The sequence below is a fragment of the Dactylosporangium sp. CA-139114 genome, from assembly GCF_050955725.1.
Taxonomy (GTDB): domain Bacteria; phylum Actinomycetota; class Actinomycetes; order Mycobacteriales; family Micromonosporaceae; genus Dactylosporangium.
In genome coordinates this window covers 5,174,435-5,232,105 of the sequence record NZ_CP192080.1, presented here as the reverse complement: position 1 = coordinate 5,232,105, position 57,671 = coordinate 5,174,435, and the positions used below count along the sequence as shown (strand labels likewise).

The window sequence follows — 57,671 nt, the reverse complement described above, 5'->3', positions numbered from 1 at the left end:
GGCCTACGCGGACGCCGCGGCGGCGCGGGGGCTGCGCGGGTTCTCCTTCGGGCGCATCGGCGGCGCGGAGTACGGCAACGACGACTCCAGCTTCGCGGCCGGGCCGTGGGCCGAGCGGCGCAACACGATGCAGTTCACCGGCGACACCCCGGCGACGTGGGACATGCTGGCGTTCGAGGCCCGGTTCACCCCGGACCTGGCGGCCGCCGGCTTCTCCAACGTCAGCCACGACATCGGCAGCTTCCACGGCGGGCACCTCGCCGACGACCTGTACGCGCGGTGGGTCCAGCTGGGCACCTTCCAGCCGGTCGACCGGCTGCACTCCGACCACGGCGACCGGCTGCCGTGGAACTACACGGGCGCGGCGGCCGCGAGCGCGGAGAGCTTCCTGTGGCTGCGGGAGGCGCTGGTGCCCTACACCTACACGCTGGCCCAGCAGGCGAACACCACGGGGGTGCCGATCACGCGCCCGCTGTACCTCAACTATCCGGCGAACACCGAGGCGTACACGAACCCGACCGAGTACCTCTACGGCGACAACGTCCTCGTCGCGCCGATCGTGAGCAGCTCCGGCTCCCGCTCGATGTGGGTGCCGCCGGGCACGTGGACCGACTACTTCACCGGCCAGGTCTACACCGGGCCGTCGACGGTGACCGTCTCCGCGCCGCTGTCGCGGATGCCGGTGCTCATCAGGTCGGGCGGCATCCTGCCGACCCGCACCGACTACGTGGACAACGCCGGGCAGCGGCCGCTGACCCAGCTGACCGTGAACGTGGCCGCGGGGGCCGACGGGGCCTTCTCGCTCTACTCCGACGCGGGCGAGGGCACCCCGACGGCCTCGGCGAGCGCCCCGCTGAGCTGGAGCGAGGCGTCGCGCACCCTCACCGTCGGCGCGCAGACGGGCACCTTCACGGGGGCGCCGGCGTCGCGGCAGTACACCTTGCGCCTGTCGAACGCGAACGCGCCCACCGCCGTGAGCGTGGACGGGGTGCAGGTCCCGGAGACGGCGTGGTCGTGGAACGCCAACCAGCGCACGGTCACGGTCACGACGGCCGCGCTGGCGCTCAACGCCCAGCACACCGTCTCGCTGTCCGGCTCGGCCACCGCCAACCCCACCGCCGGGGAGGTTCTCGGCGCCGGCGGCCTGTGCCTGGACGTGCGGGGCGGGGCGTCGGCGGACGGCACGGCGATGCAGCTGTACGGCTGCAACCACACCGCCGCCCAGACGTTCGCCTACGGCGCCGACAACACCGTACGGGTGCTCGGCAAGTGCCTCACCGCCGGGGCCGGCGTCACGATCAGCACGTGCTCGGGCGCGGCCGCGCAGCAGTGGTCGCACCAGTCCAACGGCGCGCTGACCAACGGCGGGCAGTGCCTCGACGTGCCGAACTCGAACACCACGCCGGGGGCGGTGCAGCTGCAGATGTACGCCTGCAACGGCTCCGGCGCCCAGCTGTGGAAGCTGCCGCCGGGCGCGGTCACCGGCCCGGGCGGCCTGTGCGCCGACGTCGCCGACGCGTCGCCGGCCTCGGGCACCGCGGTGCAGCTCTACACCTGCAACGGCAGCGACGCCCAGCGCTGGTCGGCCCCCGGTGACCTGTCGCTGCGCGCGCTGGGCAAGTGCCTCGACGTGGTCAACGGCGGCACCGCCAACGGCACGGCGGTGCAGCTGTGGGACTGCAACGGCACGGGCTCGCAGCAGTGGACCACCCGCGCCGACGGGACGCTCTACAACCCGCCGTCGGGGCGCTGCCTGGACGACCCGAACAACAGCCAGCAGGCGGGCGACCTGCTGCGCATCTGGGACTGCAACACCACCGCGGCCCAGCAGTTCCGGCTGGGCTGATCCGCAGGCGCATCGGGCCTCGTCGCCGCCACGACGGGGCCCGATGTCATGCGGTGCGCGGCTTGCGGACCCATCACGTGCGGACCATCACGCCGGCCGAAGCCCGGCGAGTGGCGGACTTTCTGTCCAGGCTCTGGACGTTTACTATAGGCGGCGTGACAGCGGGGGCCGACGCGATCCTGAGCGCGCTGCGGCCGGTCGTGGACGGGATCGCCGCCACGTTCGGGCCGACGTGCGAGGTCGTGCTGCACGACTACCGGCTCGGCGAGCGCTCCGTGGTCGCCGTCGCCGGCAGCGTCACCGGGCGCGCCGTCGGCGGGGCCCTGAGCGAGATCGGGCTGGCCGTGCTCGCCCAGGGCGACGCGGCCGGGAACGACCTCAACTACGTCTCGCGCACCGGGGACGGCCGGATCGTGAAGTCCTCGACGATGCCGCTGCGCGACGGGGACGGGCGCGTGTTCGGGGCGCTGTGCGTGAACGTGGACGTGACCGCCCTGCGCCAGGCCGGCGATCTGCTGGCCGCCCTGGCCGGGACCCTGCCGCCGCAGACCCCGGCGACCACGTTCACCAACGACTTCGAGGATGTCGTCGACGCGCTCGTGCGCGCGGAGGAGCTCGCACGCGGCCGGCCCGCGGCCGGGCTCGGGCGCGGCGAGCGCATCGCCCTGCTGCGCGCGCTGGACGAGCGGGGGGTGTTCCGCGTCCGCAACGCCGTCCCGCGCGTCGCCGACCGGCTCGGGGTGTCCCGCTCCGCCGTGTACGCAGATCTGGCCGAGTGCCGCAGAGAGGCCCAGCAGTGACCACATTGGACGATCCCGAGACCCCGTTCGCGGCCCTCGACCCGCACCGCGTCGAGGCGAACGTGCGGCGGCTGCGCGCGCATCTCGAGCGGCTCGGCGTACCGCTGCGCCCGCACGTGAAAACGGCGAAGTCGGTCGAGGTCGCCCGCATGGTGCACGGCGGGGGGCCGGGACCGGTCACCGTGTCGACGCTCGCGGAGGCCGAGGCGTTCGCCGCGGCCGGCTTCACCGACATCCTCTACGCCGTCGGCATCGCGCCGCACAAGCTCGACCGCGTGCGGGCGCTGCGGGCGAACGGCGTCGAGCTCACCGTGCTGCTCGACAGCGTCGAGCAGGCCGCGGCCGTGGCCGGGCTCCCGGCGCTGATCGAGATCGACTGCGACGGGCACCGCGGCGGGGTGCGGCCCGACGACCCGGCGCTGCTGGACATCGCGAAGACCCTCGGCGAGCCGCGCGGGGTGCTGACCCACGCCGGCGAGTCCTACTTCGCCGACGGCGACGAGCAGTTGCGGGCCGCGGCCGAGCACGAGCGGGCGGTCGCCGTCGAGGCGGCCGGACGCCTGCGGGCGGCGGGGTTCGCGGCGCCCGTGGTGAGCGTGGGCTCGACCCCGACCGCGCACTTCGCGACCGACCTGCGCGGCGTCACCGAGGTGCGGGCCGGCAACTTCGTCTTCTTCGACCTCGTGATGGCGGGCATCGGGGTGTGCACCCACGCGGATCTCGCACTCTGCGTCGTCGTCACCGTGATCGGGCACCAGCCGGACAAGGGCTGGATTCTCACCGACGGCGGCTGGATGGCCACCTCGCGCGACCGCGGCACCGCGCGGCAGCGGGTCGACCAGGCGTACGGCCTCGTCGCCGATCTCGACGGCAACCCCTTCGAGGACCTGCTCATGACCGACGCGAGCCAGGAGCACGGGATCCTCGCCATCCGCCCGGGCAGCGCCGCGAAGCTGCCCGCCATCCCGGTCGGCGCGCGGGTGCGCGTCCTGCCGATCCACGCGTGCGCGACGGCGGCGCAGCACGAGCGGTACCACGTCCTCGAGCCCGGCTCGCGGACGATCCAGGCCGAGTGGCCCCGAGTGCGAGGATGGTGACCGTGATCTTCCTGTCCGAGGCGGAGTCCGCCGCCCTGATCGACGAGGACCTCGCGTTCGCGGCGGCCCGCGAGGCGCTCGTCGCCGCGGTCGACGACCGGGCCGAGGTGTTTCCGGCGGTACTGGCCCACGGTTCCGACCCCCGCAACCGGTTCACGGTCAAGTCGGCCGCGTCGCAGACCCTGGCGGGCCTGAAGGTGGGCAGCTACTGGCCGGACAGCGAGCCGCGCCACAATTCGGTGGTGCTGCTGTTCGACCAGGACGCCGGGCGCATCGCCGCCGTCGTGGAGGCGGGGACGGTCAACGCCTACCGTACGGCCGCCGCCGACGCGGTCGCCGCGAGCGTCCTGGCCCGCCCCGACGCCGCGACCCTGGCCGTGTTCGGCACCGGCCACCAGGCCCTCTACGAGTGCGCCGCCCTCGCGCGCGTGCGGCCGATCGCGTCGATCCTGGTCGTCGCCCGCACCGCCGAGCGCGGCGCCGCGTTCGTCGAGCGCCTGGCCGCGCGCGGGCTGCCGGGCACCGTGACGCCGGCCCGCGAGGCGTGCCTCGGCGCCGACATCATCGTCACGGCCACGACGGCGACCGCCCCGCTCTTCGACGCCGAGTGGGTGCGCCCGGGCACGCACGTGGCGAGCATGGGCTCCGACGCCGTCGGCAAGCAGGAGCTGCCGCCCTCGCTGCTGCACAACGCGCGGCTGTACTGCGACCTGCCGGCCCAGTCCCGCCGCATCGGCGAGTTCCAGCACGCCGCGGGGCTGGACGTCACCGCGATCGGCGACGTGCTCACCGGGCGGGCGATCGGCCGCGTGGAGCCGGAGGACATCACGGTCTTCGACAGTTCGGGCATCGCGCTGCAGGACCTCTTCATCGCCGAGGCCCTGCTGCGCGCCGCCGGCTCCTAGCCGCAGACTCAGGCCGCTTCCGCAGCGGGGCTTGCGCGCCACCGGCTCCCCGGCGGCGTTTCCGCAACCGGCCGCGTGGCAGGGCTTGCGCCACCCGCTCCGCGGCGGCGTTCCGCGACCGGCTCCGCGGCGGGGCTTGCGCGGGCGGCTCCACGGCGGGGCTTGCGCGGGCGGCTCCACGGCGGGGATTGCGCGGGCGGCTCCGCGGCGGGTGCGGCTGCCAGGACGAAGATCGCGCTGCTGGACCTCTTCATCGCCGAAGCCCTGCCGCGCGCCGCCGGGTCCTGGCCGCGGGCCTCAGGCGGCCTCCGCCACCGGATCCGTAGCGGGCGTGGCCGCCAGGACCGAGTCCGCGTGGCGGGCGGCCGGGCAGGGAGCGGCCCAGCCGCAGGCCGGGCACATGCCGTTGGCGGCCCCGACGGCGTGCCGGGCGAGCAGTTCGGCGGCGGTGCTGGCCAGAACGCTGTCGGACTGAACAATATAGGACACGAGGGCTCCCTCGAAGTGATCAAGTGGTGTGACGGCCAGGCCCATACCCCGTTGCAGGCGAATCAATCAATTTTCCTCGGCCGCCGTACGGTGGCCCACACGATCTTGCCGGTGACGGTCGGCGCGCTGCCCCAGGAGGCGCTCATCCCCTCGACGATGAGCAGCCCGTGCCCGCCGGTCTCGAGATCCGGGCAGCGCCGCCGCGGGAGCGTGGGGCTGCCGTCGCGCACGGCGATGACCACGTAGTAGCGGCCGAGCTCGACGGAGAACCCGATCTCGGTCCGCGCGTGCCGGACCGCGTTCGTGACCAGCTCCCCGGTGACCATGACCACCGGCCCGGCGATCTCGGCCACGCCCCACGCGGTGCAGGCGTCCTCGGCGACGGCCCGCGCCTGCGCCACCGACGAGGACAGCGGGAGCAGGAACGCGTGGCGGCGCGACGGGGCCGGCCGGCCCACGCGCCCGTCCAGCACCGCCGCGACGGACGGCGCCGTGGCCAGGTGCCGGCACACCGCCACCCGCGCGAGCCGGGCGGCGAGCTCCGGCGGCGCCCCGCACACGACGAGCGCCACGCCCGCCCCCTCGCAGCTGCGCCGCAGCACCGCGAGCACGGCGAGCTCGAGGTCGTCCTCGGCCCGCAGCCGCTCCGCGTCGAGGAGCACCACCTCGGGCCGGGCGGTGAGCGCCTTGTGCAGCGCCTTGCGCAGCCGCGGCGCGGTGGCACGCTCGAGGAGCCCGCTGGGCTTGAGAATCGCGAGCGGATAGTCCTCGACGACCGGACACAGGAACACGAGAGTCCCTTATCGCATCCCGTGTTCGGTAAACATCCCTTCGCGCTGCGTGCAGAATTCCTGGGTGCGCTCTGCTCGGCTCAGCTGGTCTCCCTGCCTGCTCAGAGACTCAGCCGGCCTGGTCGGGCCCCGCGGGCTCCCGACGTGGGCGAGGGGCAGCCTGCCTCGCGACGCAGGCGCATGTCGGCCCGTACCTCGATGACGGCGCCGCGTGTCGACGTGCCTCGCGACGCAGGCGCGTGTCGGCCCACCTCCGGACGCGGGCGCATGTCGGCCCGGCTCCCGACGCGGGCGCGTGACGGCCCGCCTCCCAACGCGGGCGCGTGACGGTCCGCCTCCCAACGCGGGCGCGTGACGGTCCGCCTCGCGGCGCGGGGTGCGGGACGGTCGGGTCAGCGCGTCTCCCAGGCTCGCCAGAGGCGGGCGTAGGCGCCGTCGGCCGCGACCAGCTCGGCGTGGGTGCCCTCCTCGACGACCCGGCCGCCGTCGAGCACGACGATGCGGTCGGCGGTCGCGGCCTGGGTCAGGCGGTGCGCGACGACGAGCGTCGTACGGCCCGCGGTCGCGGCCAGGGCCGAGGTCTCCAGGTGGCGGGCGCCGAGACTGCCCGCCTCCGCGGTGGCCTCGTCCAGCACGGCGACGGGCGGGTCGGCGAGCACGACCCGGGCCAGGGCCAGCTGCTGGGCCTGGGCGGCGGTGAGCGGGTGGCCGCCCTCGCCGACCACGGTCCGCAGGCCCTCGGGCAGGTCGCGGGCCCAGTCGAGCGCGTCGACGGTGGCCAGCGCCGCCGCCACTTCGGCGTCAGTCGCGCCCGGACGGGCCAGGCGCAGGTCCTCGACCAGCGGCCCGGCGAAGACGTGCGTCTCCTGGGTGACGACCGCGACCCGCGCGGTGCTGGGCGGGTGGCCGCCGACGGTGACGGTGCCGGAGCGCGGGTGCAGCAGGCCGGCGGCGATCGCGGCCAGCGTCGACTTGCCCGCGCCGGTCGACCCGACGAGCGCGACCCGGGTGCCGGGGGCGACGTGCAGCGTGACGCCGTGCAGGACATCGGTGCCGTCGTCGTACGCGAACGTGACGTCGCGCAGCATCAACCCGACTTGACGAAAATCAACATTGACGGCGCCAACATGAGCAGAATGCAGCTCGTCAACATCGCCGGCACGAGCGTCAACCCCAACGACGCGGACATCAACAGCTCGGGCATCAACATCGCCAACGCGGGCGTCACCATCGCGAGCGCATACGTCAACCTCGGCTGCGCCAGGGTCAACCGCAACCACACGGGCGTCACCATCGCCAGCGCATACGTCAACCTCCGCTGCGCGAGGGTCAACCACAGCAACGCTGGCGTCACCGTCACCGTCGCCATCGCGGGCGTCAACCTCCACTGCGCGAGGGTCAACCACAGCAGCGTCGCCATCGCCATCGCCATCGCCATCGCCAGCCCGGACCTTGACGTCAACACCGCGAGCGTCAACTGCAACAAGGCGGGCATCAACATCGCCAGCGCGGGCGCCGGCAGTGCCAGCGTCGGCAGTGCGGGCGTCGCCAGCGGAAGTGGCGGCAGCGTGGGCGCCGCCAGCGGCAGTGGCAGCGGCAGTGGCAGTGGCAGTGGCAGTGGCAGTGCGGGCGATCGGGACTTCGAGCACGCCGACCAGGCGGGCCAGGGCCGCGCCCGCCGCCTGGATGTCCGCGGCGCTGAAGAGCAGGCCGCCGATCGGGTTGAACAGGCGGTGGAACAGCACGGCCGCGGCCGCGGTCTCGCCGACGGTCACGTGGCCGGCGCGCACCAGGAAGTACCCGGCGACCACGATCGCCAGGACCCCGGCGAACTCGGCCCGGTTGACGCGGCCGACGAGCCGGGTGAAGAGCTTGAACACCGAGTACTCGACGTCGCGCGCGCGGGCCGAGGCCGCGTCGATGCCGCGGCGGTGGCGCTCCTCGAGCCGGTACGCGTGCACCGTCGCACGGCCGAGCATGCTCTCGACCAGCAGCCGGGCGCGGTCGGCGATCGCGATGCGCTGCTGACGGTAGCCCGGGGCCGAGCGCGGGAGGTACCAGCGCAGGCCCAGGACGTACAGGGGCAGGGAAACGGCGGCGGCCAGGCCCAGGCGCCAGTCGATCCCGGCCATGGTGGCGAGGCTGAGCACCGCCAGGAGCACCGAGTTGATCATGGTCGGGAGGATCTCGGACACCACGCGGTGCACGGCCGCCACGTCGGGGCCGACTCGGGCGAGCAGGTCGCCGCGGCCCGCGTGTTCGAGGGTGGCGGACGGCAGCCGCAGGGCGCGCTCGACGGTGGCCTCGCGCAGGGTGGCCAGCAGCCGGCCGCCCGTCCGCGCGACGAGGTAGGCGGCGAGCCCGGCCGTGAGCCCGGCGCCCAGCGCGGCGGCGCCGATGACCGCCCCGATGACGGCAAGGGCCGACGGGGAGGCGCCGGCCCGGACGCGGTCGACGAGCACGCCGAGCGCGGAGACCGGCACGATCGCGGCGGCCGCCCCGGCCAGCCCGACGGCGAGGGTGCCGGCGACCTCGAGCCGCCGCCGGCCGAGCGCACCGCGAACCCAGCGCCACGTGCCCCGAGCCGAGGCGATCGGCAGCGTCACCGCGGCACCGCCCGCGCACAGGAAAGCTCACCCGCGCCGAGCGCACCGCGAACCCAGCGCCACATGCCCCGGGCCGAGGCGATCGGCAGCCTCACCGCAGCACCGCCCGCGCACAGGAAAGCTCACCCGCGCCGAGCGCACCGCGAACCCAGCGCCACGCGCCCCGGGCCGAGGCGATCGGCAGCCTCACCGCAGCACCGCCCGCGCGTAGGACGGCTCGCCCGCGCCGAGGGTGGCGTGGGTGCCGACGGTGTGGACGCGGCCCGCGTCGAGGACCACGACCCGGTCGGCGGCGGCGAGCAGGGCGGGGCTGCTGGTGACCACGAGCGTCGTCAGGCCCCGGCGCAGCGCCCGTACGCCGAGCGCGAGCGACTGCTCGGTGACGGCGTCCACGGCGGTGGTCGGGTCGTGCAGGACGAGGATCGGCGGCCGGGCGAGCAGTGCCCGGGCGAGGGCGATCCGCTGCCGCTGGCCGCCGGAGAGCCCGGCGCCGCGCTCGTCGACGGCGTGCTCGATGCCGGCCGGGTGGGCGGCGAGGACCTCGTCGGCGGCCGAGGCCCGCAGCGCGGCGGCGAGCGTGTCCGGGTCGGCGCCGTCGGGCGCGAGGTTGTCGGCGAGCGTGCCGGCGAAGAGGTCGGTGTGGTGGGGTTCGACGTGCAGCAGCGCCCGGGCGGATCGCAGATCATGCAGCGGTACTCCCCCGAGTCGCGCCTCCCCGTCGAACTCCCCGGGCGCGACCCGCCCCGCGAGCAGCCCGACGAGCGCCTCGGCGTCGGCCGGCCGGTAGGCCACGACCCCCACGAACTCGCCGGGCCGCACGAGCAGGTCCAGCCCGTCGAGGGAGCCGTGACGCACCCCGGCCAGTTCGAGCGTGACGTCGTCGCCGGAGGGCGCGCGGGTGGGCTCCGGCAGCACCTCGGGCGCGTTGAGCACGAGCGCGACCCGCTCGGCCGAGCCGCGGGCCTGCGCGATCCAGCTCGGCACGACGGCGAGCATGCCCAGCGGCTCCATGAGGAACTGGGCGAGTCCGATGACGGCGATGAGCTCGCCGACGGTGATCCGGCCGGTGAGCGCGAACCAGCCCGCGAGCACGGCCACCCCGCCGGCGAGCAGGCCGCTGGTGGCGGTGGAGGCGGCCAGGTACGTGCCCTGGGTCCTCGCCGCGCGCAGCGACGCGGCGAGGGAGGCGCCGCTGACCTGCCGGTAGCGGCGGGCCGCGGCGTCCTCGGCCCCGATGCCGCGCAGCGGGCGCAGGCCCGTGACGAGGTCCGTGGCCAGCGACGAGGCCCGGCCGGCGAGATCCTGCTGGGCCTCGACGCGGCGGACGATGCGCGGTCCGGCGAGCTGCAGCAGGCCGAGCACGACGGGCGTGCCGCCGAGCACGGCGACCCCGAGGCGCCAGTCGACGGCGACGAGCGCGACGGCGCTGACCAGCGTGGCGGTCACGGCGCCGGCGACGCGGGGCACGTAGTCGAGCAGGTAGGAGACGTTGTCGGCGTCGGTGGACGCGACGGTGAGCAGCTCCCCGGCGCGCAGCGGGGTGCGGATGCCGCGCGGGTGCAGGATCTTCGCGGCGAGCTCGTCGCGCAGCAGGTACGCCTCGTCGGTGATGGCGCGCATGAGGTGGCGGCCGCCGAAGCGGTACGCCATCGTCAGCAGCCCGAAGAGGACGGTCAGGGCGCCGATCCAGGCGATCAGGGCGGGGCCGTCGCCGGGGGCCACCGCGCGGTCGATGCCGACGCCGATGAGGATCGGCACCGCCGACTCGCACAGCTGGTGGCAGCAGTAGAGCAGCGTGCCGAGGCCGGCGTGGCGGCGGTTGCGGGCGAGCGCCCGGCGCAGGATGCCGGAGGCGTGCAGCGGGGCGGTCACCGGAGTGAGGCTAGCCTAACCTGGGCGGGTCGCGGCACCGGGCCCGCACCGGCCGCGCCGGGCACACCGGGCCGCGCGGCCGCAGGGGGAACGCGCCGGGCCGCGCCAACGGTGCGCCGGGGCCGCTCGGGCGCGATACTCGTCGGATGGACGAGCACGCGCGGCCGGAGCCGCCGCCGGACGGGGACGAGGCCGCGACCCTGCTGGGGTTCCTCGACTACCAGCGGGCGACGCTCGCGTGGAAGTGCTCCGGGCTCGGCGCGGACGCGCTGCGGGCGACGGTGGGGGTCTCCTCGATGACGCTCGGCGGGCTGCTCAAGCACCTGGCGTACGTCGAGGACGACTGGTTCGCGTACCGGCTGGACGGCGAGGCGCGCCCCGAGCCCTGGGCGGGCGTGGACTGGGCGGCCGACCCGGACTGGGAGTGGCACTCGGCGGCCGGGGACGACCCCGAGGAGCTGCGGCGGCTCTGGCGGTCGAGCGTGGCCGGGGCGCGCGAGCGGACCGCCGCCGCCCTGCGCGACGGCGGGCTCGGGCGGCCGGCGGCCCGGCCCTGGGCCGACGGGCGCAGCCCGAGCCTGCGCTGGATCCTGTGCCACATGATCGAGGAGTACGCGCGGCACAACGGGCATGCCGACCTGCTCCGCGAGTCGATCGACGGCGCGACCGGCGAGTGAAGGCGCGGCCGCCGGAGGGCGGCGACCGCGGTACGAAGATTTGCGGACGCGCGCACCGTCGATGATCCCCGCGGGCCTGAGCGTGATCCTTGCGTTCATGCAACCAATTTGGCCGAGTCTTGGCTGGTGGGGGCGTTGCCGCGGTCCGTTCGCGGCGCTGCCGGGTCGCGGGGCGAGTGATCGGGTGCCAAACTACGTCGATGCAACCGCGGGTCATCGCTGGGCGGTACCGGCTCGACGACATCCTGGGCGTCGGCGGCGTGTCGACGGTCTGGCGGGCCCGCGACGAGGTGCTGGCGCGGGACGTGGCGGTCAAGCTGCTGTCCGGCCGGTATGCGAGCGACCCGGCGTTCCGGCTGCGCAGCCGGGTGGAGGCGCAGGCCGCCGCGGCGCTGTCGCACCCGAACGTCGCGCAGGTCCACGACTTCGGGGAGACCGTCGAGGGCGGGGTCCGCACGCCGTACATCGTCATGGAGCTCGTCCCCGGCCTGCCCCTCGATCAGCGCCTCGCCGACGCGCCCCTGCCCGTCGCCGAGGCGCTGCGGATCTGCGGCGAGGTCGCCGCCGGCCTGGCCGCCGCGCACGCCGCCGGCCTGGTCCACCGCGACGTGAAGCCGGCCAACGTCGTCCTCGCCCCGACCGGCGCGAAGGTGGTCGACTTCGGCATCGCCGCGACCGCCGACTCCGGCGACCCGGACGAGGAGCTCATGGGCACCCCGGCCTACCTGGCCCCGGAACGCATCGCCGGTGACCCGACCACCCCGGCATCCGACGTGTACTCCCTGGGCATGCTGCTCTACAAGCTGCTCGCCGGCCGCCTGCCCTGGTCCACGTCGCGGCCGGCGGAGACCCTCGACGCCCACCTCTTCGCCGAGCCGCCACCGCTGCCGGAGCTCGACGGCGTCCGGCCGGAGGTCGCCCGCCTGTGCCTGCGTTGCCTGGCCAAGAACCCCGCCGACCGGCCCACCGCCCACGACGTGGCCGCCTTCCTCGCGACCTGCGAACCCCCGGCCACCCCGGCCGCCACCCCGCCGCCGCGCCGGCGCCGCCTCCTCGTCGTCCTGGGCGCGGCGGCCGCGGCCGGCCTGCTCGCGTGGGCGCTGTTCCCGGCCTCGCAGCAGCGGGTGCCCGCCGCGGCGCAGCCCGGCCCGTCGCTCGAGCCGTCGACGGCGCCGGGCGGCCCGGCCCCGGCGGAGCCGCCCCCGACCTCCACGGCCGCCGCCCTCTCGGCCCGGCCGGTGACGACGACCGGTGCCGCCCCGACGTCCAGGGCCGCGGCCGCGCCCGGGGCGACGACAGGTTCGACGGGCACGGCGACGGGCCCGGCGACGGCCTCGGCCGAGCCGATGCCCGGGCCGCCGCGCACGTTCACGTCCGCGGGCGGCACCGTCCAGGCCCGGTGCACGCCGTCGGGGCAGGCCGAGCTGACGTCCTGGTCGGCGGCCTCGCCGTACCGGGTCGACTGGGTCAACCCGGGCCCGGCGGTCGCGGCGGTGGCCGCGTTCACGCACGGCAAGCGGTCGATCGACGTGACGGTCACCTGCGACGGCACCACCCCGACCGCGGCCACGACCAGCCACGGCGGCTGACCTTCACCGGCCCGGGAGCGGGGGTGCGGAACAGCTCCATCAACCGGCGCCGCTTTCGCCGCCCTCGCCCCGGTGCTGGCCGCCGCCGGGCTGCCGATCGTGGGGGCATGTTCGCCGCGGTGCTGCTCGTCCTGGCGCCGCTCGAGCTGTAGCTGGCCCGCCCGGCGCGGCCCGCGGGGGCGGTGTCGTGGCGGGTGCTGCTGCCGACGCTCGCCGCCGCCCTGCTGCCTGGGCTGAGGCGGGGCCTACGCGCTCGGGGCCGGGCCGGGCTCGGTCACCTGCACGAGGCCGGACGCGGAGACGAGCAGGGCCGCGTGGCCCTCCAGCGTGTTGAGCCAGGGCAGGCAGCCGGGGCCGCGGGCCACGGCGGCGGTCGCGTACACGTCGGCCCACAGCAGCTGCGGGCCGGTCACCGTCACCGCGCGGACCGCCGACGCCGGCCGGCCGGTGGTGGGATCGATGATGTGCCGGCCGCGGTGGGCGGTGCCGGAGGTGGCGACGGCACCGTCGCGGCGCTCGAGCACGTGCAGCAGCCCCGCGCGGTCGTCGGGGTGCTCGATGCCGACCCGCCACGCCGGGTGGTCGTCCTCGGCGTGCACGAGGACGTCGCCGCCGGCGTTGAGGCACCAGGAGCGGCCCCGCAGCTGCCGCAACCGTCCGGCCGCCCGCTGCACGGCCCAGCCCTTCACCAGGCCGGACGGGTCGAAGCGGGGCGTGCCGGTGCGCGGGTCGGGCAGCTCGCGCGGGTCGAACCAGCCGTCGGTGCGTTCCCGGGCCCGCTCGCACAGCGTGAGGACCTCGCCGAACGCCGGGTCCGCCGCCTCGGCTTCGAGCTCGCCGCGGGCCCAGTGGTTCAGGTCACTGTCGTCGCGGTACGGGCTGAAGACCGCGTCGGCGTGGCGCAGGTCGGCGAAGACGGCCTCGACACCGGCCCGGACCTCGGCGCTGTCCGGGTCGTCGCCGCGCACGTGGACGCTGACCGGCAGGCCCATGATCTGCTGGACCCAGGCACGGCGCGGGAGGGTCGCGGTGCTCATGCGTTGAGGTGGGCGGCGTCGAGGGCGGCCTGCAGCGACTCCTTGTAGCCGTCGCTGGTGACCGTGGCGCCGGAGACGGAGTCGATGTCGGCGCTCTGGGCGGCGATGGTCTCCCGCACCAGGGTCGGCAGGGCGCGCGCGTTGATCTGGCGGTCCTTGCCGTTGCTGTTCGGGTAGACGGGGACCGTGACGGCGGTGATCTTCCCGCCGGAGACGGTGATGGTGACCTGGACGTCGCCCCAGCGGGTCGGTGCGACCGAGCCCTGGTAGGTCGTCCCGCTCGCGGTGCCGTCCCCCGACCCGGTGCCGGTGTTGCCGGTGGTGGTGGACGAGGACGTGGTGCCGGAGCCGGTGCCGTCGGCCGCCGCGGCCGGTGTGGACGCGGGCGCGGCGGAGCCGAGGCTCGTGCGGTAGCTGAAGAGCAGCACGACGGCCGCGAAGGTGGAGAGCAGCCAGAGGGTGATGCGTCGCAAGGAAGGCTCCTACCAGGCGAACTGTTCGGTGTGGACGGGGCCGGCGCCGGCGCCGCGGGCCGCGGCCGTCGCGGCGGCGGTCCAGGCGTCGGGGCCGCAGACGTAGACCTGCGCACCGGCGATCTGCGGGGCGAGGTGGTGCAGGGGCGGGGCGCCGGCCGGCAGCCACGAGGCCTCGTGGGCGCGGGGGCCGAGCAGGTGCACGATCCGGACCCCGCGGTGGCGGGCCAGCCAGTCGAGCTCGGCCCGGAAGGCGACCTCGGCCTCGCTGCGGGCCCGGTAGACCAGGGTGGCCTGCCCGGGGGCGTAGGGCAGCTCGCCGAGGAGGGCCAGCAGCGGGGTGACGCCGATGCCGCAGGCCAGCATGACGACCGGGCCGCCGGTGTACCGCTCGCCGGTCAGCTTGCCGTAGGGGCCCTCGATGAGCGCGCGGGTGCCCGGCCGCAGCCCAGCGACGCGGGCGCTGCCATCGCCGAGGTCCTTGACGGTGATGCGCAGCACGCCGGTGTGCGGGGTCGCCGACAGGGAGTACGGGTGGGAGCGGGACCAGCCGTGCCCGTCGAGGAAGCGCCACTGGAAGAACTGCCCGGCCCGCACCGGCAGCTCGGCGAGGTCCCGGCCGCGCAGGTACACCGAGGTCAGGCCCGGTCCCTCGGGGACGACCCGGTCGACGACGAGCCGGTGCCGCCAGTTGCGCCACGCGGGCAGCCCGAGGCGGTAGGCGACGACGGCCCCGGCCGAGACCGCGTACAGGGTCCACCAGTAGGCCCGCGACCACGGCGAGGAGACGAAATCGGTGCCCGTCCAGATCTGGTGCGGCAGGGCCAGACCGACGCCGAGGTACGCGTACAGGTGCAGCAGATGCCACGACTCGTAGCGCAGCCGCCGCCGGGCCGCCCGCACCGACGTCACCACGACGAGCACGAGCAGCAGGGTCCCCGCGGTGGCCAGCAGCATCCCGGGGTAGTCGACGACCAGGTCCCACAGCTCGGCGAACACGTTGACGTGCGCGTCGCCCGCGTAGCCGACGGTGATGAGCACGATGTGCGCGAGCATGAGGTGGAACGAGGTGAACCCGGTCCAGCGGTGCCAGCGGGCCAGGCGGTCCTGCCCGAACGCCCGCTCGACCACCGGCACCCGGGCCATCAGCAGCACCTGCAGCAACAGCAGGTCGGAGGCGAGCAGCCCGGTGAGCCGGCCGAGGGAGTCCGTCCAGGACTGGGCCACGGCCTGCACCCCGCCGCCCGCGACCCACAGCGCGGTCACCACGAGCAGGCTCACGAACGCGGCCGCGCCGCCGGCGTCGGCCCACCATCGTGGGGTGGCGGCGCGCACGGCGCGGACCGGCGGGGCGAGGGTCGTCGTCATGTCCGTAACCATCGGCGACGATCCTGTGAGCCGGCCTCCGGGCGGCTAAGAATCCCTTAAGAGACGCGGCAGCCGGACAGGGGGCGGGCGTCAGCGCCAGTCGAAGTGCTCGCGGTGGATCTGGCGGCTCGGGACGCCCGCCCGGCGCAGCCGGCGCACGAACGCGTCGACCATCGGGGCCGGTCCGCACAGGAAGACCGACACCCGGCCCGGGTCGTCGCCGGTCCCGGCCGCGGCGAGGACGTCGTCGGCGGCGAGGAAGCCGCGGGCGGCGGAGTCGTGCCGGTGCACCCGCAGGTTCGGGTGCGCGGCGGCGACGTCGGCGATCTCACGCGCGAACGGCGCGTCGCCCACGGTGCTGTAGAACAGGTCGACGCGGGGCGGCAGCGGGTGCCGGTCGAGGGCCCGAAGCCAGCTCAGGAACGGCGTGATGCCGATGCCGCCGGCGATCCAGATCTGCCGGTCGGTGCCGCGGGTGTGGTCGAAGCGGCCGTGGGGGCCGCCGACGACCGCGGGCATGCCGGGGCGCACGAGGGTCTGGATGCGGGTGGTGTCGTCGCCGAGGGCCTTGATGGTGAAGCGCAGCACATCGTCGTGCGGGGCGCTGGAGATGGTGAACGGGTGCCGCCGCCAGCCGTCGGCGCTCTCCAGGAACAGCATGGCGAACTGTCCCGGCGTGAAGTGCAGCGGCCGGCCGACCGGGGTGAGCGCGAGCTCGGTCAGGCCCGGGGCGATCGTGGTCACGGCGGCGACCTGATAGTCGTGCAGCGGCAGGAAGTACCGGGCGATCGTCTCGCGGTACACGTAGCAGGCGATCCCGATGCCGCCGGCGACCAGGTAGCTCCAGCGCAGGATCCGGGAGCCGAACATCGTCGCGTCGAGCAGCCCGTGCACGAACGCGGCCGCCAGGAACAGCCCGGTCAGCCGGTGCAGCGCGCGCCAGCGCTCGTAGCCGCCGAGCAGCCGGCGCGACGCCCGCCGCAGGTGCGGCAGCAGCGGCGAGCGGGCGATGTACGGCGCCAGCCACGGCAGCATCGTGCGCCACCGCGGTGCGACGGCCCAGACCGCGAGCGCGACGAGCCCCCACACGCCGACCTGCGCGAGCAGGCCGCCGACGTCGGCGCCGCGACCGCCGGACGTCGGCGGCCCGGCCTGCGGCGGCGGCCCGTGGCGGCCGGAGGAGAACAGCACGTGCGGGATCACCAGGACCATGCCGGTCACCGAGAGCCGCCGGTGCCAGATCGCGGCGCGGTCGATGCCGTCGAACCACGACTCGACGGCGGGCAGCACCGAGATGAGGACGATCGCGGCCGCCATGAGCAGGACGGCCTCGGCGCCCGCGAGCTGGCCCGCGAACGACAGCCAGCCGCCGTCGCCCGGCCCGACGACCAGCCACAGCACGGCGAACAGCCCCGCGACGGCGAGGACGCCGGCGGGTCCTCGGCCGCGGGCCGGGGCCCTCGACCCGCGCACCGACGGGGCAAGCACACTCACCCCATCACCATCCCACCCGACGGGCCTCTGTGCCGGCGCAATGCCGGCGCACGCTCGCCGCCGGCAGCGGGGCTGCACCGCCCCGCAGCCGCTCGGCCGGGTCATCACCGTGTACTTCCTCGCGTTCGGGCTCCTGCCGCTGCCCGGCGGCCGGCTCGTCGACCGGTTCGGGGGACGCCGGGGCGCTGGGCGGGCGCGCCCGGCCGCCGGACCCGTCTGCGTCCTCGTCGCTGCCGCTGCCGGCGATGTGCGGCCCGAGGCCGAGGCGGTCGGCCGCTGTCGGACAATGTGATTGACCTCCGACCCGGTGGGGTAGCGGCTTGTTGTGCGGCTCATGCTGCGCCGTCTCCCGGCGGATGGGCCGCACACTCGTGTGGCGTCCGGCCGGTTCACGGCCCGTCCGGCCGGACGCCTCCCGCGTCGCGGTGACCGGCTCGCGTCTACACGGCATGTGCCGGGGTAGCGGCGCCCGTATGACGACTACGACCGCCGGTCCGACCACTGTCGAGGGCCCCGCGCCGCTCGGCCCCGCCCAGGGCGTGCTCGACCGCGACCGGCTGGAGCGGCTGGACGCCTGGTGGCGGGCCGCCAACTACCTGTCCGTGGGCCAGATCTACCTGCTGGACAACCCGCTGCTGCGCGAGCCGCTGAGCCCCGAGCACATCAAGCCGCGGCTGCTGGGCCACTGGGGCACGACGCCGGGACTGAATCTCGTCTGGGCCCACGCGACCCGGCTCGTGCGCGAGCGGGACCTCGACGCGGTGTTCGTCGCGGGACCGGGCCACGGCGGCCCCGGCCCCAACGCGGCCGCCTGGCTCGAGGGCACGTACAGCGAGTTGTACAGCCACATCTCCCAGGACTGCGAGGGGCTGCGGCGGTTCTTCCGGCAGTTCTCGTTCCCCGGCGGCGTGCCCAGCCACGCGGCCCCGGAGACGCCCGGCTCCTTCCACGAGGGCGGGGAGCTGGGGTACTCGCTGCTGCACGCGTTCGGGGCCGTGCTGGACAACCCGGGCCTCGTCGCGTTCTGCGTCGTCGGCGACGGCGAGGCCGAGACCGGCCCCCTGGCCGCCAGCTGGCACGTCGGCAAGCTGCTGGACCCGGCCCACGACGGCGCGGTGGTGCCGGTCCTGCACCTCAACGGGTACAAGATCGCGAATCCGGCGATGCTGGCCCGCATCCCCGAGGACGATCTGGTGGCGCTGCTGCGGGGCTACGGGTACGACCCGGCGATCGTGGCCGGCGACGACCCGGCCGACGTCCATCAGCAGCTCGCCGGGGTCCTCGACCGCACCGCCGACACGATCCGGGAGATCCAGGCGGTCGCCCGCGGCGGCGGCGACCTGGTCCGGCCGGTGCGGTGGCCGATGGTGGTCCTGCGCACGCCCAAGGGCTGGACCGGCCCGGTCGAGGTCGACGGCCAGCCGGTCGAGGGCACCTTCCGCGCCCACCAGGTGCCGCTGCCGGGCGTGCGCACCGATCCCGGGCACCTGCGGGCGCTGGAGCGCTGGATGCGCTCGTACCGCCCCGAGGAGCTGTTCGACGCGGACGGGCGCCCGGCGCCGGCGCTGCTGGAGTCGAACCCGGCCGGCGAGCGGCGCATGAGCGCCAACCCCCACACGAACGGCGGGCTGCTGCGCAAGGACCTCGAGCTGCCGGCCTGGCGGCGCTACGCCGTGGAGGTGCCGAACCCGGGCACCGTCGCGCACGAGGCGACCCGGGTGCTCGGCCGCTGGCTGCGCGACGTGGTGGCGATCAACCCGGACTCGTTCCTGATCACGGCCCCGGACGAGCTGGCCAGCAACCGCCTGCAGGACGTGCTGGAGGTGACCGGCCGCCGGTGGAACGCGCTCACCGAGCCCGCCGACGACCGGCTCGACCCGGCCGGGCGGGTCGTCGAGCTGCTGTCCGAGCACGTCTGCCAGGGACTGCTGGAGGGGTACCTGCTCACCGGCCGCCACGGTCTGTTCACCTGCTACGAGGCGTTCATCCACATCGTCGACGCCATGCTCAACCAGCACGCGAAGTGGCTGGACTCGACGTCGCGCATCCCGTGGCGGCGGCCGCTGGCGTCGCTGAACTACCTGCTGTCCTCGCACGTGTGGCGCCAGGACCACAACGGCTTCACGCACCAGGACCCGGGCTTCCTCGACGTGGTGCTGAACAAGAAGCCGGAGGTGGTCCGGGTCTACCTGCCGCCGGACGCCAACACGCTGCTGTGCACCTACGACCACTGCCTGCGCAGCCGTCACTACGTCAACGTCGTGGTCGCCGGGAAGCAGCCGGCGCTGTCGTACCTGCGCGCCGAGGACGCCGCCCTGCACTGCGCCCGCGGACTGGGCATCTGGCCGTGGGCCGGCACCGAGCCGGCGGGTGTCGCCGACGCGGAGCCCGACGTGGTCCTGGCCTGCGCCGGTGACGTCCCGACGCTGGAGACGCTGGCGGCCGCCGCGATCGTGCGGGAGCGGCTGCCGGACCTGCGGGTCCGCGTCGTCAACGTGGTGGACCTGATGCGCCTGCTGCCCGAGTCGCGGCACCCGCACGGGCTGCCGGACCGCGAGTTCGACGCCATGTTCACCGCCGACCGGCCGGTGATCTTCGCGTTCCACGGCTACCCGTGGCTCATCCACCGGCTGACGTACGCGCGCGTCAACCACGAGCACATGCACGTCCACGGCTACCAGGAGCACGGCACCACGACCACGCCGTTCGACATGGTGATGCTCAACAACCTCGACCGGTACCGGCTCGTCATCGACGTCGTCGACCGCGTGCCGGGCCTGGCGGTGCGGGCGGCGCCGCTGCGCCAGGAGATGGCGGACGCCCGGCTGGCGGCCCGCACCTACACCCGCGACCACGGCGAGGACCCGCCCGGGATCGCCGGCTGGACCTGGCCCGGCGATCCGCCCGCACCCGCCTGACGCGGCCCGCGATCGGCTCCGGGGGTCGTGACTGGTGTCACACCGGCCGAGTGGAATCGCGAGGGGCTGGGCACCGTTGTGGTGAGCGTCGGTGTGACTGTGTCCCAGGGCCTCAATCACATTGCCGTCGCGGAACACCGTTCGGCTGGAGCCGCGTCGCGCCACTCGCCATTAGGCGACCACACACCGGCCTTCGCAGCGGCGGCCCGGCACCCGATGGTGCCGGGCCGTCCTGCTGCCGCAGCCGCGACGCTCAGGCGAGCGATCTGAGCAGTGCGGCCGCGGCCGATGCGCCCAGGGCCGCAGCGGCCGGTTCGTCGTCGCCGATCACCACGGACGGACAGGGCACCGGCGCCGCGGCCCCGATCAGGATCGCGCCGCACAGGTCCGCGCCCGCCGGCGGCTCGCCGCGGCCGAACCGGACCACGTACCCGTGGCGGTCGAGCGTCTCCACGATGCACTCGACGACCGCGGCCCACGGGCCGGTCAGCGGGTGCGGGCAGCGGACGTACACCACCCCGGGTAACGCCCGGTCCGGCGCCGGCAGCTCCCGCACGCCGGCGATCGCCGAGTTCGGCATGACTCTCCTCCCCACAGAGAGCGCTCTCTGCATTATCTCCGACAAGGCGACAGGACGCTTGAGAGCGCTCTCTGGACAAGCTTGGCGGGACCGCCGGTGGAGTGTCAAGCAAGGCTCAGGCGGCCACGAGCCGCCCCGCCTCCTCGCCGCTCACCTTCGTCGCCGCCCGGCAGGCCGGGTTCTGGCACTCCACGAGGTGCTTGACGCGGATCGGGAAGAGCGGGATGAAGAACAGGCTGAGCTTCGTGACCTCCCGCACGAGCGGCAGGCGCTGGCTCTGCCCGCACACCCGGCACACGAACGCCACCCAGCGCAGGAACTCGCGCTTCGTCCGGAACCCGAAGATGACCAGCATCGCCGCAGCTTACGCGGCGCGGTCCGGCGGCGTGGACCCGCGGGAGCGTCCGTGACCGTCCCGGGATCCGGCTCCCGCACCGGCAACTCCCATCGGCACACCCGGCGTCGCGAGGCGGCCGGGAAAGCGCTCAGAGTCGGCTCCGGAGGGCCGATGACCCACGCGACCCGGCACGGAGGTGGCCTGTGGACTACGAGTCGGACGCTCGTGCACAGCTGCAGCGACTGCTGCGCTTCGCCCGCACCCAGCTCGGCATGGACGTCGCGTGGATCTCCCGGTTCAGCGCCGACGAGCAGGTGATCAGGCTCGCCGACGGCGCCCTCGACGAGATGCGCGTCGTGCTCGGCGAGGGCCGTGCCCTGGCCGGCTCGTTCTGCTCCCGGGTGATCGCGGGCACGCTGCCGCCCCTGGTCCCCGACGCCCGGCGGCACCCGGTCAGCCGCGACCTGGACATCACCGCGACGATGGGCATCGGCTCCTACGTCGGCGTCCCCTGGCACGACGCCGACGGCCGGACCGCGGGCATGCTGTGCTGCGTGAGCCGCAGCCCCGCCCCGGCGCTCGGCGACCGGGCCGTGGACTTCCTCACGCTGCTCGCGGAGGTGGTCAGCGGGCACCTCGACCACGCCACCGCGCTCGGCCCGGCGCACACCGTGACCGGGAACCTCACCGCGCTCGACGTCCGGATGGTGTTCCAGCCCGTGGTGCGGCTGGCGCCCGACACCGTGGTGGCGTACGAGGCGCTGGCGCGCTTCGACGACCCGCGCTTCCCGACGCCCGCGCACGCGTTCGCCGAGGCCAGCCACGCCGGGATGGGGGCGGAGCTGGAGCACCTCGCGGTGCGGCGCGCCCTCGAGCACCTCGACACGATGCCCGACGGGGCCTGGCTCGGGGTGAACCTCTCCGCCGAGGCCGTGCTGACCGCGGACATCCAGGCGACCCTGCTGCGGTACGCGCACCGCCGCATCGGCATCGAGCTCACCGAGCACACCCAGGTCGGCGACTACGGGCGCCTCGTGACCGCCACCGACCGCCTGCGCGACGCGGGCATCCAGCTGGCGATCGACGACGCCGGGGCCGGGTACGCGAGCCTCCGCCACATCCTGCAGCTGCGCCCCGACGTCATCAAGCTCGACATCGACCTCATCCGCCGGGTTCACGCCGATCCGGTGCGGCAGGCGTTGACCCGGTCGCTCGTCTCCTTCGCGGCGGACATCGGCGCGTCGCTGATCGCGGAGGGGATCGAGACCCGCCAGGAGCGTGATGCGCTGCTGGAGCTCGGGGTCACGTTCGGTCAGGGGTACTACCTCGGGGGGCCGGGCAGCCTGCCCGTTCGCGGTCTGGGCGCCGCGCCGCTGGCGCTCGTCGTGCCTGAGCCGCACTGACCCGCGGGCGGCGCTTTCGCCCTTTCGTCCTTCATCCCCTTCGGGGGCGCCTTCGGGGGCGTCTTCGCCTTTCGCCCCTTCAGGCGCGCCTTCGGGGGCGTCTTCGGGGGCGTCTTCGGGGGCGTCTTCGCCTTTCGTCCCCCTCGGGCGCGCCTTCGCTTTCGCCCCTTCGGGCGTGCTTTCGCCCCGTAAGGCCGATCGAAAGGAATTCGTAAGGCCGTTGCGGCAAGGTCGTTGGTGTCAGACGCACACGGGCACGACACCAAGGAGCATTCGATGCGCAAGCTGGTCAACTCGACGTACATCACCCTCGACGGCGTCATCGAGAACCCGATGTGGACGATGCCCTACTTCGACGCCGAGGCCCAGGCCTTGGCGGGGCAGCTCACCGAGAACGCCGACGCGATGCTCATGGGCCGCGTGACCTACGACGGCATGTCGGTGGCGTGGCCGGCGCGGGACGAGAGCGACCCGACCACCGGCGCCGCCTACTTCAACAACGTGAAGAAATACGTCGCCTCCACCACGCTGACCGACCCGACCTGGAACAACACCGAGGTGCTGCAGGGCGACCTCGTGGAGGCGGTGCGCGCGCTCAAGGAGGTCGACGGCAAGGGCATCATCCAATACGGCTACGGCTCCGTCACGGCCCAGCTCGTCAAGGCCGGGCTCGTCGACGAGGTGCACTTCTGGATTCACCCGGTGCTGGTCGGCGGCCCGAGCCTGACCGCGCAGCTGACCGACTTCGCGGCCTCGTTCGAGCTGGCCGGCACCCGGACCCACAAGAGCGGCGTGATCATCGCGACCTACGTTCCCGTGCGAGCATGACGTCCGCCTCGCCGCCCTCGGCGTGCAGCGCCTTGAAGCGCTGTGCGCCGAGGGTGGCGAGCAGGCGTTGCGTCACCCGTTCGATCTCGTCGCGCTCGGCGGGGGCCGCCGCGACGCCGTGCGTTTCGCGGGACTTGGCGGCGGCGCCGAGGAGCCGGGCCGCGTCCTCGTCCGCGGCGGTGACGGCGGCCAGGCCCTCCACGGCGACGATGGCGTCGCGGGGTGCCCCCATCGCGTCGGCGGCGTCGAGCGCCTCCAGGTGCAGGGCGCGGGCCTCGTCCGGCTCGCCGCGCTGCTCGGCGGCGTAGCCGAGCTCGACCAGCACCATCGGCAGATACAGCGCGGGCTGGGGCTCCCCGCGGCCCTGGTCGGCCAGGCGGCCCAGGTGCACGTCGGCCTCGTCCAGCCGGCCGGCGCGGCGGGCGGCGATGCCGAGGCCGAGCTCGGCGAAGACCACGGCGGCCGGGTTGCCCTGCTCACGCGCCCGGGCGAGGGCGCGCTCCCCGAGCTCGCGGGCGGTTGCGTAGTCGCGGGTCTGCACGGCGAGCCAGGCCAGCCAGGAGAGCTTGCTCGCCACCTCGGGCCAGAGCGCGAGCTCCTCGGCCCAGCGCAGCCCCTCGCGGTGCAGGGCCGCGGCCCGCTCGTGCTCGCCGCGCATGTCGGCGAGGCCGCCGACCCAGTTCGTGGCCTGCAGGCGGCCCCAGCGGTCGCCGAGCTCGGCGAAGAGCGCGGCGGCGCGGGTGCCGTAGTGCTCGAGCGAGTCGAGGTCGCCGGCGGCGTGCGCGAATGTCGCCCGCGTGACCGACGTCGCCGCCTCGACCCAGGGATCGTCCCCGCCGACCGGCAGCACCTCGTCGGCCAGGGCCAGGTCGCCGCGCTCGAACACGGCGTTGGCCACGAACCAGCGGGCCACGCCCGGCGCGCCGTCAAGCGCGGCCCGCACGTCCCGCGCGACGACGGGCGCGCCGAGCAGCAGCGCGAAGCCCAGCTTCCACGGCCCCCCGGCGACGGGACCGAACGCCCGCCGCGCCTCGGTCAGCCGGCCGCGCAGGAACCAGTACCAGCTCAGCGCCGCCGGCAGCCGCGGGTCGCCCCCCGTCCGCTCCAGGGCGCGACCGAGGTTCGCCGACTCGGCGTCGAGGACCGCCAGCCAGTGCTGCTGCTCGGGGCCGCGCAGGTGCGGGTCGGCCCGCTCGGCGAGGGCGGTGTAGTAGGCGGCGTGCCGGTCGCGGATCTCGCCGCCCTCGCCATCGCCTTCATCACTGTCCCCACCAGCGCCTTTGCCACCGGCCCCGCCAGCACCTTTGCCACCGTCTCCGGCTGCGCCGCTGCCGTCGCCGAACCGGTCGGCGGCAAGGCGGTCGGCGGCGAACGCGGCCACCGACTCGAGCAGGCGATAGCGCGGGCCTTCGTCTACGACGACCAGCGAGCGATCGACCAGCCGGGCGAGCAGGTCGAGGTCGGTGCCGCAGACCTGCTCGGCCGCCTCCGGGGTGCAGCCGTCGGCGAACACCGAGAGCCGGGCCAGGACCCGCCGCTCCTCGGCGTCGAGCAGGTCCCAGCTCCAGGCGATGACGGCGGCGAGGGTGCGCTGCCGCTCGGGCACGTCCCGCTGCTGCGTGGCGAGCAGCGCGAACCGGTTGTCGAGGCGCTCCACCACGCCGTGCAGGCCGAGCGCCCGCACCCGGGTCGCGGCCAGCTCCAGGGCGAGGGGCAGCCCGTCGAGGCGCCGGCACAGCCGGGCCACCTCGGGCGCGGTGCGCTCGTCCAGGCGGAACGTGCGCTGCTGGGCCGCGGCACGGGCAGCGAACAGGCGGGCGGCCGCGGAGCGCCGGACCGCGTCGAGGTCGTGCTCGTTCTCCGGGAGCGTCAGCGGCGGTACGTCCCACACGCACTCCCCACCGATGCCCAACGGCTCCCGGCTGGTCGCGAACACCCGGACGCCGGGCGCGCCGCGCAGCAGCCGACCGGCGAGCGCCGCGGCCGGGGCGATGACGTGCTCGCAGTTGTCGAGCACGACGGTCACGGCGCGCGGCCCGAGCGCGGCCAGCAGGCGATCGTCGGCGCTCAGCTCCGCACCCGCCGCCTCCAGCACGCCGAGCGCGGCCAGCACCCGCTCCGCGATGTCGCCGCCGGCCGGGACGGGCGCCAGCTCGACGAAGACGACATCGTCCGGGTCCAGGCCGCGGACGGCCTCGGTGGCGAGGCGGGTCTTGCCCACGCCGCCGGGCCCGACAAGCGTGACGAGGCGCTGCCGGGCGAGCAGGGGCCGCAGCTCGGCAAGCGCCTCGGCCCGGCCGACGAGCTCGTCCAGCCGCGCGGGGAGGGCATTGCGGATCAGCGCCGCCGGTGGCTTCACCTCCGGTCCCTTCCCCGCCTTCCCGGTCGGGCCCGTCGCCTCCGGGCTCGCTGCCGGGGCCGGCGCCTTCCCCGCTTTCCCGGTCGGGTCCGCCGCGTCCGGGCCCGATGCGGCCGGTAGCTTCGCCTCCGGCGCCATCCCCGCCTTCCCGGTCGGGTCCGCCGCGTCCCGGCCCGATGCCGGGGCCAGCGCCGCATCGTGGCCGAGGATCTGCCGGTGGATCGTGACCAGCTCGGGCCCCGGGTCGAGGCCGAGCTCCTCCGCGAGCCGGTCGCGCAGCTCGGCATAGCTGTCGAGGGCCTCGGCGGGGCGGCCGGCCGCGTACAGGGCCCGCAGCTGCAGCGCGCGAAGCCGCTCGCGCAGCGGGTGCCGGGCGACGAGCCCCGCCAGATCGGCGGCGACGAGGTCCGGCTCCCCACGGACCAGCCGGGCCTCGGCGAGCCGCTCGTGCACGGCGAGGCGCTGCTGCGCCAGCCGCTCGACCTCCGCGCGTACGAACTCCTCATCGGCCATGTCCGCGTACGGCTCGCCCCGCCAGAGCGCGAGCGCCGCCGTGAGGTCCGCGACGTCGTCGGAGCCGGCGAGCACGCCGAACCGGTCGGCGTCGACGGCATCGGTGCGCAGCAGGTAGCCCGGCGCCCTCGACTCGACCAGGCCGCGGGCGCCCGGCTCGGCGTCGTTGAGCGCCTTGCGCAGCTGGGAAACCCGCACCTGCAACGCGCCGGCCGGGTTCGCGGGCGGGTCATCGCCCCAGAGGTCGTCGATGAGCCGGTCAGCGGACACGACGCGGTTGCGGTGCAGCAGCAGGTCGGCGAGCAGGACGCGCACCTTGATCCCGGGCACGACGACGGCCTCGCCGGCGTCGGTGGTCACGGCGAGCGGCCCGAGCACCCCGAACTGCATCGCGCGCCAGCCTACGACCTCCGCCGCCTCCGCTCAGACCGGACCGACCGACCGTAACGTCGTGCGACCGCCCGCCGACCGACCCGCGGCTCGCGCTCACGTGCAAGCGTCCGCCAACCGACCCGCGGCTCGCCGCTCATGTGTGTCTCGGTGCGGGCCGGTCCGCAACTCGCCGCTCACATGTGCGTACGCCAAACCGACCCGCACCTCGCCGCTCACGTGTGTCTCGGTGCGGACCGGTCCGCGGCTCGCTGGGCCGGTCACCCGTTCGCGGAATCCGCCACGGTCGGCCGCTCGCCACGGTCACGCTCGCGGAGTCCGCGGCCGCTGGGCCGCTTGCCTCGGTCGCGCTCGCAAATCCGCCGCCGCCGGGCCGCACGCCTCGGTCACGCTCGCGGAATCCGCCGCCGCTGGGCCGATCCCCGCCGCCGACACAATTCGGCCGCTGCCCGCGATCCCGGAACGGACGGCCACCGGTCGCTTGGGCGCGCCGCAATTCTCCAACGGTCAATCGCCCGACTCCGCCAAGTCTCTGCTCGAACCCCGCTCCCGGAGCACCGCGGTGCTTTGCCGCGCTGCTCAGCCGGGTGCCGCACAAACGCAAAAAGCCGGCCTCGCGTCAGCGGGGCCGGCTCAACACATTGGCGTCGTGTCCAGGAAACGCTTCAGGGGCCCACCATGATCGGTGGGCCCCTGAAGGAACGTTAGTCCGGCGGCGTCCTACTCTCCCACACTCTCTCGGGTGCAGTACCATCGGCGCTGGAGGGCTTAGCTTCCGGGTTCGGAATGGGACCGGGCGTTTCCCCTCCGCTATGGCCGCCGTAACACTATGAACCTGTCAACCCCGCACACCCAGACGGTCTCCCGCCATTGGGGTGCGTCCGGTGTTGGTTCAGAATCACACAGTGGATGCAAGTCTTTACAGCTTGATGTTGTAGGTCAAGTCCTCGGCCTATTAGTACCGGTCAGCTCAAACCTGTTACCAGGCTTCCACTTCCGGCCTATCAACCCAGTGGTCTCGCTGGGGGCCTTAACCCTCAAGGGGTGGGATACCTCATCTCGAAGCGAGCTTCCCGCTTAGATGCTTTCAGCGGTTATCCCTTCCGAACGTAGCCAACCAGCCGTGCTCTTGGCAGAACAACTGGCACACCAGAGGTTCGTCCGTCCCGGTCCTCTCGTACTAGGGACAGCCCTTCTCAAGTATCCTACGCGCGCGGCGGATAGGGACCGAACTGTCTCACGACGTTCTAAACCCAGCTCGCGTACCGCTTTAATGGGCGAACAGCCCAACCCTTGGGACCTACTCCAGCCCCAGGATGCGACGAGCCGACATCGAGGTGCCAAACCATCCCGTCGATATGGACTCTTGGGGAAGATCAGCCTGTTATCCCCGGGGTACCTTTTATCCGTTGAGCGACACCGCTTCCACCTGCCAGTGCCGGATCACTAGTCCCGACTTTCGTCCCTGCTCGACCTGTCAGTCTCACAGTCAAGCCCCCTTGTGCACTTGCACTCAACACCTGATTGCCAACCAGGCTGAGGGAACCTTTGGGCGCCTCCGTTACATTTTAGGAGGCAACCGCCCCAGTTAAACTACCCACCAGACACTGTCCCTGAACCGGCTCACGGTCCAAGGTTAGATACCCAAATCCAACAGAGTGGTATTTCAAGCTTGCCTCCACCCCCACTGGCGTGAGGGTTTCATAGGCTCCCACCTATCCTACACAATCGAATTCGAGTACCAATGTCAAGCTATAGTGAAGGTCCCGGGGTCTTTCCGTCCTGCCGCGCGTAACGAGCATCTTTACTCGTAGTGCAATTTCGCCGGGCCTGTGGTTGAGACAGTGGGGAAGTCGTTACGCCATTCGTGCAGGTCGGAACTTACCCGACAAGGAATTTCGCTACCTTAGGATGGTTATAGTTACCACCGCCGTTTACTGGCGCTTAAGTTCTCCGCTTCGCCCCGAAGGACTAACAGGTCCCCTTAACGTTCCAGCACCGGGCAGGCGTCAGTCCATATACGTCGTCTTACGACTTAGCATGGACCTGTGTTTTTAGTAAACAGTCGCTTCCCCCTGGTCTCTGCGGCCACCAACCGCTCCACCAGCATGTGGTCTCACCATCGGTGGCCCCCCTTCTCCCGAAGTTACGGGGGCAATTTGCCGAGTTCCTTAACCACAGTTCGCCCGATCGCCTCGGTATTCTCTACCTGACCACCTGTGTCGGTTTGGGGTACGGGCCGCTCGAAACTCGCTAGAGGCTTTTCTCGGCAGCATGGGATCACTGGCTTCACCTGAAACGGCTCCGCTTCACGCCTCACCCTCATGTGCTGCGGATTTGCCTACAGCACGGGCTACACGCTTGCCCCGGCACAACCACCGGCCGGGCCCAGCTACCCTCCTGCGTCACCCCATCGCTTGCCTACTACCACCCGAGTTCCGAAACGCCGGCCATCCCCCCGAAAGGTTCAGACCATTGTGACGTTAGTACAAGCAGGTTCAGCATGGACGCTTCTACGCGGGTACGGGAATATCAACCCGTTGTCCATCGACTACGCCTCTCGGCCTCGCCTTAGGCCCCGACTCACCCAGGGCGGATTAGCCTGGCCCTGGAACCCTTGGTCATCCGGCGGCAGGGTTTCTCACCCTGCTTTCGCTACTCATGCCTGCATTCTCACTCGCGTCACCTCCACGGCTGGATCACTCCGCCGCTTCACCGGTGACACGACGCTCCCCTACCCATCCACACACCTGGACCACAAAGGCCTGGTACACGTGTGAATGCCACAGCTTCGGCGGTGTGCTTGAGCCCCGCTACATTGTCGGCGCGGAACCACTTGACCAGTGAGCTATTACGCACTCTTTCAAGGGTGGCTGCTTCTAAGCCAACCTCCTGGTTGTCTATGCGACCCCACATCCTTTACCACTTAGCACACGCTTAGGGGCCTTAGCTGGTGATCTGGGCTGTTTCCCTCTCGACTACGAAGCTTATCCCCCGCAGTCTCACTGCCACGCTCTCACTTACCGGCATTCGGAGTTTGGTTGACTTCAGTAAGCTTGTGGGCCCCCTAGGCCATCCAGTGCTCTACCTCCGGCAAGAAACACATGACGCTGCACCTAAATGCATTTCGGGGAGAACCAGCTATCACGGAGTTTGATTGGCCTTTCACCCCTAACCACAGATCATCCCCCAACTTTTCAACGTTGGTGGGTTCGGCCCTCCACGCGGTCTTACCCGCGCTTCAGCCTGCCCATGGCTAGATCACTCCGCTTCGGGTCTAGGACACGCGACTGAACGCCCTATTCAGACTCGCTTTCGCTACGGCTCCCCCACACGGGTTAACCTCGCCACGTATCACTAACTCGCAGGCTCATTCTTCAAAAGGCACGCCGTCACCCCCGACATAAAGCCAGGACGCTCCGACGGATTGTAGGCGCACGGTTTCAGGTACTATTTCACTCCCCTCCCGGGGTACTTTTCACCTTTCCCTCACGGTACTCGTCCGCTATCGGTCACCAGGGAGTATTTAGGCTTACCAAGTGGTCCTGGCAGATTCACGGCAGATTACAGGAGTCCGCCGCTACTCGGGAACACGCCAACACAGACCGCAAGTTTTCGCCTACCGGACTCTCACCGTCTACGGTGCCGCTTTCCAGCGGACTTCGACTAACCCACGATTTTCTGACTGTGCCACCAGCCGGCAGACCAGTGCAGACGCGCCCCACAACCCCAGACATGCAACCCCTGCCGGGTATCACACATGCCTGGTTTAGCCTCATCCGCTTTCGCTCGCCACTACTCACGGAATCACAATTGTTTTCTCTTCCTGCGGGTACTGAGATGTTTCACTTCCCCGCGTTCCCTCTACCTGCCCTATGTGTTCAGGCAGGAGTGACACCACATGACTGGTGCCGGGTTCCCCCATTCGGACACCCTGGGATCACAGCTCGGTTGACAGCTCCCCCAGGCCTATCGCGGCCTCCCACGTCCTTCATCGGCTCCTGGTGCCAAGGCATCCACCGTACGCCCTCAGCAACTTGACCACAAAGCAATAAAGATGCTCGCATCCACTGTGCAATTCTCAACCAACACCAAACCCTGAACGTTGTATCAGCCCAAGCCTCCGGCCACCCACGACCGCGGTCCTCGGAACCGTCCAGGATCCATGTCCGAAACAAACCGTTGGTTGTTTCAGGACCCAACAGGGTGCCTATACTCCCCAGCCGCCGCACCAACCACGCGTTCCACGCCACATCACTGCAGCAGTACTAACGAGCCGGCCGTTGCCAACCAGGAATGTCGCCAGTGTCTCCGCCATTGAGCACCCCACCAGCACACTCGGCTGGCGCGGGCTCCTTACAGTCTTTCGACCGAAGGTGCTCCTTAGAAAGGAGGTGATCCAGCCGCACCTTCCGGTACGGCTACCTTGTTACGACTTCGTCCCAATCGCCAGCCCCACCTTCGACGGCTCCCTCCACAAGGGTTGGGCCACCGGCTTCGGGTGTTGCCGACTTTCGTGACGTGACGGGCGGTGTGTACAAGGCCCGGGAACGTATTCACCGCAGCGTTGCTGATCTGCGATTACTAGCGACTCCGACTTCACGGGGTCGAGTTGCAGACCCCGATCCGAACTGAGACCGGCTTTTTGGGATTCGCTCCACCTCACGGTATCGCAGCCCTTTGTACCGGCCATTGTAGCATGCGTGAAGCCCTGGACATAAGGGGCATGATGACTTGACGTCATCCCCACCTTCCTCCGAGTTGACCCCGGCAGTCTTCGATGAGTCCCCGGCCGAACCGCTGGCAACATCGAACAAGGGTTGCGCTCGTTGCGGGACTTAACCCAACATCTCACGACACGAGCTGACGACAGCCATGCACCACCTGTGAACGGCCCCGAAGGACCCGGCATCTCTGCCGGATTACCGTACATGTCAAACCCAGGTAAGGTTCTTCGCGTTGCATCGAATTAATCCGCATGCTCCGCCGCTTGTGCGGGCCCCCGTCAATTCCTTTGAGTTTTAGCCTTGCGGCCGTACTCCCCAGGCGGGGCGCTTAATGCGTTAGCTGCGGCACAGAGAACCGGAGAGGCCCCCCACACCTAGCGCCCAACGTTTACAGCGTGGACTACCAGGGTATCTAATCCTGTTCGCTCCCCACGCTTTCGCTCCTCAGCGTCAGTATCGGCCCAGAGACCCGCCTTCGCCACCGGTGTTCCTCCTGATATCTGCGCATTTCACCGCTACACCAGGAATTCCAGTCTCCCCTACCGAACTCAAGCCTGCCCGTATCAGCTGCAAGCCCACAGTTGAGCTGCGGGTTTTCACAGCTGACGCAACAAGCCGCCTACGAGCTCTTTACGCCCAATAAATCCGGACAACGCTCGCGCCCTACGTCTTACCGCGGCTGCTGGCACGTAGTTGGCCGGCGCTTCTTCTCCAGGTACCGTCACTTGCGCTTCGTCCCTGTCGAAAGAGGTTTACAACCCGAAGGCCTTCATCCCTCACGCGGCGTCGCTGCATCAGGCTTCCGCCCATTGTGCAATATTCCCCACTGCTGCCTCCCGTAGGAGTCTGGGCCGTGTCTCAGTCCCAGTGTGGCCGGTCGCCCTCTCAGGCCGGCTACCCGTCGTCGCCTTGGTAGGCCATCACCCCACCAACAAGCTGATAGGCCGCGAGCCCATCCCAAGCCGAAAAACTTTCCACACCCCACGATGCCGTAGGGCATGAATATTCGGTATTAGCCCCCGTTTCCGAGGGTTATCCCAAAGCCTGGGGCAGGTTACTCACGTGTTACTCACCCGTTCGCCGCTCGAGTACCCCGAAGGGCCTTTCCGCTCGACTTGCATGTGTTAAGCACGCCGCCAGCGTTCGTCCTGAGCCAGGATCAAACTCTCCAACAAAACCTACGTTGGTGAATCAATCACCCGGCAACAAACATGTTGTCACCAAAGGAATCCCAGACACGCAACACACTCCCGAAGAAGCGCGCCCATGCCACGGGGTAAAAATCATTTGGCACTGGCTTAACAAGCACCCTGTTGAGTTCTCAAACAACCAACACACACCGCCGAGCCGCACCGTTTCCAGCACCGCCCGCCCGGGGCATTTCGTACCATTCTAGTCTAGCATGTCCGCTTCGTTGTGTCAAGTCCGTCTTACGGGACTTTGTCCAGTTTCACGAACGCACAACAACCCTTCCGGATACCCGGCCGAGTGTCGTAGGCTGTCGGCAAGACGTCCGCTGCGGCTCACTCTCGCGACCCGCGGTCTTCGTCCGTTTCCCTGCCGAGGAAGAACCTTACCCGCTCCTCGGCCAACATCCAAATCGGGTCTGTCGGCCCGCAACGCGACTGGCGCTCCGGTCGCATACGACCGTGCGCCGGACGGCCCGCGATTCGTCGTTTTCCCAGCGTCCCGGCCACGCGCGTGCCGGTAGGCGCTCCCCCCGCCGGCAAGAGGCTGCCTCACCGGACGCTGCCGAAAGCGGATGTGAAGGAGACCGTAAGCGCGCTCGGCGATGGTGTGGGCATGAAGATGTACTTCGAAGACCACGGCCCCCTCGACACCCGCCCGCTCGTGCTCGTGCACGGCGCGCTCTCGGGCATCGGCACCTCCTTCGGCTTGCTGCTGCCACTCCTGGCCAAGTCCCGTCGCGTGATCGCGGTCGAGTTGCAGGCCCACGGCCGCACCCCCGACATCGACCGGCCACTGACTGTCGAGCACTTCGCCACCGACATCGTCGAACTGCTCGACCGGCTCGGCGTGGAGCGAGCCGACGTGCTCGGGTGGAGCATGGGCGGCGCCGTCGCCCTGCGGCTCGGCACCCACCACCCGGAGCGCGTCCACCGACTGGTCCTGGCGTCGATGAGCTTCCGCAACGGCGGCGTGCACCCGGGCCTGCTCGACGGCATCGCGGACCTGCAGCCGGAGCACCTGCACGGTTCGGAGTTCCACCAGGAATACGTGCACACCGCCCCGGACCCGGCCGGTTGGACCAACCTGGTGACGAAGGTGAAGGTCCTCGACGCCAACCTGCCGCAGTGGACACCGGAGCAGATCCGCGAGCTGACGGCCCCGACGATGGTCATCATCGCCGACTCGGACATCATCCAGCCCGAACACGCGGTGGAGCTGTTCCGCCTGCTCGGCGGCGGCGTGGCTGGGGACCTGACCGGCCTGCCCACTTGCCGCCTGGCGATCCTGCCCGGCACGACCCACGCGACGGTGCCGCAGCGCGCGGACTGGATCGCCCCGATGGTGGACGAGTTCCTGAGCTGAGCCCCACCCGGCATCGATCCGCTGCCCCGCACCCGCCCCATCCCGCGCTCCTGGCACCACGGGGACCACCGCGCATTGCCGCCCCGGCGCCTGGGACGCCCGGCCACCACACACACCACCCCGCGCTCCCGCCCGGCCACCGCACACAACCACCGCACGCCTGGCACCACACACAACCACCGCACGCCTGGCACCACACACGACCACCGCGTGCGGCACCACCGGGACCACCCCGCGCTGCGCCTGGCACTGCCCACACCGTCGCGGCGGGGCCCACCGACGGGGGCTGGCTTCCGGGCGGCGCGGGATGATGACCTGGCCAGCATGCCCGCCTGCTCGCGGTTCGGCCGTCTACCACGCAGACCGCACTTTCGTCGCACGGCAGCCGCAGCCTCTGATCGCTGGCGAGTCCCTGGGCCGAGTCGAGGAGGTCCTGTCTACTCAGTGCCGGCGGTGACCGGGCCCAGGTCGGGCGGGAGCTGGCGGACGGCGATCGCCACGGCGTGCTCCGCGGTCGTGCTCTCGCCGAACACGTCGCCGAGGTAGCGGGAGCGGACCACGAAGGCGTCCTCGGCCTCGGCCCACAGGCTCAGACCCACGTCGCGCAGGAAAGGACGGGTGGTGGACGAGAACTTCAGGACCCAGTGACTGGTGTAGGGGTACAGGCGGCGCAGTGCCGGCTCCGCGTAGGCGGCCTCGGTGATCAGGCGGAGGCGGGGCAGGCCGGCGCCGGCCATCTCGATGCGTACCGCCTGCCACTCGGACTCGGTCAGGGCCGCCGGGTCGCCGTCCGGCACCTCGAAGCGGCCGGTGGGCTCCATGAAGGGGGCGCGCTCGCAGATGACGGACAGCGGCGTGCCGTCGCGCCAGTCCTCGGCGACCACGACGACCTCGCGAAGGTCGTGGGTGTAGCCGGCGATGAGCGGCAGATGCTGGTACGGCTCCCCGCCGACGACGGAGAACTTGCGCTCGTGCTGGAACGCGCTGACCTCGAGGCCGTTGCGATGCCGGACAAGGGTCGCGACCGTCGCGCGGTGCAGTGGGTTGCGTTCATCCGCGACGGCGTCCAGGCCGTGCTCGCGCAACAGCTCCGCAAGACCGCCCGCGGCCACGACGTCCGGGTAGAACTCGCTCATGCCGCGACCGTATCCGGCGGGGGCCGCCGCGCCACCATCGCAACGCTTTCGCGCCGCGACAGATCACGCCCGCGCGTCAACACACCGGCGCCAGCGCCCTCCCGGCGCCCGGCGACCGCAGCCGGCGGGCGGGGGTACGCACGGCCGCTTCGACGCGCGACCAGCGGACCGCCCAAGCCGGACAAGCCAGAGAAGCCGAGCGAGCCGGAGAAACCGGACAAACCGGAGGAGGCGGACGAGCCCGAGGAAACGAGCGAGCCGGACAAGGCGAACGAGCCGAACGAGACGGACGAGACGGACGAGCCGAGCGCCCCGGTGTCGGTGGGCGTCAGCGGTCGCCCCAGGCCAGCAGCGCTGCGGTCGGCAGGATCAGGTCGCCGTTGTGCAGGAAGGGGGTCGCCAGCCGCTCGTACTCGTGGCGGGCCCTTGTGCGGGTCTGGTCGTCCCGGCGGGCCAGGGCCTCGCCCAGGGCGCCCATGCCGTTGGCCGGCCCGATCCACCACGACTCGAGGTCGGTGTGATGGCTCCACTCGATGGTTCGGCTGCTCACGTTGCGCAGGCCCGCCTGTGACAACAGTCCCGCCACGCCGTCGGGGGTTCGCGGGAAGTTCAGGGCGTCGGGGATGATCGACGGGGCGGGCTCGATGTCCAGTGCGGCCAGAATGTCGTTCCAGAGCTGCTGCAGGGGCGGGGCCGGGCGGGGCCAGACGGTGATCGCCACGCGGCCGCCCGGTTTCGTGACGCGGGCCAGGTCGGCGACGGCGGCGGCCGGGTCGGGGACGTGGTTGACGACGAAATTGGCGACCACGGCGTCGAAGGCGGCGTCGGCGAACGGCAGGTCGGGCAGGCGGCCGAGGCGCACGTCGGCCTCGGGTACCGACTCGGCCGCCAGGGCGACCATGCTCGGCTCGGCGTCGGCCGCGGTGACCTTTGCGCCTCGGGCGATCGCCAGGGCGGCTACCGTGCCGCTGCCGGTGCCCGCGTCCAGCAGCGTCAGGCCGGCAGTCACGCCCGCGGCCTCCAGCAGGGGTGCGGCGGTGTGTGCGCAGAGGTGGGCGTAGCTGTCCGCGAATGCCGTCGCGCGGCCGGTCCACTTCGCCGCTGCGTCAGCCATGCCGAACAGCGTATGCCCGGCCGCGGACACAGGTGCCCCGAGACCCGCCGCAAGCGAGCGACACCACCCCGAAAGCGGCGCTCCCGAATCCACCGCGAGCGAGCGGCGGCACACCGAGAAGAGCGCGCGCAGGACGGTGCGGAGCGCGCGCCGGCACAAGGTGCCCAGTGGAGAGCACGAACGAGGAATTCGGGTGCCGGGGCGGGAAGTGGTCGTTACGCTGCCCGCCGTGTTGAAACGGCTGCGGCATCTCCGCATGGACCTCCGGCCCCTGCGGCGTCGCGACTTCCGGCTGCTCATGGCCAGCGGCGCGATCACGATGTTCGGCAGCTTCATCACCGTCGTGGCGGTACCGTTCCAGCTCAAGCAGCTCACCGGCTCCTACGTCGCGGTCGGGGCGGTCGGCGTCGTCGAGCTGGTGCCGATGGTGCTCAGCGGCCTCTGGGGCGGAGCGATCGCCGACGCGGCCGATCGGCGCAACGTGGTGCTGATCTGCGAGTTCGCGATGGCGCTGTGCACCGCGGCGCTGCTGGTCAACGCGATGATGCCGCATCCGGCGGTGTGGCCGCTGTACGTCGTGGCGGGCTCCGTCGCCGCGCTCGACGGGCTCCAGCGGCCCTCCCTCGACGCGATGACGCCCCGGCTGGTGCCCCGCGACGAGCAGACCGCGGCGAACGCGATCTCCAGTGTGCGCTGGCAGATCGGTGCCGTGGGCGGGCCGGCGGTCGGCGGGGTGCTGGTCGCGCTGGCCGGCGTCCGGCTCGCGTACGCCGTGGACGTGCTCACGTTCCTGCTCTCGATCGGGCTGCTGTGGGCGCTGCGCCCGGTGCCGCCCTCGGCCGAGGCCGAGCGCCCGAGCCTGCGCGGGATCGCGCGCGGGGCGCGGTACGCGTGGTCCCGCCCGGAGCTGCTGGGCACCTACTTCGTCGACATCGCGGCGATGTTCCTGGCGATGCCGGTCGCGCTGTACCCGTTCGTCGCCGACGAGCTCCACGCGCGCTGGGCGCTCGGGCTGCTGTACGCCTGCATCCCGATCGGCGCGATGCTGGTCTCGCTCACGAGCGGGTGGGCGTCGCGGGTGCACCGCCACGGGCTCATGGTGCTCATCGCGGCCGCGGTGTGGGGGCTCGCCGTCGCCGGTTTCGGGCTCGCCCCGAACATCGGGATCGCGATCGCGCTGCTCATCGTGGCCGGCGGGGCGGACATGGTCAGCGGCCTGTTCCGCTCGACGATCTGGAACCAGACCATCCCCGACCACCTGCGCGGGCGGCTGGCCGGGATCGAGCTGCTGTCGTACTCGATCGGCCCGACCGCCGGCCAGCTGCGCGCCGGGCTCATGGCGGGCGCGGTCGGGCTGCGGGGGGCGATCGCGGCCGGGGGGCTGCTCTGCACCGGCGCCGTTGCCCTGTGCACGGTGTTCATGCCCGGTTTCACCCGGTACGACGAGCGGACGTCGCCGCATGCCCAGGCGGCGCGGGACGGTCAGGAGCTCCAGCCGGCCGCGCCGTAGCACGACGTGGTGACGACCCCGTCGCTGACCGTGAAGTCGAGCACGCTGCCGGCGCCGCCGACCTGCACCGTCCAGGCACCGCCGGCGCTGGGGGTGCCGAGGACGCGGACGCGATACCCGTCGATGCCGGCGTCGGCCAGCCGACGGTAGTCGCGCTCGCTCAGCCCCGCCTTGAGCAGGCCCAGCACGGCGGCGCGCGGCACGGCGCCGAGCGAGTGCAGCGACAGCCCGGGGCTGGCCAGCGCCGATCGCTGGTCCTCGTCGAGGGCGCCCATCAGGGCCTTCGTGGCGTCGAGCACGTCCCCGGGCGCCGCGCTCGTGCCCGGCATCGGCGCGGCGCAGGCGCTCACGTTCGCCGCCGGGGTCGTGGTGGGCGCGGCCGCCCCGGTGCCGTGCTCCGGGGCGCAGGCGGTCACGATCGCCAGGGTCAGACCGAGCACGAGCCAGGAACTACGCACAAATCGCCACTTTAGCCCCCGCATCGCCGCCGCGTCCTGCGCGACCGTCCTGGGCGGGCAACCGCGCGCGGGCCTTGATCGTCTGGAACGTCATGGAACGCCGTCAGCGCATGGTGGACTTCGCGTGGATCGACGGGCTGGTGCGGCGCGAGGGGCCGGCGGCCGCGGAGGCCGCGCTCGCGAACGTCGCCGGGGCCGAGGCGGCGGCGCTGCGTGGCGTGCTCGCCCGCCATGCGCACCTGCTGCAGCCGCTCGAGCCGGCGCACTCGGTCACCGACACGCTGATCGGGCAGGCTCGGGCCGTACCGGAGCTGCGGGAGGCCGCCGACGACTTCGCCGCCTCCCGGGAGCGCGGCGGCGCCCGGCTCGTCCAGACGGTCCGGCGGCCCGAGTCGCCCGCCCCGCGCCGGGTCATCGCCGCCGGTGGGCCCATCACCGGGGTCGCGCTCGCGCCGGACGGGTCGTGGCTCGCCACCGGCGGGAGCCGGCGGCCGCTGGAGGTGTGGGACGTCGCCACCGGGCTCCGGCGTCCCCTGCCCGCCGCCGCGACCGGTCTGAGCCGCCTCGCCGTCGCGCCCGACGGGACGTGGCTGGCCGGGGTCGGCGAGGACCGCGTCGTGCGCCTCGTCGACGTGCGCTCCGGGCGGGTCCGCGGGGAGCTGCCCGCGGTGTTCCACTGGCCGCAGTCGATGACCGTCGGTCCGGACGGGGACTGGCTCGCCGTGGCGCGCTGGGACGGCGTGTACCGCTGGGACGTGCGGGCCGGCCGGGAGCTGCCGGCGCACCGGTACCCGTGGCCGCTCAACGCCGCCGCGCTCGCCCCCGACGGTCGCTGGATCGCCGCGGCGTACCGCGACAACGGGGTGCGCGTCGAGCTGCGCGACACCGGCTCCGGCGCCACCCGGGCGCTGCTGCGCGGGCCCGGCGCGACCGTGCGCCGCATCGCGGTCGCGCCGGGCGGCGGGTGGCTGGCCGCCGGTACGAGCGAGGGAACGGTGGTGATGTGGAACGTCGGCGGGGCTGAGCCGCGCGCGGTGCTGCGCGGGCACATGGGCGCGGTCAGCGATGTCGCGGTCGCACCGGACGGCGGCTGGCTGGCCAGCACCTCGCACGACCGGACGCTGCGGCTCTGGGACGGCCGTACGGGGCGCTGCCGGGCGGTGGTGCGCGTGCCCGGCTTCGGGCTCAGCCGCGTGCGCATCGGCCCCGCCGGCGACTGGCTCGCCGTGGTCGCGGTGCAGGACCCGGCGGTGCGGATCTGGGACGTGGCCGACCTGCTCGCCGGGGCCGGCGGCGACGAGGCCCCCGAGCGGATCGCGGGCCTGGTCGCGGGGGCCGACCAGGTCTGGGCCGGCACGCAGGTCCGCGACGCCGACACCGGCAAGCTCGTGCACACGCTGGAGGCCCGGGAGCCGGTGCGGGCCCTGGTCGCCGCGCCCGACGGGTCCTGGTACGCCGGCAGCGAGCACGGCGCCGTGCGCGTCTGGGACACGGGCGGGGATCCGCCGCGCACGCTGCCGGACGCGGCGGGTGACACGACCCGGCCGCGGGCGGCGTCGCGGGACGGGCGGCTGCTCGCCGCGATCGCCGATGCCGTCGTGGTCGTCTGGCGCGTCACGACCGGCAAGGTGCTGTGCCGCGTGCGCGTCAACTGCAAGCAGGTGCACGGCCTGGCCTTCGGCGCCGACGGCAGATGGCTCGCGCTGGCCTGTTCCGACGGGCGGCTGCGCATCGTCGACGTCGCGACCGGCCGCAACCGGCGGGTCATCCGCGCCCATCCGCACGCCGTGGCCGCCATCGCCGTGGCGCCCGACGGGACGTGGCTGGCCACCGCGGGCTGGGACCGCACCGTGCGCACCTGGGACGCCCGCACCGGCAAGCCGCGCACGGTGCTGTTCGGGCTGACCGACTGGCCGGCCACGGTGGCGATCGCACCGGACGGCGAGTGGATCGCGGCGGGCGGTCACGGCGGCGTCCTGCACGTGTGGGAGGTGCGCACCGGCGAGCTGAGCGCGTCGGCACGGGTCGACGCCCGGCTGCTCAACGGCTGCCGCTGGTCCGGCGACGGCGGCGCCCTGAGCGCGGCCGGCGGCGGCGAGTCGTACGTGTTCGCCTTCCGCCCGCCGCCGCGGCCGGCTCAGTAGCCGATCGCGGCCGCGGCCACCGAGCGCAGCGGCGCCGCCTCGGCGGCCGGCAGGTAGAGGTCGGCGAGGTCCCGGGGCGAGTCCTGGAACACGATGCCGCAGAGCGTCACCGCGTCCAGGTACCGCGCGGCGTCGGTCGGGTGCTTGCCGTCCGCGACGATGAGGTAGGACGTGCCGCGCCCGGCGATGACGGTCTCGAACTCGTCGCCGATCGGGGCGAGCAGGTTCGGCAGGTCCAGCGCGGCGGAGAGGTCCGCGTAGTGCTCGTCGATCGCGGCCTTCGCCGCGGCGCGGGACGGGAACGGGGCCGGGTCGGCCAGCGCCCAGTTCTTGAACAGGACCACGCGGCCGCCCGGCTTCAGCACCCGCCGCAGCGCCGGGGCGTAGGTGTGCAGCAGCGTGTCCGTCGCCGCCCCCGGGTTCGTGGCGACCAGCGTGCTGTACTCCTGCAGCACAACGTAGTCGTAGCGTCGCGCCGCGGTTATCGCGCTCGCGACGAGCCCGTCGTTCCAGGTCTGTCGCAGCGTGTAACCGGAGTGCAGGACCTCGGTGACGTCGATCGGCCGGCCGGCGGCGGCCGCGAGCCGGCGCACCAGGGCGGGCGTGTTCTCGCCGGTGGCCCTCGTGTAGCTGCCCAGCAGGCTGTTGCCCACGAACAGCACGCTGACCGGGGCGCGGGCGGCGGGCGCGGTGGTGACCGAGTAGTGGATCGCTTCCTCGTCGTCGGTCACCGTGTACTCACCCGGCGTGCTCGGCAGCGCCACGTCCGCGTGGTCGTCCGTGCGCAGCGCAAGGCGGCGGCCGGCCAGCCGGGTGAGGTCGATGACCGTGCCGTCGGTGAGCGGGCTCAGGCCGAGCACCGGGCGGCCGGTCGCCTCGTCGACGACCGCGACACCGTTGACGAGCGCGCCGGCCGCGGGGATCTCGGCCGCGACCCTCGGGGCGGCCCAGCCCAGGCCGGCCGCGACCGCCACGGCGAGGGTCAGCACGGCGGCGATCCACAGGCGGTGACGGTACGGCATCCTGTGGTGACTCCTCGCGCACATGACGGACGGCTTGGCCCACCCAGGTTCGCCATCACGCAGCGTGGTGTCAATCGATCGCCCGGCCACGCCGCGTCACCCGGGTGCCGGACAGGACGACGTCAGCCGCCAGCCCACCCTCTCCCCCGACCACACCCAGATCGCCTACGTCCGCAACGACACCATCTGGGTCATGCACACCGACGGCACCGACCAGCACCAGATCAGCGACCGCACCGGCACCAACCCCACCTGGGACCCCAGCGGCGTCCGCATCACCTACACCGCCACCTCCTGCACCGGCACCCCCGGCACCTTCCGCACCGGCACCGACGGCACCACCCCCTCCGAGCCCCTCACCCCCACCGCCTGCGCGACCCAGGACGCCCCGCTCGTCGGCTACATCACCGGCTGACCGCCTCCGGCTCGCCCGCGCTCGTGCAGACCGCGGGCACGCTGCCGGTGGTGCTGCCGGCGCTGCCCGCCGGGGTACGAGGAGATCGACCTGCGGGTGCGGGCGCTGTGGGAGCGTCCCCCACCGTGGTGCACCTGTTGCCGGCCGACGTCAGCCGCTGACCGTCGCCTCCGCGAGCGCGGCGAGCGCGCCGGGCAGGCCGTGCGCGGCGGCGGCGCGGCGCTGACGGTCGGCGCCGGTGCCGTGCTCGCGCAGGCGGGCCAGGCCCGCCTCGACGTCGGGCCGGTCGCCGTGGCGGTCCAGGGCGTCGCCGACGGTCGCCACGAGGTCGCCGATCAGGTCCCAGGCCGGGCGGGGCGCGTGGGTGCGCAGGTCGAGCAGCGTCCCGCCGAGGCCCGCGCGGGCGGCGTTCCAGTGCGCGGCGCGCAGCAGGTGCTCCGGTGGCACCAGGGGCTCGCGGTCCGCGGCGATGTCGGCGATGGCGGTGGCCACCAGGGCCCGGGCGAGGCCGGCCACGACGACGGTCTCGGCGGCCGTCGGGCCCACGTCGGCCACGCGGATCTCCACCGTCGGGTAGCGCGACGACGGCCGCGCCCACCACAGCACCATCGACGCGTCGAGCATCACGCCGGTCGCGACGAGCTCCCCGACGACCCGCTCGTAGTGGGCGGAGGAGTCCAGGTACGGCGCCGGGCCGAGGCTCGGCCAGCGTTCCAGGGCGATCCCGCGCCAGCTCGCGTGGCCGGTGTCGGCGCCCGCGCTGAACGGGGAGTTCGCGGTGAGGGCCTGCAGCGCCGGCAGCCAGGGCCGGATCGCGTTGCACACCTGGATGGCGAGCTCCCGGTCGGGCACGCCGACGTGGACGTGGAAGCCGCACAGGGCCGGGTCATGGGCGATGGGGCCGTAGTGGCGGGCGATCGCGCGGAAGCGCGGGGTGTCCACGACCTCGAGGTCGGGCTCGCCGACCGGGGTCGCGCCCACCGCGACGAGCCGCGCGCCGACGGACTCGGCGGCCGCCCCGGCGGCGGACCGGTTCTGCCGCAGCGTGCCCTGCAGCTCCCGCAGTCGCGTGCAGACCGGGCTCACCATCTCCAGCATGCTGCTGCGGAACTCGACCCGGCTGCGCTCGCGCAGGTCGGCCGGCAGGGCGTCGCGGGCGGCGGCGGCCAGCGGCGCGTTCTGCCACGAGTGCGGTTCGAGCAGGAGGAACTCCTCCTCGACGCCGACGGTCAGGGTGGGCTCGGCCAGGCTCCGGGCGACCTCGGCCGGGCTCAGGGCGGTCAGCGTCATCGGCTCGCCCCCGCCGGGCGCGTCGCGGTCAGCACGGCGATGGCGATGCGGTCGGCGTGGCGGTACGCGGGCTCCTGCAGGTTCTCGCCGTAGACGTCGGGGTCGATCTCGCGGTACGTCCAGCGCATCCCGGTGCCGGCCAGCCGCTCGGTCACCGCGTCGAGCAGCGGGTCGCGGCCGGCGGTGACGCCCGTGCCGCTCAGCAGCACCAGCGACCCGCCCGGGGCGAGGCGGTGCACGGCCGTGTCGAGCACCGCGAGGGGCAGGTCGTGGCCGTGCGGGCCGCCGCCGTCGCGGTAGGCGCGGCCCTCCGGGTCGATCATGAACGGCGGGTTGGACACGATGAGGTCGAAGGCGCCGGAGACGTTGGCGAGCAGGTCGCTGGCGCAGGCACGGACGTTGCCGAGCCCGGCCAGGGCGGCATTGACGCGGGCGTAGCGCAGCGCCGTCGGGTTGATGTCGACCGCGACCACCTCGGCGCCGGGGAGCCGCTTGGCGACCGCGACGGCGACGGCCCCGCTGCCGGTGCCGATGTCGGCGACCCGGGCCAGCGGTTCCGCCCGCTCGGCCGCGCGCTCGTGCAGGTGCGCGAGCACGGCGTCGACGGTGCGATGGGTGTCGGGGCCGAAGAACACCGCGTCGGGCCCGGCCGCCGGGAAGGCCGAGTGGACGAACAGCTCCCCGTCGTAGGCGGAGACCCGGATCGTGCTGTGCCAGCCGTCACGCTCGCACCGCAGCACACCGGCGGCGTCCAGCAGCGCCACGACGTCGGCGGGCAGGGCGGCGCGGTCGAACGGGCGGCTCCAGCCGAGCACGTCGGTGAGGCTGTGCCCGCGGGCGTTGCCGGGGCGCCGGTTGACCCGCTCGTGCGTGGCCGGCGTCACCGTCGTGAAGCGGTACCCGGCGGCCTTCAGGCGGTCCCCGAGCCGCCGCAGCGCCGCGTCGGCGTCCGGCGGGGCCACGATCGTGGAGGTCATGGCCTGCCGAGTTCCCCGAATTCTCATGCTTAACCGAAGTTTGCGCGGGAAGAGATCACCCATGCAGCTACCGCAGCCCCGCGGGCCGGTGTCGGCAGCCCTCGCCGACGCGCTCGCCGGTCACCCGCGTGACATCCCCCTCATCGAGCCGAGCGACGACGAGGACCTGCAGCTCGTGCTGCACATCGGCTACGAGCTGCACTACCGTGGCTTCGACGGCGTCGACGACGCGTGGGAGTGGCAGCCGTCGCGGATCGCGCTGCACCAGGCGGCCGAGCGCTGCTTCGAGGCCGAGCTGCGCCGGCTGGTGCCGATGCCCGATCCCGTGCCGCCCGCCGAGGTGCCGCGCGCGCTGGGCGCCGTCCTGGCGGCCGACGACGGGCCGCCGCTGTCGAAGTACCTCGCCGGCCGCGCCACGCTCGAGCAGTACCGCGAGTTCGTCAAGCACCGCTCGATCTACCACCAGCGCGAGGCCGATCCGCACACGTGGGCGATCCCGCGGCTCGGCGGGCGGGCGAAGGCGGCCCTGGTGGAGGTGCAGGCCGACGAGTACGGCGGCGGCCGCGTCGAGCGCATGCACGCCGAGCTGTTCCGGGGCACCATGCGCGAGCTCGGGCTCGACGACACGTACGGTGCCTACCTCGACGCCGCCCCGGCCGCCACCCTGGCGGTCAACAACCTCATGTCGCTGTTCGGCCTGCACCGGCGGCTGCTGGGGGCGATCCTGGGGCACCTGGCGATCTACGAGATGACCTCGTCGCTGCCCAACCGCCGCTACGGCAACGGGCTGCGCCGGCTCGGCTTCGGCCCGGCCGCCACCCGCTTCTACGACGAGCACGTCGAGGCCGACGCGGTGCACGAGCAGATCGCCGCGCACGACCTGTGCGGCTCCTACTGCGCCGACCGGCCGGAGCAGTCCTCGCTGGTGCTCTTCGGGGCCGCGTGCGCCCTCGCCCTCGACGCGCGCTTCGCCGGCCACCTGCTGACGCGCTGGGCGGCCGGCGAGTCCTCGCTGCGGGCTCAGGCCGACGCGATCGGCCGGCCGCTGGTCGGGGCGCTCGGGGCGTGAAATCCCACCACCTTGTGCGTACCGTCACAAAACGGCTTGATCGCCGACCGGCCGCACCGGCACAGCGCGACGGTCCGCCGTCCCGGGTCGATGACCTCTCCGTCCTGGGTCGTCAGCGTGAAGGTGCCGCGCAGCAGCAGCGGCCCGTCCTCGCAGGGCGTCACGGTGGCGATCTCATCCATACGGATGCTGTGCCCGCCTCACCCGCGGCCAAACGACGCCGCGCCGGGCGCCCGCCCGGGGCCACGGGCTAGCCCGGCCGTCAGGTTTCGCGGCCCCGGCCCGGGGCACCGGCCGCCGCGTGTCGCTGCGCTACCAGCCGTCCCTGGACGGGCTGCGGGCCGTCGCACTCGGCGGAGTCCTGCTGGCCCACGGGCTGCCCGGGGTGCTGCCCGGCGGGTTCCTGGGCGTCGACGTGTTCTTCGTGCTCTCCGGCTACCTGATCACGTCGCTGCTGCTCGCCGAGCACGACGCCACCGGCCGCATCCGGCTCGGCGCGTTCTGGCGGCGCCGCGCCCGGCGGCTGCTGCCCGCGCTCGTGCTCGTCGTCGCGTTCGTGGCGGTGGCCGGGCCGCGGCTGCTGCCCGCGCAGGACCCCGGGCCGCTGCGCCTCGACGCCCTCTCCGCGCTCACCTACTGGGCGAACTGGCGCATGATCTACCGCGGCGGCGACTACTTCACCCAGACCGCCGCCGCCTCGCCGCTGCAGCACACCTGGTCGCTCGGCATCGAGGAGCAGTTCTACCTGCTGTGGCCGCTGCTGCTCCTCGTCGCCTTCGCCCGGCCCCGCCCGCGCCGGTGGATCGGCGCCGGCTGCCTGCTCGGGGCGGCCGGGTCCGCGGTGGCGGCCGCGCTGCTCTACGACCCGCTCGCCCCGGACCGCGTCTACTTCGGCACCGACACCAGAGCGGGCGCCCTGCTCATCGGCGCCGCCCTCGCCGCGGCGCCTTCCGCGCTCCTCGGCCGCCGCTCGCTCGCGATCGCCGGGGCGCTGGTGCTCGTCGCGGCCGCGCTGCTCGTCCACGGTGACACCGCCGCGCTCTACCGGGGCGGCTTCGCCCTGGTCGCCCTCGCCGCCGCGGCGGTGGTCGCCGCACCCGCCCGCCTCCTCGCCGCCGCGCCGCTGCGCTGGGCCGGCCGGATCTCCTACGGCGGCTATCTGTGGCACTGGCCGCTGTTCGCCGTCCTCGACGCTGGCCGGACGGGGCTGACGGGGGCCGGGCTGTTCGCCGTGCGGGCCGCCGCCACGCTCGCCGCGGCCGCCGTGAGTTTCCACCTCGTCGAGCAGCCCATCCGCGGCCGGTCCGCGCGGCCGGCCATCGCCACGGCCACGGTGACGGCCGCCGTCGCCGCCCTCGCCGTCGCCCTCGCCGCCGCGGCCACCGGGCCCGGCCCGGCCGCGGTGCCGCCGGTCCCCGCCGCGCCCGCGGCGGTGACCGTGCCGGCCACGCCGGCCGCCCCGCCCACGACCCCGCCGGTCCGGCGGGCCGGGCGGCGCCCGGGGCCGCCGCGGGTGACCGTCATCGGCGACTCGGTGTCGTGGACCCTCGGCGCCTACTGGCCCGGCGTCCCCGAGTTCACGCTGAGCAACCAGGGCGTGCAGGGCTGCGGCATCGCGGTGCTGCCCGAGATCCGCTACGCCGGCGCCTTGCACACCAACCTGCCCTACTGCACCACGTGGGAGTCGCGCTGGGGCAGCTCCGTCGCCGCCGACGACCCGGACGTCGTGGTGATCCTGCTGGACCGCTGGGAGCTCATGGACCGCCGGCTCGACGGCCGCTGGACCCACGTCGGGGAGCCCGGCTACGACGCCTACCTCGCCGGCCAGCTCGGCCGCGCGATCGGCCTGGCCGCCGCGCACGGCGCCCGCGTCGCGCTGCTGAGCGCGCCGTACACCCACCGCGAGGAGCGCCCCGACGGCGGCCTGTGGCCGGAGGACGAGCCCGCGCGCGTCGACGCCTGGAACCGGCTGCTCGGCGCGGCCGCCGCGAACGACCCGGCCCACCCGGTCGTGCTGGACCTCAACCGGCTCCTGTGCCCGGCCGGCGCGTTCGCCTGGTCGGTGGGCGGCGTCCGGGTGCGCAGCGACGGGCTGCATCTCACCCCGGACGGCGTCCGCCAGGTCGTCGCCCCGTGGCTGGCCCCGCAGCTGGCCCGGCTCGCCGGCACGTGACGGACCCGGGCCGTGCCGGGTTCGCACCGGGCGCGCAACGCAGCATCGCGGACCGCGTGCCGAAGGTATGGCCGTGCAAGCGGTACGCAGTCGGCTGGCCTCGGCCTACCTCGCCCTCGCCGGGCTGATCCTGGCGGGGTTCCTGGTGGTGCCCGACGGCAGCCTGGCCCAGACGATATGGCAGGTCGCGTGCGGCTGGCTCGGCGCCGGGGCGATCGTCGTCGGCGTCCGGCGGCACCGGCCCGCCGCCCCGGCCGCGTGGTGGCTCGTCGCCGCCGGCGTGGCCGGCAACGCCAGTGGCATCGGCGTGGAGGCGATCCTCACCCGGACCATGGCGGACCCGGGCTTTCCCTCGTGGGCGGACGCGGCCTACCTGTCGCTGTACCCGTTCGCCGCGGCCGGCATGCTCCTGCTCATCCGGCGCCGCAGCCCGCTGCGCAACTGGTCCACCGTCGCCGACGCCGGGACGCTGACCACCGGCCTCGGCCTGCTCGCGTGGATCTTCATGGTGAAACCGGCGGCGTCCGACCCCGACATCGGGCTGCTCGGGCACGTCGTCAGCGTCGCCTACCCGGTCGGCGACATCGTGCTGCTGGCCATGACGGTGCGGCTGCTGCTCGACGGCGCGGCGCACAACACGTCGTTCCGGCTGCTCGGCACCGCCCTGATCGCCTTCCTCGCCGGGGACACCGCGTGGGTCGTGGTCAACCAGCTCGCCCTGGAGCCCGGCCCGATGGCGCACAAGCTGCTCGGCGTCGTGTACCTGGCCGGGTTCCTCGCCTTCGGCGCCACGGCGCTGCACCCGGGCGTGCGCACCATCGCCCGCCCGGCCCCGCCGCGGCCGGTGCGGCCCAGCCGGCGCATGCTCGCCGTGCTGGCCGCGACCTCGCTCGTCGGCCCCGCACTGCTGCTCACCGAGGCGCTGACCGGCGAGGTCACCGATGCCGTGGCCATAGCGCTCGGCTGCGCGGCGCTGTTCCTGCTCGTCGTGACCCGCATGTCGCAGCTGCTCACCCAGCTCGACGTGCAGTCGCAGAAGGTCCGCGAGCTCGCCGTCACCGACGAGCTCACGGGGCTGGCGAACCGGCGGGCCTGGAACGCCGAGGTGCCGCGCGCCGTCGAGCGCGCGCGCCGGGCCGGGACGCCGCTCGCCGTCGCGCTCGTCGACCTCGACCACTTCAAGCGGTTCAACGACAGCTACGGCCACCCCGCCGGCGACCGGCTGCTCAAGGAGGCGGCGGCCGCCTGGCAGCACCACCTGCGCGCGGCCGACCTGCTCGCCCGCTACGGCGGCGAGGAGTTCGTCGTGCTGCTGCCCGACACCTCGGCGGAGGAGGCCGGGCGCGTGCTGGAGCGCATGCGCGAGGCGACGCCGCTGGGCCAGACGTTCTCGGCGGGCATCGCGATGCTGGCCGGCGGCGAGGGCTCGGACGAGCTCGTCGCCCGGGCCGACGCCGCCCTCTACGCGGCCAAGCGGGCCGGGCGGGACCGGGTCGCGCTCGCGGCGGGCCGGGCGGGCTGACCGCGCGGGATCACTGCCCCTGCGGGCCGTGCACCTCGTCGAACACCGGCCGGTTGGAGCGGATGCGCGGCAGGCGGGTGAAGTTGTGCCGCGGTGGCGGGCAGCTGGTGGCCCACTCGAGGGAGTTGGTGTAGCCCCACGGGTCGTTGCCCTCCACGACCCGCCCGAAGCGGTACGAGGACCACAGGTTGTACAGCAGCGGCAGCATCGACACCCCGAGGATGAGCGCGCCGATGCTGGAGATGGTGTTGTACGTCGTGAAGCCGTCCGAGGGCAGGTAGTCCGCGTAGCGGCGGGGCATCCCGCGCGTGCCGAGCCAGTGCTGGACGAGGAACGTGGTGTGGAAGCCGGCGAAAGTCAGCCAGAAGTGCACCTTGCCGAGCCGCTCGTTCAGCATCCGGCCGGTGATCTTCGGGAACCAGAAGTAGAGCCCGCCGAACGCGGCGAAGACGATCGTGCCGAACAGCACGTAGTGCATGTGCGCGACGACGAAGTACGTGTCGCTGACGTGGAAGTCGACCGGCGGCGAGGCCAGCAGCACCCCGGACAGCCCGCCGAAGAGGAACGTCACGAGGAAGCCCAGCGACCACAGCATCGGGGTCTGGAACGTCAGCTGGCCGTGCCACATGGTGCCGATCCAGTTGAAGAACTTCACGCCGGTGGGGACGGCGATGAGGTACGACAGGAAGGAGAAGAACGGCAGGAGCACCTGCCCGGTGACGAACATGTGGTGCGCCCAGACCCCCATCGACAGGATGGCGATGGCGATCGTGGCCCCGACCAGGCCCTTGTAGCCGAAGACCGGCCGGCGCGAGAAGACCGGCAGGATCTCGGTCACGATGCCGAAGAACGGCAGGGCGACGATGTACACCTCCGGATGGCCGAAGAACCAGAACAGGTGCTGCCACAGCAACGCCCCGCCGACCGCCGGGTCGTAGACGTGCGCGCCGAGCTTGCGGTCGGCCTCCAGCACGAGCAGGGCCGCGGTGAGCACCGGGAACGCCATGAGCACCATGATCGCGGTGATGAAGATGTTCCAGGTCAGGATCGGCATCCGGAACATGGTCATGCCGGGCGCCCGCAGCGTGACCACGGTGGTGATCAGGTTGACGGCGCCGATGACCGTGCCGACGCCGGCCACCACCAGGCCCATCGTCCACAGGTCGCTGCCGACGCCGGGCGAGTTCGGCTCGCTGTTGAGCGGCGCGTAGGCGAACCAGCCGAAGTCGGCGGCCCCGCCCGGGCTCACGAACCCGCCGATGGTGATGAGGCCGCCGGTGAGGTACAGCCAGTACGCGAGCGCGTTGAGCCGCGGGAAGGACACGTCGGCGGCGCCGATCTGCAGCGGCACCAGGAAGTTGCCGAAGCCGAAGACCAGCGGCGTGGCGAACAGCAGCAGCATGATCGTGCCGTGCATCGTGAACAGCTGGTTGTACTGCTCGCTGGAGAGGAACTGCAGCCCCGGGCGCGCGAGCTCGGCCCGCATGAGCAGCGCCAGCACGCCGCCCAGCAGGAAGAAGCCGAACGACGTCACGAGGTACAGCACGCCGATCCGCTTGGCGTCCGTGGTCGCCAGCAGATCCACGACCCGGGAGCCGGGCAGGGTACGGCGGCGGGGCCCGGGCAGGTCGGGCGTGTGCACCGGATCGATCGGCAGCACCGCGCGGTCGGTCATCGGCCGTCTCCTTCGGATCCCGCCTCGACGGTCTCCTTCGCGCCGGCGTCGGCGCTCCCCCGCAGCGCCGGCCGGGCCGCGCCCACGCGCTGCATCCGCTTCGGCACCGCCCACCCGGTGTAGGGCAGCGGCAGGGCGTCGGCGGGGGCGAGCGGCTGCTCGATCTCGCGGTACTCCCCGTCGGGCATGCGGATGACCACGCCGGTCTCCAGCCCGTGCGCGAGCCGCCGGCGGTCCTGCTGCTGGAAGCCCAGGCACAGCCGGCGGGCGAGGTAGAACGCCAGCGGCGGCAGCAGCACCGCCCCGATGCGGCCCGCCCAGACCATCGCGTTGAGGCTGATGTGGAACTTGTCGGCGATGACGTCGTTGGCGGCCGACACGGTGAGCACCAGGTAGAACGTCACCGCCATGGCGCCGACCGCGGTGCGGGTGGGCGCGTCACGGGGCCGCTGCAGCAGGTTCTGGTAGCCCTCGCCGCGGTGGCGCCAGGCGTGGCCGAACGGATAGCCGATCGCGAGGACGGTCAGCAGCCCCGGCAGCACGACGCCGGGCCAGAAGACCGGGGACAGCGTGTAGCCGAAGCCGCGGATCTCCCACGGGGGCATGAGCCGCAGGCCGCCGTCGAGGAACATGACGTACCAGTCGGGCTGGCTCGCCGCGGAGACCACGGCGGCCTCGTAGGGCCCGAACAGCCACAGCGGGTTGATCTGCACGAGGCCGCCGAGCGCGGCGATCACGGCGAAGACGATGATCGCGAGCCCCGTGGAGCGCGCGGCGAAGCCCGGCACCATCCGCTCGCCGACGACGTTGGCGTTGGTGTGCCCGGGGCGGGGCCACTGGGTGTGCTTCTGCTTGACGATCAGGGCCAGGTGCACGCTGATGAGCGCGACGAGCACGCCGGGCACCAGCAGGACGTGGACGATGTACAGCCGCCCGATGATCAGCTCGCCCGGGAACTCGCCGCCGAACAGGGCGCTGGACACCCAGGTGCCGACGATGGGCAGCGCCTCCACGATGCTGCCGGCGATGCGCAGGCCCGTGCCCGACAGCCCGTCGTCGGGCAGGGAGTAGCCGGCGAACCCCTCGATGAACCCGAGCCAGAACATCAGGATGCCGATGACCCAGTTCGCCTCGCGCGGCTTGCGGAAGGCGCCGGTGAAGAAGATCCGGCCCATGTGCACGACGATCGCGGCCATGAACAGGTTCGCCGACCAGTGGTGCATCTGCCGCAGGAACAGCCCGCCGCGGGTGTCGAAGCTGATCCGCAGGGCGGAGTCGTAGGCGGCCGACATCGGCATCCCGCGCAGCGGCGTGTAGGAGCCGTCGTAGCGGACCTCGCGCATCGACGGATCGAAGAACAGCGCCAGCATGACGCCGGTCAGCACGAGCATGACGAAGGAGTACAGCGCCAGCTCACCGAGCATGAACGACCAGTGGTCCGGGAAGACCTTGTTCAGCATCCGCCGCAGGGGCGTGGCCAGCTGGAAGCGCTCGTCCGCCGCCCGGGCCACGCGCTCGACGCGGGCCGCCCGCCGGCTCACCGCGACTCCGGGGAGCCGGCGTAGAACTCGTACACCATGCCGGCGATGGCCAGCAGCGCGGCGACCACGGCGGTGCCCAGCAGCCACCATTGGCTCAGCGCGATCCCGACGGCGCCGGTGGCCACCGCGATCGCGATGCCGAACGGCCAGAAGCCGGGCGGGGCGAAGTACCCGACCGGGCCGGCCCCGTCGGCGATCTCGGCGTCCGCCCGGTCCTCGGGCCGCGGCGGCATCCGGCGGGCGACCAGCGCGAAGTAGCCCGCGCACAGCGTGTTCATCAGGCCCGACACGACCAGCGCGGTGCCGCCGGCCCACTCCGTGTGGCCGGCCGCGCCGCTGCCGGTCCACCACAGATAGACGGCCGCCGCGGCGAACATCAGCCCGGCGATGACCCCGAACACCTTCGCCTCCGTGCGCACCGCGCCCCCTCACCCGGACGGGCAGTCCGGCACCGCAGCGCCACCTATCCCACCGGGCGGGGTTCAAACACCCTCGCCGCGCACCGCCACCTTCCACGGCACCCCGTAGCGGTGGGCCCGGCGGATCTGCCGCCACGCCGCCACCACCTCCTCGGCGACGAGGAACGGCACGGTCAGCGAGATCGCCGCCGACAGCAGGCACAGGGTGCAGAAGGTGCCCACGACCAGGGCCTGCACCAGGACCAGGCCGATTGCCGTGAGCGCCATGGCGGCGGCGGTCAGGCCGAGCACCAGCACCAGCCACGGCCGGCGGCGCCAGCGGCGGGTGCCCCCGCTGAGCTCCAGCACCATCTCCAGCAGGTAGGCGGCGGCGCCGAGGGCCGCGTCGCGCACCGGCAGGGCCCGGGAGAACGCGGAGTCGAGCACGCGGACGCTGCCGTCGCCGAACCAGGGCTCCCAGGGGGCGCCGGCCACGCCGTACTGGAACAGGGCCAGCCGCAGCGACACCGCGAAGCCCAGCAACGCCAGCACCGCGACGATGATCCGCACCGGCCAGGCCGACGGGCCCTCGAAGGCGCGCCGCCACCACTCGGGCATCGAGCCCGCCTGCCGGATCATGAACCGGCCCCTCGTCGCCACCGGCGGGACGGAACGGGGCGCCACCGGCGCCCGGAGTCACTGCGCACCCGAGTCACCCTCTGCCGGTTCCCCGGCGCGGGCGGCTCACACATCGCGGGCGTTTGACCGTCCCGCGGCCGGGTACCGGGCCGGCCCTCGTCCGCGCCGATCCGGGCCCGGCCGGGAACCGGAGGCCGGCGCGGCGAGTCTCAGGTACGGGCGAGCCACCCACCCGGGCGATCACCCGGCCACCTTGCGGGGTCGGCCGGACCGGCGAACCCCGATGGCGGCGATCAAACTTCGCGCCGGCGGGGTACCAGACGGTCGCGGGGTCGCAGACGGTCGCGGGGTTCCGGACGGTCAAGGGGTCGTCAGCTCGACGGGAGGAGGTCCATCGCTTGCTCGACGAGTTCGCCGTGCGGGTCGACGGCGGCGCCGACGTGGCGACCGTCGCGGTCGTCGGCGTGCTCGACCTCGACACGGGCAACCGGCTCTTCGACGCCATCGCGGCCGTGCTCGGCCGCGACGGGCTGCGGCGGGTCGACGTGGACCTCGGGGCGGTGACGATGCTCGACGCGGCCGGGGTCGGCGTGCTGCTGGCCGCGCGCAACCGGGCCCGCACCGCCGGCGTCCGGTTGCGGGTGCGCAACCTCAGCGAGCCGGCCCGCGAGGTGCTCGAGATCGTCGGGCTGCTCGGCATCGCCGCCTGACGGGCACGAGGCGCCGACGAGCCGGCCGGACCCGGCCAGCACCACCCGGTTGCGGCCGCCGTCCTTGGCCGCGTAGAGCGCCTGGTCGGCCCGGCGGGCCAGATCCTCGATCGTGCCGGCGTCGTGCGGCAGACAGGCCGCCCCGACGGAGACGGTGACATCCGGCGCCGCGGCCATGCCCCGGTGCAGGCGCCCGGCGAACTCCTCCAGCTCCGGGCCGTCCAGGCCCCGGGCGAGCAGCGCGAACTCCTCGCCGCCGTAGCGGGCCACCACGTCGCCGGGCCGGGCCAGCGCCCGCATCCGGCGGGCCACCTCGGCCAGCACGCGGTCGCCGGCCTGGTGGCCGTACGTGTCGTTGATGCGCTTGAAGTGATCGACGTCGACCAGCAGGAAGCCGAGCGGGGTCCCGGTCCGGCGGCTGCGCTCGACCTCGGTGTGCAGCGCGGTCTCCAGGTACCGCCGGGTGCGCAGACCGGTGAGCCCGTCGGTGACGGCCATCGTGCGCTGCGTGCGGACCAGGCCGGCCATGCGGGCGAGCACGAGCAGGAACATGGTGATGCAGGCGGCGACGACCGCGGGCACGTGCAGCGCGGCGCCGCGGGCGTCCTGCACGGCGAGCACCACGGGCGCGACGATCGACGCCGCGGCGAGCACCGTCAGCCGGGCGCGGGTGGCGTCGGGCGCGGACACGGCGGACCGGTCGTCGATCCGGGCCATGGACGGGTGCAGGCCGGCCGCGGCCAGGAACAGCACCGCGAAGATCCAGACGCCGTCGACGAACGTGCCGTCGTACTCGCCCCGCAGCGCCTGCACCGAGTAGGTGGTGTCGCCGACGAGCACGAGGCTCAGCCAGGCGCCGAGCAGCCAGAACGAGGCCGGCCGCGCGCCCGTGCCGAGCATCAGCCGCACGCCGAAGGCGAGCAGCGCGAGGTCCATCACCGGGTAGGCGACGGTGACGGCCTGGGCGAGGCCGTCGGCTCCGGCGGCCATCGGCTGCACGAGGTACACCCAGCCGACCAGCCCGACGGCGACGGCCACCACCGCGGCGTCGATCGCGCTGGGCCCGTCCCAGCCCGGCGTGCGCCGGCGCACGAGCAGCAGCAGGCCGCTCGCGAGGCCGAGGTTGCCCGCGAGGTACAGCAGGTCGGCCCCGCTCGGGTACGGCATCTCGGTGGTGCGCCGGGACACGGCGAAGTACACCATGTCACCGGCGACCATCGCGGCCTGCCCGGCGGCCAGCAGCAGCCAGGGGCCGCGACCGGTGCGCCGGTGCCGCCGCGCCCCGGCGCACAGGGCCGCCACGGCCAGCACGGACGGGGTGGAGTACACCAGCTGGGTCCAGCCCGACTCGGAGCCGTCCAGATGGCCGATCAGGTAGTAGACGGTCGTGAGCACGGGGGCCAGCAACAGCGGCCACGACCACGCCGGAACTCGCATGGATCCAACCGTGCCGCACCGCCGTGACGATCCGGGGTGCGGGCCCGGTGCCCGAGCGTTGCCGCCGGCGGGCGGCCCGGTCAGGCGTCGCCCATGACCAGGCCCTCGATGGTGTGCTTCTGCTCGATCGGCACGAGCGTGTCGACCACGGCGCAGGCCAGGTGGTCGCGCACCACCGCGGGCAGGGCCGCGTGGTAGTCGCGGGTGACCGCCATCGCGTGCCGCTCGTCGTTGCCGGCCCCCGGCGCGTCCACGCCGAGCACCAGGACGGGCCGCGACGTGTCGGACACGTTCGCGGTGCCGCGGTGGATCGTCAGCGCGGAACGGGCCGAGATGTCGCCGCGGCGCGGGTACTTGCGCACCGCGCGCTCGAGGTAGCGCGGGTAATGGTCCTTCGGCGGGAACATGCCGTGCTCGAACGCCGGGTCGTCGTCGAACTGGGTGCCGGGGGCGATCTCGAACGGGCCCATCGCCTCGGTGGTGTCGACGCCGGTGAGGTTGAACGCGAGCGAGTTGAGCCGGCCGGTGTCGCGGGTGACCGGGGGCATGGGGAAGTCGCGGTGCCAGGGCTGGTCGACGGCGCCGGGGCCGGGCACGTCGAAGCCGAGCTCCACGATCTGGTACCGCGGGCCGAGCACGGCCTCGCAGACCGCCGTGACCCACGGGTGCGACGCCAGGTCGACGAAGCCGCGCAGCTGCTCGGGGTGGATCTCCACGTAGTAGCGGTTCGGGCCGCGGCCGACCGCGCCGCCGGGCCGGGCGAGCGCCTCTTCGAGGGCCGCTTCCATGTCCTCGCGCATCCGGTCCGCCCACTCGACCGGAAACGCCCCGCGGCACGCCGTGATGCCGTCGCGGTAGATCTCGTCGTAAGCCTGCATGCCCAAGAGTTTGCAACGTGGCATGCAACGTTGCAAGTGGTGCCGTACGATCGGCTGGTGGGAGCGAGCCTCAAGGACGTCGCCGAGCGGGCGGGCGTGTCGATCCGGACCGTGTCCAACGTCGTGAACGACTTCCCGCTCGTGGCCGCCGGCACCCGCGAGCGCGTCCAGCGGGCGATCGACGAGCTGCAGTACCGGCCCAACGCCGCCGCTCGCAGCCTGCGCGGCGGCCGCTCCGGCCTCGTCGGGCTGGTGCTGCCCGAGATCGCCTCGCCCTACTTCGGCGAGCTCGCCGCCCTGGTGACCCGGGCCGCGGAGCGCCGGTCGTGGACCGTGCTGGTCGAGCAGACCGACGGCGATCCCGAGCGCGAGCGGCGCCTGCTCGACGGCGGGCGGGCGCCGGGCGGCCAGGTCGTCGACGGGCTGCTCATCAGCCCCTGGGCGCTCAGCCCCGCCGACCTGCGCCCGCACCCGGGCGGCGCGCCCGTGGTGCTGCTCGGCGAGCAGGACGGCGGCGGCCTCTTCGACCGCGTCGCGATCGACAACGTCGCGGCGGCCGCGGACGTGACCCGCCACCTGCTCGCGACCGGCCGGCGCCGCATCGCCGTCGTCGGCCTGCAGCCGCACCTGGCCAACGGCACCGCGCAGCAGCGCCACCGCGGCTACCGGGCCGCGCTCGCCGAGGCCGGCGTCCGGCCCGATCCCGCGCTGGAGGTGCCGGTGCGGCGGCTGCACCGCGCGGACGGCGCCGCGGCGCTGACGGCGTTGCTGGACGACGGGCGGGACTTCGACGCGCTGTTCTGCTTCACCGACCAGCTCGCGCTCGGGGCGCTGCGCGCGGCCGGCGAGCGTGGCGTGCGGGTGCCGCAGGACGTGGCGCTGGCCGGGTTCGACGACATCGAGGACGGGCGGTTCAGCACGCCCTCGCTGACCACGGTCGCGCCGGACAAGGCGGCCATCGCCGAAGCGGCGCTCGACCGGCTCGCCGAGCGCCTCGGGCCGGGCCCGGCCGGACCGGCCCGCTCCGTGGTCGTCGCACACCGGCTCATCGGGCGGGAGAGCACGCGGGAGCGCTCCGTCTAACGCTCCCGCTGCCGCCGGGTCCGCCGCAGCACCGCTTCGGTGTCCGCGGCGACCCGGTCGATCTGCGCACCGAGGCCGGGGTGGCCGCCGAGGTGGCGCCGGACCGCGCCCAGCAGGTCGGGCAGCGCGCCGGCGTCGGCGTGCCCGAGCGCGTCGTGCAGCCGCCCCACGTCGTCGCCGGCCGCCGCCGGCAGGTCGGTCAGCCCGCTCACCTGACCCGCGATGCGGCGCAGGTCGGCGGCGTGGTCGTCGGCCCAGCGCGCCACCGCCCGGGCCCCCGCCCGGTGGTCGCGCTCGGCCCGGACCCGGCCGTCCTTGGTGTCCCCGGCCCGGGCGGAGGTCGCGGCGCGCAGGTAACGGCGCTCGGCGGCCTGCCGGCTGGCCACGCCCAGGGCCGGCGCGAGGGCCTGCCAGCTGACACCGGCTCGCCGCGCCGCCGCGACCAGCTCCGGCTCGACGCGCTCGAGCTCCGCCTGCGCGGCGCGCAGCAGGGCGAGCGCGTCGAGCACGGCCTCCGGTTCGGCCTCCTGCGACGCGAGCTCGGCGACGGCCAGCACGGTGGCCACGGCCGCGGCCACGTCCGACCGGATCACGGCCCACCCCCTGCGCATCGCTGCGATGTCATCACTTCTCCGTCATCGTTCCGTTGACGATTCGCTTGTCGTCGGAACGACGACATGCTACAAACAAGGTATCGCGCATTGACACATCAGTCGAGTGCAGGAGGTGCAGCATGTTGATGCGCAGCGAGCCCTTCACCGAGGTCCACCGGATCGCGCAGCAGCTGTTCGGGGCCCCGTCGACCGGCACGTGGTCACACCCCACGGC

Annotated in this window: 44 protein-coding genes, 3 rRNA genes and 1 pseudogene (2 of these 48 running past the window's edge); 20 read left to right on the top strand and 28 right to left on the bottom strand. The window is 73.3% G+C overall.

What is annotated here, in order from left to right:
• The 4 genes from ACQP2P_RS23055 to ACQP2P_RS23040 all read left to right on the top strand — a co-directional run.
• Positions 1–1,846, top strand: partial view of a ricin-type beta-trefoil lectin domain protein gene (locus ACQP2P_RS23055; protein ID WP_433603979.1) — the 3' portion only. The gene continues 1,637 nt to the left of window position 1, outside the view; the window shows 1,846 of its 3,483 coding nt (coding positions 1,638–3,483); its start codon lies off the left edge, out of view; it ends in the stop codon at positions 1,844–1,846.
• Between the two features lie 155 nt (positions 1,847–2,001).
• The gene (locus ACQP2P_RS23050; protein ID WP_433603978.1) at positions 2,002–2,646 is read left to right on the top strand and encodes a helix-turn-helix transcriptional regulator; all 645 of its coding nucleotides are present in this window, start codon (positions 2,002–2,004) and stop codon (positions 2,644–2,646) included.
• A complete protein-coding gene (locus ACQP2P_RS23045) occupies positions 2,643–3,743 on the top strand; it encodes an alanine racemase (RefSeq protein WP_433603977.1) in 1,101 nt (366 codons plus the stop codon). Before ACQP2P_RS23050 ends, ACQP2P_RS23045 begins: the two co-directional genes overlap by 4 nt.
• Positions 3,737–4,648 (top strand): ornithine cyclodeaminase family protein, encoded by a 912-nt coding sequence (locus tag ACQP2P_RS23040; protein ID WP_433603975.1) that lies wholly within the window; start codon positions 3,737–3,739, stop codon positions 4,646–4,648. Before ACQP2P_RS23045 ends, ACQP2P_RS23040 begins: the two co-directional genes overlap by 7 nt.
• Before the next feature lie 297 nt (positions 4,649–4,945).
• Here ACQP2P_RS23040 and ACQP2P_RS23035 read toward each other — a convergent pair whose 3' ends face one another.
• From ACQP2P_RS23035 to ACQP2P_RS23020, 4 genes are all read right to left on the bottom strand, one after another.
• On the bottom strand, positions 4,946–5,137 hold the full coding sequence (locus tag ACQP2P_RS23035) for a hypothetical protein (RefSeq protein ID WP_433603974.1): 192 nt from the start codon (positions 5,135–5,137) through the stop codon (positions 4,946–4,948).
• A gap of 62 nt (positions 5,138–5,199) precedes the next feature.
• Entirely contained in the window at positions 5,200–5,928 is a 729-nt protein-coding gene (locus tag ACQP2P_RS23030; RefSeq protein ID WP_433603973.1) for an STAS domain-containing protein, read from the bottom strand.
• A gap of 392 nt (positions 5,929–6,320) precedes the next feature.
• Positions 6,321–8,534 carry an ABC transporter ATP-binding protein gene (locus ACQP2P_RS23025; RefSeq protein ID WP_433603972.1) on the bottom strand — a complete coding sequence of 738 codons (2,214 nt, stop codon included), beginning with the start codon at positions 8,532–8,534 and terminating at the stop codon, positions 6,321–6,323.
• Positions 8,535–8,720: 186 nt separating this feature from the next.
• The gene (locus ACQP2P_RS23020) at positions 8,721–10,406 is read right to left on the bottom strand and encodes an ABC transporter ATP-binding protein (protein WP_433603971.1); all 1,686 of its coding nucleotides are present in this window, start codon (positions 10,404–10,406) and stop codon (positions 8,721–8,723) included.
• Positions 10,407–10,552: 146 nt separating this feature from the next.
• Between ACQP2P_RS23020 and ACQP2P_RS23015 the strand changes: the two genes are divergently transcribed.
• Complete coding sequence (locus tag ACQP2P_RS23015) at positions 10,553–11,083, top strand: DinB family protein (RefSeq protein ID WP_433603970.1); 531 nt, start codon at positions 10,553–10,555, stop codon at positions 11,081–11,083.
• 200 nt (positions 11,084–11,283) lie between these two features.
• Entirely contained in the window at positions 11,284–12,672 is a 1,389-nt protein-coding gene (locus tag ACQP2P_RS23010) for a serine/threonine-protein kinase (protein ID WP_433603969.1), read from the top strand.
• Positions 12,673–12,917: 245 nt separating this feature from the next.
• Here the strand turns inward: ACQP2P_RS23010 and ACQP2P_RS23005 are convergent, their stop codons facing one another.
• The 4 genes from ACQP2P_RS23005 to ACQP2P_RS22990 form a co-directional block, all read right to left on the bottom strand.
• Positions 12,918–13,709 (bottom strand): FAD:protein FMN transferase, encoded by a 792-nt coding sequence (locus tag ACQP2P_RS23005; RefSeq protein WP_433603968.1) that lies wholly within the window; start codon positions 13,707–13,709, stop codon positions 12,918–12,920.
• Positions 13,706–14,182: an FMN-binding protein gene (locus ACQP2P_RS23000; RefSeq protein ID WP_433603967.1), complete on the bottom strand. Its 477-nt coding sequence runs from the start codon at positions 14,180–14,182 to the stop codon at positions 13,706–13,708. The genes ACQP2P_RS23005 and ACQP2P_RS23000 overlap by 4 nt, the downstream gene beginning before the upstream one ends.
• A gap of 9 nt (positions 14,183–14,191) precedes the next feature.
• Positions 14,192–15,550: a ferredoxin reductase family protein gene (locus tag ACQP2P_RS22995; protein WP_433603966.1), complete on the bottom strand. Its 1,359-nt coding sequence runs from the start codon at positions 15,548–15,550 to the stop codon at positions 14,192–14,194.
• Between the two features lie 90 nt (positions 15,551–15,640).
• Positions 15,641–17,044: a ferredoxin reductase family protein gene (locus ACQP2P_RS22990; protein ID WP_433603965.1), complete on the bottom strand. Its 1,404-nt coding sequence runs from the start codon at positions 17,042–17,044 to the stop codon at positions 15,641–15,643.
• Between the two features lie 40 nt (positions 17,045–17,084).
• Here ACQP2P_RS22990 and ACQP2P_RS22985 point away from each other — a divergent pair, with 40 nt between their 5' ends.
• Both ACQP2P_RS22985 and ACQP2P_RS22980 read left to right on the top strand, forming a co-directional pair.
• A complete protein-coding gene (locus ACQP2P_RS22985; protein ID WP_433603964.1) occupies positions 17,085–17,336 on the top strand; it encodes a hypothetical protein in 252 nt (83 codons plus the stop codon).
• 181 nt (positions 17,337–17,517) lie between these two features.
• Positions 17,518–19,962, top strand: coding sequence for a phosphoketolase family protein (locus ACQP2P_RS22980; protein WP_433603963.1), 2,445 nt, complete (start codon positions 17,518–17,520; stop codon positions 19,960–19,962).
• A 253-nt stretch (positions 19,963–20,215) separates the two neighbouring features.
• Here ACQP2P_RS22980 and ACQP2P_RS22975 read toward each other — a convergent pair whose 3' ends face one another.
• Positions 20,216–20,542: a hypothetical protein gene (locus ACQP2P_RS22975; RefSeq protein WP_433603962.1), complete on the bottom strand. Its 327-nt coding sequence runs from the start codon at positions 20,540–20,542 to the stop codon at positions 20,216–20,218.
• 115 nt (positions 20,543–20,657) lie between these two features.
• A complete protein-coding gene (locus ACQP2P_RS22970; RefSeq protein ID WP_433603961.1) occupies positions 20,658–20,897 on the bottom strand; it encodes a zinc-ribbon domain-containing protein in 240 nt (79 codons plus the stop codon).
• 185 nt (positions 20,898–21,082) lie between these two features.
• On the opposite strand from ACQP2P_RS22970, the gene ACQP2P_RS22965 reads away from it, so the two are divergent.
• Both ACQP2P_RS22965 and ACQP2P_RS22960 read left to right on the top strand, forming a co-directional pair.
• Entirely contained in the window at positions 21,083–22,282 is a 1,200-nt protein-coding gene (locus ACQP2P_RS22965; RefSeq protein WP_433603960.1) for a sensor domain-containing phosphodiesterase, read from the top strand.
• Positions 22,283–22,558: 276 nt separating this feature from the next.
• Positions 22,559–23,110: a dihydrofolate reductase family protein gene (locus tag ACQP2P_RS22960; RefSeq protein ID WP_433603959.1), complete on the top strand. Its 552-nt coding sequence runs from the start codon at positions 22,559–22,561 to the stop codon at positions 23,108–23,110.
• Here ACQP2P_RS22960 and ACQP2P_RS22955 read toward each other — a convergent pair.
• From ACQP2P_RS22955 to ACQP2P_RS22940, 4 genes are all read right to left on the bottom strand, one after another.
• Positions 23,079–26,372, bottom strand: coding sequence for an AfsR/SARP family transcriptional regulator (locus ACQP2P_RS22955; protein ID WP_433603957.1), 3,294 nt, complete (start codon positions 26,370–26,372; stop codon positions 23,079–23,081). The genes ACQP2P_RS22960 and ACQP2P_RS22955 overlap by 32 nt on opposite strands.
• 707 nt (positions 26,373–27,079) lie before the next feature.
• Positions 27,080–27,196: ribosomal RNA gene (gene rrf / locus ACQP2P_RS22950) — 5S ribosomal RNA — on the bottom strand.
• A 111-nt stretch (positions 27,197–27,307) separates the two neighbouring features.
• Positions 27,308–30,415, bottom strand: a 23S ribosomal RNA gene (locus tag ACQP2P_RS22945).
• Between the two features lie 344 nt (positions 30,416–30,759).
• Positions 30,760–32,274, bottom strand: a 16S ribosomal RNA gene (locus ACQP2P_RS22940).
• The 16S, 23S and 5S rRNA genes sit together here, the layout of an rRNA operon.
• A 628-nt stretch (positions 32,275–32,902) precedes the next feature.
• On the opposite strand from ACQP2P_RS22940, the gene ACQP2P_RS22935 reads away from it, so the two are divergent.
• Positions 32,903–33,652 carry an alpha/beta fold hydrolase gene (locus ACQP2P_RS22935; protein ID WP_433603956.1) on the top strand — a complete coding sequence of 250 codons (750 nt, stop codon included), beginning with the start codon at positions 32,903–32,905 and terminating at the stop codon, positions 33,650–33,652.
• A gap of 437 nt (positions 33,653–34,089) precedes the next feature.
• Here the strand turns inward: ACQP2P_RS22935 and ACQP2P_RS22930 are convergent, their stop codons facing one another.
• Positions 34,090–34,788 carry a DUF6193 family natural product biosynthesis protein gene (locus ACQP2P_RS22930; RefSeq protein WP_433603955.1) on the bottom strand — a complete coding sequence of 233 codons (699 nt, stop codon included), beginning with the start codon at positions 34,786–34,788 and terminating at the stop codon, positions 34,090–34,092.
• Positions 34,789–35,116: 328 nt separating this feature from the next.
• On the bottom strand, positions 35,117–35,902 hold the full coding sequence (locus ACQP2P_RS22925) for a class I SAM-dependent methyltransferase (protein WP_433603954.1): 786 nt from the start codon (positions 35,900–35,902) through the stop codon (positions 35,117–35,119).
• Between the two features lie 229 nt (positions 35,903–36,131).
• On the opposite strand from ACQP2P_RS22925, the gene ACQP2P_RS22920 reads away from it, so the two are divergent.
• A complete protein-coding gene (locus tag ACQP2P_RS22920; RefSeq protein ID WP_433603953.1) occupies positions 36,132–37,412 on the top strand; it encodes an MFS transporter in 1,281 nt (426 codons plus the stop codon).
• Here the strand turns inward: ACQP2P_RS22920 and ACQP2P_RS22915 are convergent.
• Entirely contained in the window at positions 37,385–37,870 is a 486-nt protein-coding gene (locus ACQP2P_RS22915) for a hypothetical protein (RefSeq protein WP_433603952.1), read from the bottom strand. The genes ACQP2P_RS22920 and ACQP2P_RS22915 overlap by 28 nt on opposite strands.
• A gap of 92 nt (positions 37,871–37,962) precedes the next feature.
• Here ACQP2P_RS22915 and ACQP2P_RS22910 point away from each other — a divergent pair, with 92 nt between their 5' ends.
• Positions 37,963–40,014, top strand: a complete 2,052-nt coding sequence (locus tag ACQP2P_RS22910) for a hypothetical protein (protein ID WP_433603951.1) — start codon at positions 37,963–37,965, stop codon at positions 40,012–40,014.
• Here ACQP2P_RS22910 and ACQP2P_RS22905 read toward each other — a convergent pair.
• A complete protein-coding gene (locus ACQP2P_RS22905) occupies positions 40,008–41,036 on the bottom strand; it encodes a hypothetical protein (protein ID WP_433603950.1) in 1,029 nt (342 codons plus the stop codon). The genes ACQP2P_RS22910 and ACQP2P_RS22905 overlap by 7 nt on opposite strands.
• A gap of 64 nt (positions 41,037–41,100) precedes the next feature.
• Between ACQP2P_RS22905 and ACQP2P_RS22900 the strand changes: the two genes are divergently transcribed.
• Entirely contained in the window at positions 41,101–41,451 is a 351-nt protein-coding gene (locus ACQP2P_RS22900; RefSeq protein ID WP_433603949.1) for a TolB family protein, read from the top strand.
• Positions 41,452–41,601: 150 nt separating this feature from the next.
• On the opposite strand, the gene ACQP2P_RS22895 is transcribed toward ACQP2P_RS22900, so the two are convergent.
• Both ACQP2P_RS22895 and ACQP2P_RS22890 read right to left on the bottom strand, forming a co-directional pair.
• Positions 41,602–42,741 (bottom strand): carboxylate-amine ligase, encoded by a 1,140-nt coding sequence (locus ACQP2P_RS22895; RefSeq protein ID WP_433603948.1) that lies wholly within the window; start codon positions 42,739–42,741, stop codon positions 41,602–41,604.
• Positions 42,738–43,718 carry a methyltransferase gene (locus ACQP2P_RS22890; RefSeq protein ID WP_433603947.1) on the bottom strand — a complete coding sequence of 327 codons (981 nt, stop codon included), beginning with the start codon at positions 43,716–43,718 and terminating at the stop codon, positions 42,738–42,740. The genes ACQP2P_RS22895 and ACQP2P_RS22890 overlap by 4 nt, the downstream gene beginning before the upstream one ends.
• Positions 43,719–43,779: 61 nt before the next feature.
• Between ACQP2P_RS22890 and ACQP2P_RS22885 the strand changes: the two genes are divergently transcribed.
• Entirely contained in the window at positions 43,780–44,787 is a 1,008-nt protein-coding gene (locus ACQP2P_RS22885; RefSeq protein WP_433603946.1) for an iron-containing redox enzyme family protein, read from the top strand.
• Here the strand turns inward: ACQP2P_RS22885 and ACQP2P_RS22880 are convergent.
• Positions 44,739–44,969 carry a CDGSH iron-sulfur domain-containing protein gene (locus tag ACQP2P_RS22880; RefSeq protein ID WP_433603945.1) on the bottom strand — a complete coding sequence of 77 codons (231 nt, stop codon included), beginning with the start codon at positions 44,967–44,969 and terminating at the stop codon, positions 44,739–44,741. The two genes, ACQP2P_RS22885 and ACQP2P_RS22880, sit on opposite strands and share 49 nt — an antisense overlap.
• A gap of 119 nt (positions 44,970–45,088) precedes the next feature.
• Between ACQP2P_RS22880 and ACQP2P_RS22875 the strand changes: the two genes are divergently transcribed.
• Positions 45,089–46,960, top strand: coding sequence for an acyltransferase family protein (locus ACQP2P_RS22875; RefSeq protein WP_433603944.1), 1,872 nt, complete (start codon positions 45,089–45,091; stop codon positions 46,958–46,960).
• A gap of 73 nt (positions 46,961–47,033) precedes the next feature.
• Positions 47,034–48,482: a GGDEF domain-containing protein gene (locus ACQP2P_RS22870; protein WP_433603943.1), complete on the top strand. Its 1,449-nt coding sequence runs from the start codon at positions 47,034–47,036 to the stop codon at positions 48,480–48,482.
• Positions 48,483–48,492: 10 nt separating this feature from the next.
• On the opposite strand, the gene ctaD is transcribed toward ACQP2P_RS22870, so the two are convergent.
• From ctaD to ACQP2P_RS22850, 4 genes are all read right to left on the bottom strand, one after another.
• Positions 48,493–50,157: an aa3-type cytochrome oxidase subunit I gene (gene ctaD / locus ACQP2P_RS22865; RefSeq protein ID WP_433603942.1), complete on the bottom strand. Its 1,665-nt coding sequence runs from the start codon at positions 50,155–50,157 to the stop codon at positions 48,493–48,495.
• Positions 50,154–51,698: a cytochrome bc1 complex cytochrome b subunit gene (gene qcrB / locus ACQP2P_RS22860; protein ID WP_433603941.1), complete on the bottom strand. Its 1,545-nt coding sequence runs from the start codon at positions 51,696–51,698 to the stop codon at positions 50,154–50,156. Before qcrB ends, ctaD begins: the two co-directional genes overlap by 4 nt.
• Positions 51,695–52,117 carry an aa3-type cytochrome oxidase subunit IV gene (gene ctaF / locus ACQP2P_RS22855; RefSeq protein WP_433603940.1) on the bottom strand — a complete coding sequence of 141 codons (423 nt, stop codon included), beginning with the start codon at positions 52,115–52,117 and terminating at the stop codon, positions 51,695–51,697. Before ctaF ends, qcrB begins: the two co-directional genes overlap by 4 nt.
• 63 nt (positions 52,118–52,180) lie before the next feature.
• The gene (locus ACQP2P_RS22850) at positions 52,181–52,756 is read right to left on the bottom strand and encodes a vitamin K epoxide reductase family protein (protein ID WP_433603939.1); all 576 of its coding nucleotides are present in this window, start codon (positions 52,754–52,756) and stop codon (positions 52,181–52,183) included.
• 395 nt (positions 52,757–53,151) lie between these two features.
• Between ACQP2P_RS22850 and ACQP2P_RS22845 the strand changes: the two genes are divergently transcribed.
• Positions 53,152–53,445: an STAS domain-containing protein gene (locus ACQP2P_RS22845; protein ID WP_433619219.1), complete on the top strand. Its 294-nt coding sequence runs from the start codon at positions 53,152–53,154 to the stop codon at positions 53,443–53,445.
• A 96-nt stretch (positions 53,446–53,541) separates the two neighbouring features.
• Here ACQP2P_RS22845 and ACQP2P_RS22840 read toward each other — a convergent pair.
• Both ACQP2P_RS22840 and ACQP2P_RS22835 read right to left on the bottom strand, forming a co-directional pair.
• Positions 53,542–53,943: pseudogene (locus ACQP2P_RS22840) on the bottom strand (GGDEF domain-containing protein); the annotation flags it as partial.
• 1,019 nt (positions 53,944–54,962) lie between these two features.
• Positions 54,963–55,760, bottom strand: coding sequence for a phytanoyl-CoA dioxygenase family protein (locus ACQP2P_RS22835; protein ID WP_433603937.1), 798 nt, complete (start codon positions 55,758–55,760; stop codon positions 54,963–54,965).
• Between the two features lie 57 nt (positions 55,761–55,817).
• Here ACQP2P_RS22835 and ACQP2P_RS22830 point away from each other — a divergent pair, with 57 nt between their 5' ends.
• Positions 55,818–56,843 (top strand): LacI family DNA-binding transcriptional regulator, encoded by a 1,026-nt coding sequence (locus ACQP2P_RS22830; RefSeq protein WP_433603936.1) that lies wholly within the window; start codon positions 55,818–55,820, stop codon positions 56,841–56,843.
• On the opposite strand, the gene ACQP2P_RS22825 is transcribed toward ACQP2P_RS22830, so the two are convergent.
• Positions 56,840–57,436 (bottom strand): hypothetical protein, encoded by a 597-nt coding sequence (locus ACQP2P_RS22825; RefSeq protein WP_433603935.1) that lies wholly within the window; start codon positions 57,434–57,436, stop codon positions 56,840–56,842. The two genes, ACQP2P_RS22830 and ACQP2P_RS22825, sit on opposite strands and share 4 nt — an antisense overlap.
• Before the next feature lie 140 nt (positions 57,437–57,576).
• On the opposite strand from ACQP2P_RS22825, the gene ACQP2P_RS22820 reads away from it, so the two are divergent.
• Positions 57,577–57,671: the 5' portion of an Hsp20/alpha crystallin family protein gene (locus tag ACQP2P_RS22820; protein ID WP_433603934.1), read on the top strand. 352 nt of this gene lie beyond the right edge of the window; only the first 95 of its 447 coding nucleotides appear in the window; its start codon is at positions 57,577–57,579; its stop codon lies off the right edge, out of view.

Excerpts from the sequence above, each read along its gene's own strand:
- ACQP2P_RS23040 (WP_433603975.1), top strand. The coding sequence starts at position 3,737 with ATGGTGACCGTGATCTTCCTGTCCGAGGCGGAGTCCGCCGCCCTGATC.
- ACQP2P_RS23015 (WP_433603970.1), top strand. The coding sequence starts at position 10,553 with ATGGACGAGCACGCGCGGCCGGAGCCGCCGCCGGACGGGGACGAGGCC.
- ACQP2P_RS23010 (WP_433603969.1), top strand. The coding sequence starts at position 11,284 with ATGCAACCGCGGGTCATCGCTGGGCGGTACCGGCTCGACGACATCCTG.
- ACQP2P_RS23005 (WP_433603968.1), bottom strand. The coding sequence starts at position 13,709 with ATGAGCACCGCGACCCTCCCGCGCCGTGCCTGGGTCCAGCAGATCATG.
- ACQP2P_RS22995 (WP_433603966.1), bottom strand. The coding sequence starts at position 15,550 with ATGACGACGACCCTCGCCCCGCCGGTCCGCGCCGTGCGCGCCGCCACC.
- ACQP2P_RS22985 (WP_433603964.1), top strand. The coding sequence starts at position 17,085 with ATGCCGGCGCACGCTCGCCGCCGGCAGCGGGGCTGCACCGCCCCGCAG.
- ACQP2P_RS22980 (WP_433603963.1), top strand. The coding sequence starts at position 17,518 with ATGACGACTACGACCGCCGGTCCGACCACTGTCGAGGGCCCCGCGCCG.
- ACQP2P_RS22975 (WP_433603962.1), bottom strand. The coding sequence starts at position 20,542 with ATGCCGAACTCGGCGATCGCCGGCGTGCGGGAGCTGCCGGCGCCGGAC.
- ACQP2P_RS22970 (WP_433603961.1), bottom strand. The coding sequence starts at position 20,897 with ATGCTGGTCATCTTCGGGTTCCGGACGAAGCGCGAGTTCCTGCGCTGG.
- ACQP2P_RS22960 (WP_433603959.1), top strand. The coding sequence starts at position 22,559 with ATGCGCAAGCTGGTCAACTCGACGTACATCACCCTCGACGGCGTCATC.
- ACQP2P_RS22955 (WP_433603957.1), bottom strand. The coding sequence starts at position 26,372 with ATGCAGTTCGGGGTGCTCGGGCCGCTCGCCGTGACCACCGACGCCGGC.
- ACQP2P_RS22935 (WP_433603956.1), top strand. The coding sequence starts at position 32,903 with ATGAAGATGTACTTCGAAGACCACGGCCCCCTCGACACCCGCCCGCTC.
- ACQP2P_RS22930 (WP_433603955.1), bottom strand. The coding sequence starts at position 34,788 with ATGAGCGAGTTCTACCCGGACGTCGTGGCCGCGGGCGGTCTTGCGGAG.
- ACQP2P_RS22925 (WP_433603954.1), bottom strand. The coding sequence starts at position 35,902 with ATGGCTGACGCAGCGGCGAAGTGGACCGGCCGCGCGACGGCATTCGCG.
- ACQP2P_RS22910 (WP_433603951.1), top strand. The coding sequence starts at position 37,963 with ATGGAACGCCGTCAGCGCATGGTGGACTTCGCGTGGATCGACGGGCTG.
- ACQP2P_RS22905 (WP_433603950.1), bottom strand. The coding sequence starts at position 41,036 with ATGCCGTACCGTCACCGCCTGTGGATCGCCGCCGTGCTGACCCTCGCC.
- ACQP2P_RS22895 (WP_433603948.1), bottom strand. The coding sequence starts at position 42,741 with ATGACGCTGACCGCCCTGAGCCCGGCCGAGGTCGCCCGGAGCCTGGCC.
- ACQP2P_RS22890 (WP_433603947.1), bottom strand. The coding sequence starts at position 43,718 with ATGACCTCCACGATCGTGGCCCCGCCGGACGCCGACGCGGCGCTGCGG.
- ACQP2P_RS22885 (WP_433603946.1), top strand. The coding sequence starts at position 43,780 with ATGCAGCTACCGCAGCCCCGCGGGCCGGTGTCGGCAGCCCTCGCCGAC.
- ACQP2P_RS22880 (WP_433603945.1), bottom strand. The coding sequence starts at position 44,969 with ATGGATGAGATCGCCACCGTGACGCCCTGCGAGGACGGGCCGCTGCTG.
- ctaD (WP_433603942.1), bottom strand. The coding sequence starts at position 50,157 with ATGACCGACCGCGCGGTGCTGCCGATCGATCCGGTGCACACGCCCGAC.
- ACQP2P_RS22835 (WP_433603937.1), bottom strand. The coding sequence starts at position 55,760 with ATGCAGGCTTACGACGAGATCTACCGCGACGGCATCACGGCGTGCCGC.